Annotated in this window: 63 protein-coding genes and 1 pseudogene (1 of these 64 only partly in view); 7 read left to right on the top strand and 57 right to left on the bottom strand. The window is 70.4% G+C overall.

The annotated features are described in order from the left end of the window. A protein-coding gene (coaA, locus tag AC07BF_RS15225; protein ID WP_063348983.1) for a type I pantothenate kinase crosses the window boundary here: on the top strand, positions 1-120 show its end. The gene continues 876 nt to the left of window position 1, outside the view; only the last 120 of its 996 coding nucleotides appear in the window; the start codon falls outside the window, past its left edge; it ends in the stop codon at positions 118-120. A gap of 61 nt (positions 121-181) precedes the next feature. Here coaA and glmM read toward each other — a convergent pair whose 3' ends face one another. The 49 genes from glmM to AC07BF_RS14980 all read right to left on the bottom strand — a co-directional run bounded on the left by glmM (position 182) and on the right by AC07BF_RS14980 (position 38,388). Then, positions 182-1,546 (bottom strand): phosphoglucosamine mutase, encoded by a 1,365-nt coding sequence (glmM, locus tag AC07BF_RS15220; RefSeq protein ID WP_363580126.1) that lies wholly within the window; start codon positions 1,544-1,546, stop codon positions 182-184. Between the two features lie 165 nt (positions 1,547-1,711). Beyond that, positions 1,712-2,221, bottom strand: coding sequence for a 30S ribosomal protein S9 (rpsI, locus tag AC07BF_RS15215; protein WP_363580124.1), 510 nt, complete (start codon positions 2,219-2,221; stop codon positions 1,712-1,714). A 45-nt stretch (positions 2,222-2,266) separates the two neighbouring features. Further along, positions 2,267-2,710 carry a 50S ribosomal protein L13 gene (rplM, locus tag AC07BF_RS15210; RefSeq protein WP_030055846.1) on the bottom strand — a complete coding sequence of 148 codons (444 nt, stop codon included), beginning with the start codon at positions 2,708-2,710 and terminating at the stop codon, positions 2,267-2,269. Between the two features lie 234 nt (positions 2,711-2,944). Next, positions 2,945-4,603: an ABC-F family ATP-binding cassette domain-containing protein gene (locus AC07BF_RS15205; protein ID WP_350877126.1), complete on the bottom strand. Its 1,659-nt coding sequence runs from the start codon at positions 4,601-4,603 to the stop codon at positions 2,945-2,947. A gap of 41 nt (positions 4,604-4,644) precedes the next feature. After that, positions 4,645-5,556: a tRNA pseudouridine(38-40) synthase TruA gene (gene truA / locus AC07BF_RS15200; protein ID WP_363580122.1), complete on the bottom strand. Its 912-nt coding sequence runs from the start codon at positions 5,554-5,556 to the stop codon at positions 4,645-4,647. A 76-nt stretch (positions 5,557-5,632) separates the two neighbouring features. Continuing rightward, positions 5,633-6,118 carry a 50S ribosomal protein L17 gene (gene rplQ / locus AC07BF_RS15195; RefSeq protein WP_350877122.1) on the bottom strand — a complete coding sequence of 162 codons (486 nt, stop codon included), beginning with the start codon at positions 6,116-6,118 and terminating at the stop codon, positions 5,633-5,635. A 127-nt stretch (positions 6,119-6,245) separates the two neighbouring features. Further along, positions 6,246-7,268, bottom strand: a complete 1,023-nt coding sequence (locus tag AC07BF_RS15190; protein WP_030232516.1) for a DNA-directed RNA polymerase subunit alpha — start codon at positions 7,266-7,268, stop codon at positions 6,246-6,248. 146 nt (positions 7,269-7,414) lie between these two features. Further along, the gene (gene rpsK, locus AC07BF_RS15185) at positions 7,415-7,822 is read right to left on the bottom strand and encodes a 30S ribosomal protein S11 (RefSeq protein WP_030232513.1); all 408 of its coding nucleotides are present in this window, start codon (positions 7,820-7,822) and stop codon (positions 7,415-7,417) included. Positions 7,823-7,894: 72 nt separating this feature from the next. Beyond that, positions 7,895-8,275, bottom strand: a complete 381-nt coding sequence (gene rpsM, locus AC07BF_RS15180; RefSeq protein ID WP_063348977.1) for a 30S ribosomal protein S13 — start codon at positions 8,273-8,275, stop codon at positions 7,895-7,897. A 178-nt stretch (positions 8,276-8,453) separates the two neighbouring features. After that, on the bottom strand, positions 8,454-8,567 hold the full coding sequence (rpmJ, locus tag AC07BF_RS15175; RefSeq protein WP_003956441.1) for a 50S ribosomal protein L36: 114 nt from the start codon (positions 8,565-8,567) through the stop codon (positions 8,454-8,456). 32 nt (positions 8,568-8,599) lie between these two features. Further along, positions 8,600-8,821, bottom strand: coding sequence for a translation initiation factor IF-1 (gene infA, locus AC07BF_RS15170; protein WP_014047798.1), 222 nt, complete (start codon positions 8,819-8,821; stop codon positions 8,600-8,602). A gap of 195 nt (positions 8,822-9,016) precedes the next feature. Next, positions 9,017-9,442 carry a large conductance mechanosensitive channel protein MscL gene (mscL, locus tag AC07BF_RS15165; RefSeq protein ID WP_363580119.1) on the bottom strand — a complete coding sequence of 142 codons (426 nt, stop codon included), beginning with the start codon at positions 9,440-9,442 and terminating at the stop codon, positions 9,017-9,019. A gap of 152 nt (positions 9,443-9,594) precedes the next feature. Further along, complete coding sequence (gene map / locus AC07BF_RS15160) at positions 9,595-10,434, bottom strand: type I methionyl aminopeptidase (RefSeq protein WP_363580117.1); 840 nt, start codon at positions 10,432-10,434, stop codon at positions 9,595-9,597. 108 nt (positions 10,435-10,542) lie between these two features. Then, positions 10,543-11,196: an adenylate kinase gene (locus AC07BF_RS15155; RefSeq protein WP_363580115.1), complete on the bottom strand. Its 654-nt coding sequence runs from the start codon at positions 11,194-11,196 to the stop codon at positions 10,543-10,545. After that, on the bottom strand, positions 11,196-12,506 hold the full coding sequence (gene secY / locus AC07BF_RS15150; RefSeq protein ID WP_063348973.1) for a preprotein translocase subunit SecY: 1,311 nt from the start codon (positions 12,504-12,506) through the stop codon (positions 11,196-11,198). Before secY ends, AC07BF_RS15155 begins: the two co-directional genes overlap by 1 nt. A 322-nt stretch (positions 12,507-12,828) precedes the next feature. After that, a complete protein-coding gene (rplO, locus tag AC07BF_RS15145; RefSeq protein WP_255752515.1) occupies positions 12,829-13,281 on the bottom strand; it encodes a 50S ribosomal protein L15 in 453 nt (150 codons plus the stop codon). A gap of 2 nt (positions 13,282-13,283) precedes the next feature. Next, the gene (rpmD, locus tag AC07BF_RS15140; RefSeq protein ID WP_030055835.1) at positions 13,284-13,466 is read right to left on the bottom strand and encodes a 50S ribosomal protein L30; all 183 of its coding nucleotides are present in this window, start codon (positions 13,464-13,466) and stop codon (positions 13,284-13,286) included. After that, positions 13,466-14,089 carry a 30S ribosomal protein S5 gene (rpsE, locus tag AC07BF_RS15135; protein WP_030055834.1) on the bottom strand — a complete coding sequence of 208 codons (624 nt, stop codon included), beginning with the start codon at positions 14,087-14,089 and terminating at the stop codon, positions 13,466-13,468. The genes rpmD and rpsE overlap by 1 nt, the downstream gene beginning before the upstream one ends. 48 nt (positions 14,090-14,137) lie before the next feature. Next, positions 14,138-14,521, bottom strand: coding sequence for a 50S ribosomal protein L18 (gene rplR, locus AC07BF_RS15130; protein WP_030280785.1), 384 nt, complete (start codon positions 14,519-14,521; stop codon positions 14,138-14,140). A gap of 3 nt (positions 14,522-14,524) precedes the next feature. Then, positions 14,525-15,064, bottom strand: a complete 540-nt coding sequence (gene rplF, locus AC07BF_RS15125; RefSeq protein ID WP_030055832.1) for a 50S ribosomal protein L6 — start codon at positions 15,062-15,064, stop codon at positions 14,525-14,527. A 22-nt stretch (positions 15,065-15,086) separates the two neighbouring features. Then, positions 15,087-15,494, bottom strand: coding sequence for a 30S ribosomal protein S8 (gene rpsH, locus AC07BF_RS15120; RefSeq protein WP_030055831.1), 408 nt, complete (start codon positions 15,492-15,494; stop codon positions 15,087-15,089). Between the two features lie 269 nt (positions 15,495-15,763). Next, the gene (locus tag AC07BF_RS15115; RefSeq protein ID WP_030055830.1) at positions 15,764-15,949 is read right to left on the bottom strand and encodes a type Z 30S ribosomal protein S14; all 186 of its coding nucleotides are present in this window, start codon (positions 15,947-15,949) and stop codon (positions 15,764-15,766) included. A 4-nt stretch (positions 15,950-15,953) separates the two neighbouring features. After that, a complete protein-coding gene (rplE, locus tag AC07BF_RS15110; RefSeq protein ID WP_030393302.1) occupies positions 15,954-16,523 on the bottom strand; it encodes a 50S ribosomal protein L5 in 570 nt (189 codons plus the stop codon). After that, positions 16,523-16,834 (bottom strand): 50S ribosomal protein L24, encoded by a 312-nt coding sequence (gene rplX, locus AC07BF_RS15105; protein ID WP_030055828.1) that lies wholly within the window; start codon positions 16,832-16,834, stop codon positions 16,523-16,525. Before rplX ends, rplE begins: the two co-directional genes overlap by 1 nt. Before the next feature lie 15 nt (positions 16,835-16,849). After that, the gene (gene rplN / locus AC07BF_RS15100; protein WP_030393301.1) at positions 16,850-17,221 is read right to left on the bottom strand and encodes a 50S ribosomal protein L14; all 372 of its coding nucleotides are present in this window, start codon (positions 17,219-17,221) and stop codon (positions 16,850-16,852) included. A gap of 102 nt (positions 17,222-17,323) precedes the next feature. Further along, positions 17,324-17,596 carry a 30S ribosomal protein S17 gene (rpsQ, locus tag AC07BF_RS15095; RefSeq protein WP_030055826.1) on the bottom strand — a complete coding sequence of 91 codons (273 nt, stop codon included), beginning with the start codon at positions 17,594-17,596 and terminating at the stop codon, positions 17,324-17,326. After that, positions 17,596-17,820 (bottom strand): 50S ribosomal protein L29, encoded by a 225-nt coding sequence (gene rpmC / locus AC07BF_RS15090; RefSeq protein ID WP_063348970.1) that lies wholly within the window; start codon positions 17,818-17,820, stop codon positions 17,596-17,598. Before rpmC ends, rpsQ begins: the two co-directional genes overlap by 1 nt. Beyond that, on the bottom strand, positions 17,820-18,239 hold the full coding sequence (gene rplP / locus AC07BF_RS15085) for a 50S ribosomal protein L16 (RefSeq protein ID WP_030055824.1): 420 nt from the start codon (positions 18,237-18,239) through the stop codon (positions 17,820-17,822). Before rplP ends, rpmC begins: the two co-directional genes overlap by 1 nt. Positions 18,240-18,244: 5 nt before the next feature. After that, positions 18,245-19,069: a 30S ribosomal protein S3 gene (gene rpsC, locus AC07BF_RS15080; RefSeq protein ID WP_363580113.1), complete on the bottom strand. Its 825-nt coding sequence runs from the start codon at positions 19,067-19,069 to the stop codon at positions 18,245-18,247. Further along, positions 19,069-19,416, bottom strand: coding sequence for a 50S ribosomal protein L22 (rplV, locus tag AC07BF_RS15075; RefSeq protein ID WP_363580111.1), 348 nt, complete (start codon positions 19,414-19,416; stop codon positions 19,069-19,071). Before rplV ends, rpsC begins: the two co-directional genes overlap by 1 nt. A gap of 50 nt (positions 19,417-19,466) precedes the next feature. Then, positions 19,467-19,748, bottom strand: a complete 282-nt coding sequence (gene rpsS / locus AC07BF_RS15070; protein WP_030055821.1) for a 30S ribosomal protein S19 — start codon at positions 19,746-19,748, stop codon at positions 19,467-19,469. Positions 19,749-19,759: 11 nt separating this feature from the next. Next, complete coding sequence (gene rplB, locus AC07BF_RS15065; protein ID WP_063348968.1) at positions 19,760-20,596, bottom strand: 50S ribosomal protein L2; 837 nt, start codon at positions 20,594-20,596, stop codon at positions 19,760-19,762. Between the two features lie 43 nt (positions 20,597-20,639). After that, positions 20,640-20,960 carry a 50S ribosomal protein L23 gene (gene rplW, locus AC07BF_RS15060; protein WP_063348967.1) on the bottom strand — a complete coding sequence of 107 codons (321 nt, stop codon included), beginning with the start codon at positions 20,958-20,960 and terminating at the stop codon, positions 20,640-20,642. Then, positions 20,960-21,637, bottom strand: a complete 678-nt coding sequence (rplD, locus tag AC07BF_RS15055; RefSeq protein WP_350877106.1) for a 50S ribosomal protein L4 — start codon at positions 21,635-21,637, stop codon at positions 20,960-20,962. The genes rplW and rplD overlap by 1 nt, the downstream gene beginning before the upstream one ends. A 4-nt stretch (positions 21,638-21,641) precedes the next feature. Next, a complete protein-coding gene (gene rplC, locus AC07BF_RS15050) occupies positions 21,642-22,289 on the bottom strand; it encodes a 50S ribosomal protein L3 (RefSeq protein ID WP_327677876.1) in 648 nt (215 codons plus the stop codon). A 14-nt stretch (positions 22,290-22,303) separates the two neighbouring features. Next, a complete protein-coding gene (rpsJ, locus tag AC07BF_RS15045) occupies positions 22,304-22,612 on the bottom strand; it encodes a 30S ribosomal protein S10 (protein WP_012785157.1) in 309 nt (102 codons plus the stop codon). A gap of 419 nt (positions 22,613-23,031) precedes the next feature. Further along, the gene (locus tag AC07BF_RS15040; protein WP_363580108.1) at positions 23,032-24,852 is read right to left on the bottom strand and encodes a hypothetical protein; all 1,821 of its coding nucleotides are present in this window, start codon (positions 24,850-24,852) and stop codon (positions 23,032-23,034) included. A 332-nt stretch (positions 24,853-25,184) separates the two neighbouring features. Then, positions 25,185-26,078, bottom strand: a complete 894-nt coding sequence (locus AC07BF_RS15035; protein WP_363580106.1) for a glycosyltransferase family 2 protein — start codon at positions 26,076-26,078, stop codon at positions 25,185-25,187. A 439-nt stretch (positions 26,079-26,517) separates the two neighbouring features. Continuing rightward, a complete protein-coding gene (locus AC07BF_RS15030) occupies positions 26,518-26,895 on the bottom strand; it encodes a DUF2304 domain-containing protein (RefSeq protein ID WP_363580104.1) in 378 nt (125 codons plus the stop codon). Beyond that, positions 26,892-27,581, bottom strand: coding sequence for a glycosyltransferase family 2 protein (locus AC07BF_RS15025; protein WP_363580102.1), 690 nt, complete (start codon positions 27,579-27,581; stop codon positions 26,892-26,894). Before AC07BF_RS15025 ends, AC07BF_RS15030 begins: the two co-directional genes overlap by 4 nt. A 103-nt stretch (positions 27,582-27,684) precedes the next feature. Beyond that, on the bottom strand, positions 27,685-29,019 hold the full coding sequence (locus tag AC07BF_RS15020) for a hypothetical protein (RefSeq protein WP_363580100.1): 1,335 nt from the start codon (positions 29,017-29,019) through the stop codon (positions 27,685-27,687). Positions 29,020-29,143: 124 nt separating this feature from the next. Further along, a complete protein-coding gene (locus AC07BF_RS15015) occupies positions 29,144-31,210 on the bottom strand; it encodes a hypothetical protein (protein WP_363580098.1) in 2,067 nt (688 codons plus the stop codon). Between the two features lie 182 nt (positions 31,211-31,392). Further along, entirely contained in the window at positions 31,393-31,824 is a 432-nt protein-coding gene (locus AC07BF_RS15010) for a GtrA family protein (RefSeq protein ID WP_363580096.1), read from the bottom strand. Further along, complete coding sequence (locus AC07BF_RS15005) at positions 31,821-32,810, bottom strand: glycosyltransferase family 2 protein (RefSeq protein WP_363580094.1); 990 nt, start codon at positions 32,808-32,810, stop codon at positions 31,821-31,823. Before AC07BF_RS15005 ends, AC07BF_RS15010 begins: the two co-directional genes overlap by 4 nt. 175 nt (positions 32,811-32,985) lie before the next feature. After that, positions 32,986-34,179, bottom strand: a complete 1,194-nt coding sequence (tuf, locus tag AC07BF_RS15000) for an elongation factor Tu (protein ID WP_031063092.1) — start codon at positions 34,177-34,179, stop codon at positions 32,986-32,988. A gap of 234 nt (positions 34,180-34,413) precedes the next feature. Then, positions 34,414-36,519, bottom strand: coding sequence for an elongation factor G (gene fusA, locus AC07BF_RS14995; RefSeq protein WP_063348955.1), 2,106 nt, complete (start codon positions 36,517-36,519; stop codon positions 34,414-34,416). A gap of 39 nt (positions 36,520-36,558) precedes the next feature. Further along, the gene (gene rpsG / locus AC07BF_RS14990) at positions 36,559-37,029 is read right to left on the bottom strand and encodes a 30S ribosomal protein S7 (RefSeq protein WP_148644378.1); all 471 of its coding nucleotides are present in this window, start codon (positions 37,027-37,029) and stop codon (positions 36,559-36,561) included. 2 nt (positions 37,030-37,031) lie between these two features. After that, positions 37,032-37,403 carry a 30S ribosomal protein S12 gene (gene rpsL / locus AC07BF_RS14985; RefSeq protein ID WP_014144289.1) on the bottom strand — a complete coding sequence of 124 codons (372 nt, stop codon included), beginning with the start codon at positions 37,401-37,403 and terminating at the stop codon, positions 37,032-37,034. A gap of 421 nt (positions 37,404-37,824) precedes the next feature. Further along, positions 37,825-38,388, bottom strand: coding sequence for a DUF1707 and DUF4190 domain-containing protein (locus tag AC07BF_RS14980; protein WP_363580092.1), 564 nt, complete (start codon positions 38,386-38,388; stop codon positions 37,825-37,827). Positions 38,389-38,641: 253 nt separating this feature from the next. Here AC07BF_RS14980 and AC07BF_RS14975 point away from each other — a divergent pair, with 253 nt between their 5' ends. The 4 genes from AC07BF_RS14975 (at position 38,642) to AC07BF_RS14960 (ending at position 43,664) form a co-directional block, all read left to right on the top strand. Further along, positions 38,642-39,499: an ABC transporter ATP-binding protein gene (locus AC07BF_RS14975; RefSeq protein WP_363629380.1), complete on the top strand. Its 858-nt coding sequence runs from the start codon at positions 38,642-38,644 to the stop codon at positions 39,497-39,499. Beyond that, a complete protein-coding gene (locus tag AC07BF_RS14970; protein WP_363629378.1) occupies positions 39,496-41,127 on the top strand; it encodes a GumC domain-containing protein in 1,632 nt (543 codons plus the stop codon). Before AC07BF_RS14975 ends, AC07BF_RS14970 begins: the two co-directional genes overlap by 4 nt. 101 nt (positions 41,128-41,228) lie before the next feature. Then, the gene (locus AC07BF_RS14965; protein ID WP_363580086.1) at positions 41,229-42,509 is read left to right on the top strand and encodes a DUF2786 domain-containing protein; all 1,281 of its coding nucleotides are present in this window, start codon (positions 41,229-41,231) and stop codon (positions 42,507-42,509) included. Between the two features lie 42 nt (positions 42,510-42,551). Next, entirely contained in the window at positions 42,552-43,664 is a 1,113-nt protein-coding gene (locus tag AC07BF_RS14960; RefSeq protein WP_363629377.1) for an ADP-ribosylglycohydrolase family protein, read from the top strand. A 78-nt stretch (positions 43,665-43,742) separates the two neighbouring features. Here the strand turns inward: AC07BF_RS14960 and AC07BF_RS14955 are convergent, their stop codons facing one another. The 4 genes and pseudogenes from AC07BF_RS14955 to AC07BF_RS14940 form a co-directional block, all read right to left on the bottom strand. After that, a complete protein-coding gene (locus AC07BF_RS14955; protein WP_363629375.1) occupies positions 43,743-44,927 on the bottom strand; it encodes a serpin family protein in 1,185 nt (394 codons plus the stop codon). A gap of 252 nt (positions 44,928-45,179) precedes the next feature. Continuing rightward, positions 45,180-46,178, bottom strand: a pseudogene (locus AC07BF_RS14950) (ADP-ribosylglycohydrolase family protein). Positions 46,179-46,227: 49 nt separating this feature from the next. Further along, a complete protein-coding gene (locus tag AC07BF_RS14945) occupies positions 46,228-47,442 on the bottom strand; it encodes a cytochrome P450 (protein WP_363629372.1) in 1,215 nt (404 codons plus the stop codon). Between the two features lie 81 nt (positions 47,443-47,523). Then, positions 47,524-48,264, bottom strand: coding sequence for an SIR2 family NAD-dependent protein deacylase (locus AC07BF_RS14940; protein WP_363617965.1), 741 nt, complete (start codon positions 48,262-48,264; stop codon positions 47,524-47,526). Between the two features lie 112 nt (positions 48,265-48,376). Between AC07BF_RS14940 and AC07BF_RS14935 the strand changes: the two genes are divergently transcribed. After that, a complete protein-coding gene (locus AC07BF_RS14935; RefSeq protein WP_478333448.1) occupies positions 48,377-49,441 on the top strand; it encodes an AAA family ATPase in 1,065 nt (354 codons plus the stop codon). Beyond that, a complete protein-coding gene (locus AC07BF_RS14930; RefSeq protein WP_478333447.1) occupies positions 49,438-51,237 on the top strand; it encodes a vWA domain-containing protein in 1,800 nt (599 codons plus the stop codon). Before AC07BF_RS14935 ends, AC07BF_RS14930 begins: the two co-directional genes overlap by 4 nt. A gap of 66 nt (positions 51,238-51,303) precedes the next feature. On the opposite strand, the gene AC07BF_RS14925 is transcribed toward AC07BF_RS14930, so the two are convergent. The 4 genes from AC07BF_RS14925 to AC07BF_RS14910 all read right to left on the bottom strand — a co-directional run bounded on the left by AC07BF_RS14925 (position 51,304) and on the right by AC07BF_RS14910 (position 54,752). Then, a complete protein-coding gene (locus AC07BF_RS14925; RefSeq protein WP_400809066.1) occupies positions 51,304-51,915 on the bottom strand; it encodes a hypothetical protein in 612 nt (203 codons plus the stop codon). A gap of 215 nt (positions 51,916-52,130) precedes the next feature. After that, a complete protein-coding gene (locus tag AC07BF_RS14920; RefSeq protein WP_363580070.1) occupies positions 52,131-52,811 on the bottom strand; it encodes a response regulator transcription factor in 681 nt (226 codons plus the stop codon). After that, a complete protein-coding gene (locus tag AC07BF_RS14915; RefSeq protein WP_400986091.1) occupies positions 52,808-53,995 on the bottom strand; it encodes a sensor histidine kinase in 1,188 nt (395 codons plus the stop codon). Before AC07BF_RS14915 ends, AC07BF_RS14920 begins: the two co-directional genes overlap by 4 nt. Before the next feature lie 82 nt (positions 53,996-54,077). Then, on the bottom strand, positions 54,078-54,752 hold the full coding sequence (locus AC07BF_RS14910) for a DUF4097 family beta strand repeat-containing protein (RefSeq protein WP_400986093.1): 675 nt from the start codon (positions 54,750-54,752) through the stop codon (positions 54,078-54,080). Positions 54,753-54,966 lie beyond the last annotated feature (214 nt).

Raw genomic sequence — 54,966 nt, 5'->3', positions numbered from 1 at the left:
CGCACCATCAACAAGCCGAACCTGCTGGAGAACGTGCTGCCGACCCGCGGCCGGGCCACCCTGATCCTCCAGAAGGGGGCGGACCACAAGGTCCGCCGGGCGCTGCTGCGCAAGCTCTGACACCGATGCGACGGAAGGGGCCCCGCCGGCGGCGGGGCCCCTTCCGTCATGCCGGGCTCGCTCAGCCCAGGTGCGTCCGCACGGCCTCGGCCAGCCGCTGCGCGACGGACTCGGCCTGCACCGGGTCGGCGGCCTCGACCATGACCCGGACCAGCGGCTCGGTGCCGGACGAGCGCAGCAGCACCCGGCCGGTGGAGCCCAGTTCGGCCTCGGCCTCGGCGACCGCGGCGGCCAGCTCGACGCTGGTGTGGACCCGGCTCTTGTCGACGCCCTTGACGTTGATCAGCTGCTGCGGCAGACGGGTCATCACGGCGGCCAGGTCGGCCAGCGGCTGCTTGGTGGCGGCCAGCCGGGCGCCCAGCATGAGGCCGGTCAGGGTGCCGTCGCCGGTGGTGGCGTGGTCGAGCAGGATGACGTGGCCGGACTGCTCGCCGCCCAGCGCGAAGCCGTGCTCCTTCATCGCCTCCAGCACGTAGCGGTCGCCGACGGCGGTCTCCACCAGGTCGACGCCCTCGCGCTCCATCGCCAGCTTGAAGCCGAGGTTGGACATCACGGTGGCCACCGCGGTGTTGCGGCGCAGGGTGCCGGCGTCCTTCATGGCGACGGCCAGGATGGCGATGATCTGGTCGCCGTCCACCTCGTTGCCGTCCGCGTCGGCGGCCAGGCAGCGGTCGGCGTCGCCGTCGAGGGCGATGCCGAGGTCGGCGCGGTACTCCGTCATGGCGGCCCGCAGCCGGTCCAGGTGGGTGGAGCCGACGCCGTCGTTGATGTTGAGGCCGGTGGGCTCCGCCCCCAGGGTGTGGACGACCTCGGCGCCGGCCCGGGCGAAGGCCTCGGGGGCGACGTAGGCGGCGGCGCCGTGGGCGCCGTCGATGACGACCTTGATGCCGTCGAGGCGGTTGGGCAGCACGCCGATCAGGTGGGCGACGTACTTGTCGAAGCCCTCGGTGTACTCGCGCACCCGGCCGACGGCGGCGCCGGTCGGGCGGTTCCAGTCCTCGCTGCCGAGCGTGTGCGTGCGGTAGTGGGCCTCGATCGCGTCCTCGATGCGGTCGTCCAGCTTGTGGCCGCCGCGGGCGAGGAACTTGATGCCGTTGTCGGGCATCGCGTTGTGGCTGGCGGAGAGCATCACGCCGAAGTCGGCGCCGAGCGCGCCGGTGAGATAGGCCACGGCCGGGGTCGGCAGCACGCCGACCCGGAGCACGTCGACACCGGCGCTCGCCAGGCCGGCGATGACAGCGGCCTCCAGGAACTCGCCCGAGGCTCGCGGGTCCCGGCCGACCACCGCGACCGGCCGGTGGCCCTCGAAGGCGCCGGCCTCGCCGAGCACATGGGCCGCCGCGACCGACAGCCCGAGCGCGAGCTCGGCCGTCAGGCCCTCGTTGGCCACCCCGCGCACGCCGTCCGTACCGAAGAGTCGTCCCACTGTCCCGTCCTCCATCACCACTGCTCGGAACCCAACCGATGGCACCCGGCCGCCGCACGATAGCCGGGGAACACGTCGCCCCGGAGTACACGTGGTACTCCGGGGCGACGGTTCGCGCAACCAGGGGGTGCGCCGCCAGGGCGGACCGCACCCCCAGGGACGCGATTAGCGCTTGCTGTACTGCGGCGCCTTGCGGGCCTTCTTGAGACCGGCCTTCTTGCGCTCGACGGCGCGGGCGTCACGGGTCAGGAAGCCGGCCTTCTTCAGCGCGCCGCGGTTGTTGTCCACGTCGGCCTCGTTCAGGGCACGGGCCACGCCGAGGCGCAGCGCGTAGGCCTGGCCGGAGACGCCGCCACCGGTGATGCGGGCGACGACGTCGTAACGGCCGTCAAGCTCGAGGAGCTTGAAGGGCTCGTTCACGGTCTGCTGGTGCACCTTGTTGGGGAAGTAGTTCTCCAGGGTGCGACCGTTGATCTTCCACTGGCCGGTGCCGGGGACGATGCGCACGCGGGCGATCGCCTCCTTGCGACGGCCGAGGCCGGCGCCCGGGATGGCCTCGCCGAAGCGGCCGGCCAGCGACTCGGAGGTGTAGCTCTCCTCGGAGGTGTACTCGCCCTCGACGGCCTCAACGGCCTCGTCGAAGTCGACCTCAAGGGTTTCAGTGGTCTCGGCCACGGTGTTCCTCAGCTCTTTTCAGTGTTGGGGGGCTTGGTGGCCGAATTACTGCGCGACCTGGGTGATCTCGAACGGCACCGGCTGCTGGGCAGCGTGCGGGTGCTGGTCGCCCGAGTAGACCTTCAGCTTCGAGAGCATCTGGCGGCCCAGGCTGTTCTTGGGGATCATGCCCTTGATGGCCTTCTCGACGGCCTTCTCCGGGTTGTTCGCCAGCAGGTCGTCGTAGCGCACCGACCGCAGACCGCCCGGGAAGCCAGAGTGGCGGTAGGCCAGCTTCTGGGTCTTCTTGTTACCGGACAGGTGCACCTTGTCGGCGTTGATGATGATGACGAAGTCACCAGTGTCAACGTGCGGCGCGTAGATCGCCTTGTGCTTACCCCGGAGGAGGTTGGCGGCCTGGGAAGCCAGACGGCCGAGCACGACGTCGGTCGCGTCGATGACGTGCCACTGACGCTGGACGTCGCCGGGCTTGGGGCTGTACGTACGCACGGTCGTAGCCTTCGCTTTTCAGTGAGTGAGTCCTGACAGGAGCACCCGGGACGGAAGAGCAGCCTGGCCAACCTTGGACGCAATTCAAGGGGGACCGCTGGTCGTCGAACCTGATGTCTCCGGCGTACCGACCTCTCACGTGAGATAGAGCGAGCCAATACGCACATCAAGCGTCCAGGTTACCGGGCGCGCGGGTGGGGGTCAAAAATCGGCTTCCCCCACCCCCGCCGTCACTCAGCGTTCGCGCTCCACCCGGCTGACGTCCCAGACCGGCTCGGGCGACTCGTAGACCCGGCCGTCGGCGCCGAACACCAGGTAGCGGTCGAAGGTCTTGGCGAACCAGCGGTCGTGGGTGACGCACAGCACGGTGCCGTCGAAGGCCTCCAGCCCGGCCTGCAACGCCTCGGCACTGTCCAGGTCCAGGTTGTCGGTCGGCTCGTCGAGCAACAGGGCCGTCACGCCGGAGAGTTCGAGCTTGAGGATCATCAGCCGGGCCTGCTGCCCACCGGACAGCGACTCGAACTTCTGCTCCTCCTGCCGGTCCAGCTCGTAGCGGCGCAGCGCGCCCATCGCGGCGCTGCGGCTGAGCGCGTGCTCCTCCTCGACGATCGAGCGCACCGTCCGGCCGAACAGCTCCGGGTGGGCGTGGGTCTGCCGGAAGTGGCCGGGGACGACCCTGGCGCCGAGCTTCCAGGTGCCGGTGTGCGCGACGCTCTCGTCACCCGCCAGCAGCCGCAGGAAGTGCGACTTGCCGGAGCCGTTGGAGCCGAGCACGGCGACCCGCTCGCCGTAGAACACCTCCAGGTCGAAGGGCTTCATCAGACCGGTGAGCTCCAGCTGCTCCACGGTGAAGGAGCGCACGCCGGTACGCCCGCCCTTGAGCCGCATGGTGATGCTCTGCTCGCGCGGGGGCTCCTCCGGGCGGCCGGCCTCCTCGAACTTCTTCAGCCGGGTCTGGGCGGCGGCGTAGCGGGTGGCGAGCGCGTGGCTGACGGAGGCCGCCTGGCGCAGGGTGACGACCAGCTTCTTGAGCTTGGCGTGTTCCTCGTCCCAGCGCCGGCCCAGCTCCTCGAAGCGCGCGAAGCGGTCCTTGCGGGCCTCGTGGAAGCTGTCGAACCCGCCGCCGTGCACCCAGACGCTGCTCCCGGCCGCGCCGGACTCGACGGCGATGATCTTGTCGGCGGCCTCGGAGAGCAGCTCGCGGTCGTGCGAGATGAACAGGACGGTCTTCGAGGTGGCCTTGAGGGCCTCCTCCAGCCAGCGCTTGCCCGGGACGTCCAGGTAGTTGTCGGGCTCGTCGAGCAGCAGCACCTCTTCGGGGCCGCGCAGCAGCGCCTCCAGGACGAGCCGCTTCTGCTCACCGCCCGAGAGGGTGTTCAGGCCGCGCCACTGGGCCTTGTCGAAGGGCATTCCGAGGGCCGCCATGGTGCAGACGTCCCAGTCGGTCTCGTAGTCGTAGCCGCCGACGTCGGCCCAGTCGGAGAGCGCCTGGGCGTAGGCCATCTGGGTCTTCTCGTCGTCCTGGGCGATCATCGCCAGCTCGGCGGCGTCCACCGCGCGGGCGGCGACGGCGATCCGCTCGGGGGCGACGGACACCAGCAGGTCGCGGACCGAGGCGTCCGGCGCCAGCGCGCCCGGGGTGGCCCGCTCGTCCTCGCGGCCGGTGGTGCCGACGAACTGGCGCATCACGCCGAGCCCGCCGCTGATCGTCACCGTGCCGCCGTGCGGCTGGAGGTCCCCCGCGATCATCCGCAGCAGGGTGGTCTTGCCGGCCCCGTTGGCGCCGACCAGGGCGACCGCGGCGCCCTCGCCGACCCGGAAGGACGCGTCGTCGAACAGCACCCGCCCGTCCGGCAGGTAGTACTCAAGGTGCGAAATCTCGACGTGTCCCATGCGGACGATTGTCCCAAGCCGACGCGCCCGGCCCAAACGGATTACCCGACGGGCGGCTGACCGGGCAGTGTGCGCAGCCGCCTGGCCTGGCGGTTGCGCTCGGCGAGCTGGTCGTCCGCCGGGTAGCCGACTTCCTCGAGAGTGAGCCCGTACGGCCGGATCACGTTGACGGCCGAGTTGCGGACCCCGCCGGCCAGCACCTCGCCGGGGAACTCCACCGGCCGGTGCCCGTCGCCGACCAGCAGCATCGCCCCGACCAGCGCCCGGACCATGTTGTGGCAGAACGCGTCGGCGCGGACGGTGGCGACCGCCAGCGAGCCCTCCTGGGCGGCGTAGGAGTCCACCGGGACGCGGTCCCAGCGCAGCTCCAGCAGGGTACGGATGGTGGTGGCGCCCTCGCGCTTCTTGCAGTACGCGGCGAAGTCGTGCTCGCCGAGCAGCAGCTTCGCTGCCTCGTTCATCCGGTCGACGTCCAGCGGGCGGTCGTGCCAGAGCACGTGCCCGCGCAGCAGCGGGTCGACCCCGCCGGGGTGGTCGGCGACCCGGTAGGCGTAGCGGCGCCAGATCGCGGAGAAGCGGGCGTCGAACCCGGCCGGCGCCTCGCCGATCCGGTAGATCCGGATGTCCCCGGGCAGCCGGCCGGCCAGCCGGCGCAGCAGCTTCTCGCGGTGCGCCTCCCACAGCTCGGCCGGCAGGTCGACGTGCGCGACCTGGCCGCGGGCGTGCACCCCGGCGTCGGTGCGCCCGGCCACGGTCAGCGGGAACAGCTCGGGGCTGCGGGTGACGATCTGCAGCGCGCTCTCGATCTCCTCCTGGACCGTCCGGCGGCCGCCGCGCTGGCGGGCCCAGCCGGAGAACTCGGCGCCCTGGTAGGCGAGATCGAGCCGGACCCGGACGCACCCGTCGGCCGGGCCGTCCTTCACCGGCGGCTGCTCGGCGCAATCGTTGACCACAATCCACTCCAGACAGAAGGAACGGGCCCGCTCCCCCACGGATGGGAGAGCGGGCCCGCGACCACACCTAGCGGTGTCAGGCCTGCTCGGCCTCGACGGCCTCGTCGGCCTTGGCGTCGGCCGGAGCCTCGACCTTGGCCTCGGCCTCCTTGACGGCGCGCTTGGTGGCGCCCTCGGCCTCGCCGACGGCGGTCTGCGCGACGGTCAGCGCCTCGACCAGCTCGATCACGGCCATCGGGGCGTTGTCGCCACGACGGGGACCGATCTTGGTGATACGGGTGTAACCACCCGGGCGGTTCTCGTAGCGCGGCGCGATCTCGGTGAAGAGGGTGTGCAGCACGGCGATGTCGGTGATCGTCTTGCGCACCAGGCGACGGTTGTGGATGTCGCCCTTCTTCGCCTTGGTGATCAGCTTCTCCGCCAGCGGGCGCATCCGACGGGCCTTGGCCTCGGTCGTGGTGATGCGGCCGTACTGGAACAGCTCCCGGCACAGACCGGCGAGCAGCAGCGGCTCGTGGTGCGGGCCGCCGCCGAGGCGGGCACCCTTGGTGGGACGCGGCATGGATGACTCCTTGAATCTCCGACTACGGCCGTATCAGGTACCGCAGCGGGCGTCCGGGCACTGTTGCCCGGACGACTTTCACGACGACGGGGGCGGTTCGGTGGAACCGCCCCCGCGGCCAAATCTCTTAGTACTGCTCGGTCTCGGCGTAACCCGCGTCGTCCAGGTCGTCGGCGCCGAAGGCGTCGGCGGCGGCGGTCGGGTCGAACCCGGGCGGGCTGTCCTTGAGGGCCAGGCCCATGCCGGCCAGCTTCGCCTTGACCTCGTCGATCGACTTCGCACCGAAGTTGCGGATGTCGAGCAGGTCGGCCTCGGAGCGGGCGACGAGCTCACCCACGGTGTGGATGCCCTCGCGCTTGAGGCAGTTGTAGGAGCGGACGGTGAGCTCCAGCTCCTCGATCGGCAGCGCCAGGTCGGCGGCCAGGGCGGCGTCCGTCGGGGACGGGCCCATGTCGATGCCCTCGGCGTCGATGTTCAGCTCGCGGGCGAGACCGAACAGCTCCACCAGGGTCTTGCCGGCCGAGGCCATGGCGTCACGCGGACGCATGGCGGGCTTGGTCTCGACGTCGACGATCAGCTTGTCGAAGTCGGTCCGCTGCTCGACACGGGTGGCCTCGACCTTGTAGGTGACCTTCAGCACGGGGCTGTAGATCGAGTCGACCGGGATGCGGCCGATCTCCTGGCCGGAGGCCTTGTTCTGGACGGCGGAGACGTAGCCGCGACCGCGCTCGACGGTCAGCTCCATCTCCAGCTTGCCCTTGCCGTTCAGCGTGGCGAGGACCAGCTCCGGGTTGTGCACCTCGACACCCGCCGGCGGGGCGATGTCGGCGGCGGTGACGACACCCGGGCCCTGCTTGCGCAGGTACATCACGACCGGCTCGTCGTGCTCCGAGGAGACGACCAGCTGCTTGATGTTGAGGATGAGGTCGGTCACGTCCTCCTTGACGCCCGGCACGGTGGTGAACTCGTGCAGGACGCCGTCGACGCGGATGCTGGTGACAGCGGCACCCGGGATCGACGACAGGAGCGTGCGGCGCAGGGAGTTGCCGAGGGTGTAGCCGAAGCCCGGCTCCAGCGGCTCGATCACGAACCGCGAGCGGAACTCGTCGACGACCTCTTCGGTCAGCGAGGGGCGCTGAGCGATAAGCATGGGGGGTATTCCTCCAGTTGTCTTCGGCACCCACTATTTGATGCCGACAGGACCAAGCGTACGGGGTCCCGCGAACAGCGACGAATCACCGCGTGGGACCCCGTACGAAGGTTCAAAGCAGGTACTGCGAGCCCGAAGGCGCTGCGTCAGACGCGGCGGCGCTTCGGCGGACGGCAGCCGTTGTGCGGGGTGGGGGTGACGTCCTGGATCGAGCCGACCTCCAGGCCGGTGGCCTGGAGCGAGCGGATCGCGGTCTCGCGGCCGGAGCCCGGACCCTTGACGAAGACGTCAACCTTGCGCATGCCGTGCTCCTGCGCGCGACGGGCAGCGGCCTCGGCGGCCATCTGCGCGGCGAACGGGGTGGACTTGCGCGAGCCCTTGAAGCCGACGTGACCGGCGGAGGCCCAGGAGATCACGTTGCCCGCGGGGTCGGTGATCGAAACGATGGTGTTGTTGAACGTGCTCTTGATGTGCGCGTGGCCGTGAGCGACGTTCTTCTTTTCCTTGCGGCGGATCTTCTTCGCGCCGGCAGCCTGACGACCCTTGGGGGGCATAAGTCTGTTCTCCTACTGAGGTGGTCGGTCCGCTGACCCGCGGGCCGGAGGGATGTCCGGTTACGGGACGGACTACTTCTTGCCCGGCTTCTTCTTGCCGGCGATCGCGCGACGCGGGCCCTTGCGGGTACGCGCGTTGGTGTGGGTGCGCTGACCGCGGACCGGCAGGCCGCGGCGGTGACGCAGACCCTCGTAGCAGCCGATCTCGACCTTGCGGCGGATGTCGGCGGCCACCTCACGGCGGAGGTCACCCTCGACCGTGTAGTTGGCGTCGATGTACTGGCCCAGCTTCACGAGGTCTTCCTCGGAGATGTCGCGAACGCGGACATCCGGGTTGACACCGGTCTCGACCAGGGTCTGCTGGGCGCGGGTACGGCCGATGCCGTACACGTAGGTAAGGGCGATCTCGATCCGCTTCTCACGGGGGAGATCAACGCCGGCGAGGCGTGCCATTCAAGGCTCCTGTGCTTTTTCAGAGGTCTTGCGTGCTACCTACTCCTTCGCCTCTCGACGATGGAGCCCCGGCCTCTGACCGGGGGTGGCAGTCCGTCCCTTCGTGGGAACGGATCGGGTAGCCCGCTTATGACGTTTTCGCGTCGCGCGAAGTACTACGAGAAATGCTGGGGAGAGATCAGCCCTGGCGCTGCTTGTGGCGCAGGTTGTCGCAGATCACCATGACCCGGCCGTGGCGGCGGATCACCTTGCACTTGTCGCAGATCTTCTTGACGCTCGGCTTGACCTTCATGTTCAGGTTCTCCGGGTCTAGATCTGACGTTCTTACTTGTAGCGGTAGACGATCCGCCCGCGCGTGAGGTCGTAGGGGCTGAGCTCCACGACGACCCGGTCGTCCGGCAGGATGCGGATGTAGTGCATGCGCATCTTGCCACTGATGTGCGCGAGGACCTTGTGACCGTTCTGCAGCTCGACCCTGAACATCGCGTTCGGAAGAGACTCGATCACGGTGCCCTCGATCTCAATGGCGCCTTGCTTCTTAGCCATGAACTGCGAGATCCACCTTCCGGGACCGGCTACCGTATGCGGCACGCTCGTGCGAACCTGGGTTCACCCCGCCCCCGAAGGGAAGAGGGCGTGCTGAAGCACGCTACGAGTGAGCCGACGGTCCATCCTACGCCAGTGCGTCCGGTGGGCCAAAACGAGGTCCCCCGAAGGCAGCCACCGTGACGTTCCGGCGGGTCAGAACCCGGCGGTGACCTTCAGCGGCTCGACGTGGGCGGTGCAGGCCGCGCAGCGGCGGGCGGCCGCGGGGATCTCGGTCAGGCACTCGGGGCAGGGCCGCTTGGGGGCCTTCGGCTTCTTCGGCAGGTACCGCGCTGTCGCCTTGGTGACCGGCAGCACGACGCAGAAGTACAGCACCGCCGCGGTCATCACGAAGGCGATCAGCACGTTGAGGAACTGGCCGTACGGGAACGTGACCCCGGCCACCGTCGCCTTGTACGAGCTGAAGTCGCCGGCCGCGCCGACCCCGACGCCGACCAGCGGGGTGAGGAAGGCCGACACGAAGCCGGTCACCACCCCGGTGAACGCGGCACCGATGACGACACCGACCGCCATGTCGACGACGTTGCCGCGCATCATGAAGTCGCGGAATCCCTTGAGCACTGCACTCTCCCGATCGATCGAAGCTGCTGAAGCCCCTGCTGAAGCCACTGCCAGCCGATAAAAATAGGACAAAAGCCCTGGAGGTCCAAACCCCCAGGGCCCTGATCCCTTGTCAGCAGCGGAAGTTGGCCGCTCAGCCGACCGTCGCGAGACTAGCCGAGCGGGTCCGGGGCGGCGGTGATGCCCAGCTTCGCGAGCTCCGCCTTGCCGCCGTCGAAGGCCGTCAGGACCAGCGGGCCCTGCTCGGTGACGGCCACCGAGTGCTCCCAGTGCGAGGCCCAGGTGCCGTCGTTGGTGACGACCGTCCAGTCGTCCTCCAGCACGGCGGTGTGCGGGGTGCCCAGCGAGACCATCGGCTCGATCGCCAGCACGGTGCCGGGGATCAGCTTCGGGCCCTTGCCGCGGCCGCGCTCGACGTAGTTCAGCACGTGCGGCTCCATGTGCATCGCGGTGCCGATGCCGTGGCCGCCGTAGCCCTCGGTGATGCCCCACTTGCCCTTGGGGGGCAGCGGCTGGCGGCGGATGAAGCCCTCGATCGCCTTGGAGACGTCGACCAGGCGGTTGTTCTTCTTCATCTGGGCGATGCCGGCCCACATCGAGCCCTCGGTCACCCGGCTCAGCATCTCGACCTCGGGGCGGACCTCGCCGACCGCCACGGTGATCGCCGAGTCGCCGTGCCAGCCGTCCAGGATGGCGCCGCAGTCGATCGAGATGACGTCGCCCTCCTGGAGCACCCGGTCACCGGGGATGCCGTGCACGACCTCGTTGTTCACCGAGGCGCAGATCACCCCGGGGAACCACAGACCGCCGTGGTCGGCGCGGAAGTTGGAGGTCGCACCGTGGTCGGTGATGACCTTGTCCGCGATGTCGTTGAGCTCCTGGGTGGTCACCCCCGGGGCGACCGCCTCCCGGCAGGCCTTGAGCGCCTCGGCGACGACCAGCCCGGCCGCTCGCATCTTCGCGATCTGCTCGGGGGTCTTGATCTCCACCATCTGGTCACGCCTTCCACGTTCTGTTTGCCACTGCCTACCACCGTACGACGCCGTACGGCCGCGCCGCCCGGGATCGGGGAGCGCGGCCGTACGGCGTCGCCGGGAAACTCAGTTGTCCTGCTTCAGCGCCTCGATCGCGCGGCGGGTGACCTCGTCCACCTTGCCGAGGGCCGAGATGGTCGCCACCAGGCCCTGCTGGGCGTAGTAGTCGATGATCGGCTCGGTCTCCGTGTGGTAGACCTCCAGCCGGGTGCGCACCTTGTCCTCGGTGTCGTCCGAGCGCTGGTACAGCTCGCCGCCGCACTCGTCGCAGACGCCCTCGGCCTTCGGCGGGTTGTAGTCCACGTGGAAGACGTGGCCCCCGTCGTTGCGGCACAGGCGGCGGCCGGCGATCCGACGGACCACCTCGTCCTCGGGGACCTCCAGGTCCAGCACGCCGTCCAGCTTGATCCCCTGCTCGGCGAGGAAGTCGTCGAGCGCCTTGGCCTGGCCGAGGTTGCGGGGGAAGCCGTCGAGCAGGAAGCCGCCCGCGGCGTCCTCCTGGAGCATGCGGTCCTTGGCCATCCCGATGGTGACCTCATCCGGCACCAGGCGACCCGCGTCCATGTAGCTCTTGGCCTCGAGCCCCAGCGGGGTGCCCTGACCGATGTTGGCGCGGAACAGGTCGCCGGTGGAGATGTGGGGAATGGACAGGGTCTTGGCGAGCAGGTGCGCCTGAGTACCCTTCCCGGCCCCGGGAGGACCAACGAGGACGATACGCATCAGCGGAGGAACCCTTCGTAATTGCGCTGCTGGAGCTGGCTCTCGATCTGCTTCACAGTTTCGAGTCCGACGCCGACGACGATGAGCACGCTGGTGCCGCCGAACGGGAAGTTGGTCTGCTGTCCGAAGGCGACCAGGGCGATCATCGGGATCAACGCGATCAGGCCCAGGTAGAGCGAACCCGGCCACGTGATTCGGGTCAGCACGTAGTTCAGGTACTCGGCCGTCGGTCGGCCGGCCCGGATGCCCGGGATGAAGCCACCATACTTCTTCATATTGTCGGCAACTTCTTCGGGGTTGAAGGAGATCGCGACGTAGAAGAAGGCGAAGAAGACGATCAGCAGGAAGTAGGTCGCCATGTAGATCGGGTGGTCGCCCTTGACGAAGTGCTGGGTGACCCACACCGCCCAGCCCGACTGGCTACCGGTCAGCTGGACCACCAGGGCCGGGATGTACAGCAGCGACGAGGCGAAGATGACCGGGATGACACCGGCCTGGTTCACCTTGAGCGGGATGTAGGTCGACGTGCCGCCGAACGCCCGCCGGCCGATCATCCGCTTCGCGTACTGCACCGGGATCCGGCGCTGGGCCTGCTCGACGAAGATGACCAGCATCACAACGATGATGCCGACCGCGACCACGGACAGGAACTCGACCCAGCCGCCACCGATGGTGCCGGAGCCCTTGATCGCCCACATCGAGGACGGGAACTGCGCGGCGATCGAGGTGAAGATCAGCAGCGACATGCCGTTGCCGATGCCGCGGTCCGTGATCAGCTCGCCCAGCCACATGATCACCGTGGTGCCGGCGGTCATCGTGATCACCATGACGGCGATCCGGAACACGCTCGTGTCCGGGACGATCTGGTTGCCCACCGGGCAGCCGGAGAACAGCGCGCCGCTGGAGGCCGTCGCCACGATGCCGGTGCCCTGGAGCACGGCGAGCGCGATGGTCAGGTAGCGGGTGTACTGGGTGATCTTCGTCTGGCCGGCCTGGCCCTCCTTCTTCAGCGCTTCCAGTCGCGGGATCACGACCGTGAGGAGCTGGAGGATGATGCTCGCGGTGATGTACGGCATGATGCCGAGCGCGAAGATCGTCAGCTGGAGGAGCGCGCCACCGCTGAACAGGTTGACGAGCCCGAAGAGGCCGTTGTTCTTGGTGTCCTTCACACACTCGTTCACGGCCGTGAAGCTCACGCCGGGGATCGGAATGTGCGAGCCCAGGCGGAACAGCACCATGATGCCCAGCGTGAACAGCAGCTTCTTGCGCAGGTCGGGCGTCTGGAACGCCCGCGCGAACGCACTGAGCACGGTGCCTCCTGCGCCTCCCGCGCGTCGTCGGCGGGAGGGTCGGTCCTGAATGGGAGTTTTGGCGGTACGGGCTCCCGTACAGACGGCACAGGCGAGCCTACGCGCAGCCTACAAGGGAACTCCACGGACTCTAACAGTGCGCAGCCACTCGGAAGAAGCGCGTACCGCCCCTCCCCCACTCACGGGGTACGGGATGCCCGGGTTTGCCACACAAAAGAACGAGGGCACGTCAACGGAATGCCCGGAAAACGCGATGCCCGGAAAACGCGCGAGCCCCGCGCCTCCCGAAGGAGGTGCGGGGCTCGCACGGAAGTCAGCGGGCTCAGACGAGCTCGGTGACGGTACCGCCGGCGGCGGTGATCTTCTCGGCGGCGGAGCCGGAGACGGCGTCGACCGTCACCTGCAGCGCAACCGAGATCTCGCCGGTGCCGAGCACCTTGACGAGGGAGTTCTTGCGAACCGCGCCCTTGGCGACCAGGTCCTCGACGGTGACCTCTCCACCCTGCGGGTAGAGCTCGGCCAGCTTGTCGAGGTTGACGACCTGGAACGTGATCTTGAACGGGTTCTTGAAGCCCTTCAGCTTCGGCAGGCGCATGTGGAGCGGCATCTGGCCACCCTCGAAGCGCTGCGGAACCTGGTAGCGGGCCTTGGTGCCCTTGGTACCACGACCGGCGGTCTTACCCTTGGAGCCCTCACCACGACCCACGCGGATCTTGTCGGTCTTGGCACCCGGGGCGGGACGCAGGTTGTGGATCTTGATCGGGTTGTCGCCCATGATCAGTCCACCTCCTCAACCGTCACCAGGTGACGGACCGTGTGGGCCATCCCGCGGATCTCGGGACGGTCCTCCTTCACCACGACGTCGTGCATGCGCTTGAGACCAAGCGAACGCAGGGTGTCACGGTGATTCTGCTTGCTGCCGATGTACGACTTGGTCTGCGTGATCTTCAGGCGAGCCATCAGGCGCTCACCCCTGCAGCACGCGCCCGCAGCAGAGCGGCGGGGGCCACGTCCTCCAGCGGCAGGCCACGACGAGCGGCGATCTCCTCGGGGCGCACGAGGCCCTTCAGAGCAGCCACGGTGGCGTGCACGATGTTGATCGCGTTGTCCGAGCCGAGCGACTTCGACAGGATGTCGTGAATGCCGGCGCACTCCAGGACGGCGCGCACCGGACCACCGGCGATAACACCGGTACCGGGGGCGGCGGGCTTCAGGAGCACGACGCCGGCGGCCTTCTCACCCTGGATCGGGTGCGGGATGGTGCCCTGGATACGGGGGACCTTGAAGAAGTTCTTCTTGGCCTCCTCAACACCCTTGGCGATGGCGGCCGGAACCTCCTTCGCCTTCCCGTAACCGACACCCACGGTGCCGTCACCGTCGCCCACCACGACCAGCGCGGTGAAGCTGAAACGACGACCACCCTTGACAACCTTGGCGACACGGTTGATCGCGACAACGCGCTCGACGTAAGCGGTCTTCTCGACGGCGGGGGCGTTGCCCCGGTCGTCACGCTTACGGTCGCGCCGCTCGCCACCGCCGGTGCCACCGCCGGCGCCGCTACCGCGGCGCTGGGGTCCAGCCATTGGAATTACCTCTCTCGATTACGTCCGTCGACTGAGTCGACGAGCGGCTTAGAAGTCGAGCCCGGCCTCGCGAGCCGCGTCCGCCAGGGCGGCGATGCGGCCGGCGTACCGGTTGCCCGCGCGGTCGAAGACGACCGACTCGATGCCGGCAGCCTTGGCGCGCTCGGCGACCAGGCTCCCGACCTTCTTGGCCAGCTCGGTCTTGTCGCCCTCGGCGCCCTTGATGGACACGTCGAGGGTGGACGCCGACGCCAGGGTGTGACCCTTGGCGTCGTCGATGACCTGGGCGACCATGTGACGGTTCGAGCGCGTCACGACGAGGCGCGGACGCACCTCGGTGCCGACGACGCGCTTGCGAACGCGGATCGCGCGGCGCTTACGAGCGGCGCTCTTGTAGGCGTTGCCCTTGCCGATCTTGACAGAGACGCTCATCGCTTACTTACCACTCTTTCCGACCTTGCGGCGGATGACCTCGCCCGCGTACTTGACGCCCTTGGCCTTGTACGGGTCGGGCTTGCGCAGCTTGCGGATCTTCGCGGCGACCTCGCCGACCTTCTGCTTGTCGATGCCGTCCACGTGGAACTTGGTGGCCGACTCGACGACGAAGGAAATGCCCTCGGGGGCCTCGACCAGGATCGGGTGGCTGTAGCCCAGCTGGAACTCCATGTCGGAGCCCTTCGCCAGAACTCGGTAGCCGACACCGCTGATCTCCAGCGACTTGCGGTAGCCCGCGGTCACGCCGGTGATCATGTTCGCCACCAGCGTGCGGGAAAGGCCGTGCAGGGCCTTCGACAGACGCTCGTCGTTGGGGCGGGTGACGAGCAGCGTGCCGTCCTCGCCCTTACCGATCTCGATCGGCGCGGCGACAACGTGGGTGAGGGAGCCCTTGGGGCCCTTCACCGAGACCGCCTGGCCATCGATGGTGACGTCCACGCCAGCGGGGACCTGGATGGGCAGCCGTCCAATGCGCGACATTGCTGTACCTCCGTTTCCCGAATTACCAGACGTAGGCGAGAACTTCTCCGCCTACGCCCTTCTTGGCGGCCTGCTTGTCGGTGAGGAGACCCGAGGACGTGGAGATGATCGCCACGCCCAGGCCGCCGAGCACCTTCGGCAGGTTGGTGGACTTTGCGTAGACCCGCAGGCCCGGCTTGCTGATCCGCTTGATGCCAGCGATCGAGCGCTCACGGTTGGGACCGAACTTGAGCTCGATGGTCAGCTTCTTGCCGACCTCGCCCTCAACGGGCTCCTCAACCTTGTAGGAGGAGATGTACCCCTCCTGCTGCAGGATCTCGGCGACGTGCGCCTTGATCTTGCTGGCCGGCATCGCCACGGAGTCGTGGTACGCCGAGTTAGCGTTACGCAGACGCGTGAGCATGTCTGCGATGGGGTCGGTCATGGTCATGATGGCCTCAGGCCTCTCTCGCCGTGGTTTCTCCGCGCCAGGTCCCCCCGCCGCACTCCGAGGAGTGCGGCAGGGGCACAGACGCAGGGGACCTGCGGCGTCGTAAGACTGGGTGCGAGCCCTCCGAAGAGGGTCGACGGCAGCTACGGAGCTGCCGCGACAGGGGGCCCGACCTCACTACCCTACGGGATTCCGTACGCAGCCCCAAAAAAGGGGCTCTGTGGGGTCGGGCACACCTGCTTCGCTATGGCGTTACCGCGAGGTCCTGGTTACCAGGAGCTCTTGGTCACGCCCGGCAGCTCGCCGCGGTGCGCCATCTCACGAAGGCAGACACGGCAGAGGCCGAACTTGCGGTACACCGAGTGCGGACGGCCGCAGCGCTGGCACCGGGTGTAGGCCCGGACGCCGAACTTCGGCTTGCGCTCGGACTTCGCGATGAGGGACTTCTTCGCCATGTGGTTACGCCTCCTTGAACGGGAAGCCCAGAGCGCGCAGGAGCGCCCGGCCCTCGTCGTCGGTCTGGGCGGTGGTCACGACGGTGATGTCCATACCGCGCTGACGGTCGACCTTGTCCTGGTCGATCTCGTGGAACATGACCTGCTCGGTCAGACCGAAGGTGTAGTTGCCACGGCCGTCGAACTGCTTCGGGGAGAGGCCACGGAAGTCACGGATACGCGGCAGGGCCAGCGACACCAGACGGTCCAGGAACTCCCACATGCGGTCACCACGGAGGGTGACGTGGGTGCCGATCGGCTGGCCCTCACGCAGCTTGAACTGCGCGATGGACTTGCGAGCCTTCGTCACCGCCGGCTTCTGACCGGTGATGGCGGTGAGGTCGCGGATCGCGCCCTCGATCAGCTTGCTGTCACGGGCGGCCTCGCCGACACCCATGTTGACGACGACCTTGACCAGGCCGGGCGTCAGCATGACGTTCTCGTACGAGAACTGCTCCTGCAGCTGACCCTTGATCTCGGAGTTGTAACGCTCCTTGAGACGGGGGGTCACCTTCTCAACAGTCGTCTCAGACATCAGATGTCCTCACCGGTTCGCTTGGCAACGCGGATCTTGTTGCCCTCGTCATCGAAGCGGTAGCCAACGCGGGTGACGACCTTCTTGCCGTCCTTCTCCACGACCAGCTGGACGTTGGAGACGTGCACCGGGGCCTCGACGGTGACGATGCCACCCTGAGTGCCCGGGCCCGGCTTGGTGTGCTTCTTGACCCGGTTCACACCCTCGACCAGGACCTTGTTCTCGGCGGGCATGGCCTGGATGACCTTGCCCTGCTTGCCGCGGTCCTTGCCGGTGATGACCTGAACCAGGTCACCCTTCTTGATCTTCATGCTGTTCGCCATGAGTTAGAGCACCTCCGGCGCAAGCGAGATGATCTTCATGAACTTCTTGTCACGCAGCTCGCGGCCCACCGGGCCGAAGATGCGGGTACCACGGGGGTCACCATCGGTGTTCTTCAGAACGACCGCGGCGTTCTCGTCGAAGCGGATGTACGAGCCATCCGGACGACGACGCGACTTCACGGTACGGACGACGACGCACTTGACGACGTCACCCTTCTTCACCGAACCGCCGGGGATCGCGTCCTTGACGGTCGCGACGATGACGTCCCCGATGCCGGCGTAGCGACGACCGGAGCCACCGAGAACGCGGATGCAAAGGATTTCCTTCGCGCCCGTGTTGTCGGCGACACGCAGTCGCGACTCCTGCTGGATCACAGCTTTCTCCTGATCGTCAACGAGAGCTGACGGGCCGGCCGCTGCTCACACCAGCGCCCACGAGGGGCCTGGTGCACATACGGCCGTACCGCATCAACTTCGTTACTTGGCCTTCTCGAGGATCTCGACGACGCGCCAGCGCTTCGTCGCGGACAGCGGGCGGGTCTCCGCCAGGAGGACCCGGTCGCCGATGCCGCAGGCGTTCGCCTCGTCGTGCGCCTTCAGCTTGTTCGTACGGCGGATGACCTTGCCGTACAGAGCGTGCTTGACGCGGTCCTCGACGGCGACGACGACGGTCTTGTCCATCTTGTCGCTGACGACGAGACCCTCACGGGTCTTGCGGAAACCGCGCGTCTCGTTGGTGTTCTCAGTCATCAGGCGTTCTCCACCGTCTCGATGCCCAGCTCGCGCTCGCGCATCAGGGTGTAGATCCGCGCGATGTCCTTACGGACGAGCTTGAGCCGTCCGTGGTTGTCGAGCTGCCCGGTCGCCGCCTGGAAGCGGAGGTTGAACAGCTCCTCCTTGGCCTCACGGAGCTTGGCAACGAGACCCTCGTTGTCCAGCTCGCGGAGGTCAGCAGCCTTGGTGCCGGCCGACATCAGCTCTCACCTGCCTCGCGCCGGATGATCCGGCACTTCATCGGGAGCTTGTGAGCAGCGCGGGTCAGCGCCTCACGAGCCACCTTCTCGTTGGGGTACGACAGCTCGAACATGACCCGACCCGGGTGCACGTTCGCGATCCACCACTCGGGCGAACCCTTACCGGAACCCATGCGGGTCTCGGCCGGCTTCTTGGTGAGCGGACGGTCCGGGTAGATGTTGATCCAGACCTTGCCGCCACGCTTGATGTGACGGGTGACGGCGATACGAGCGGACTCGATCTGCCGGTTCGTCACGTAGGCCGGGGTGACGGCCTGGATGCCGTACTCGCCGAAGGCGAGCTCGGTGCCACCCTTGGCAGCGCCACGGCGCTTGGGGTGGTGCTGCTTGCGGTGCTTGACCCGACGGGGGATCAGCATTGGAGTCAGGCCTCCGTTCCGGTGTTCTCGGCAGCCGGAGCCTCGGCGGCCGGGGCCGCGGAGGCCTCGGCAGCGGCGGGGCGACGGCCACGGCCACCGCGCTCGCCACCACGGCGCTCGCCACCGCGGGCGGGACGACCACCCTCGGGACGGGCCGGGCGGTTGCCCGAGCGGGCAGCGGCGTTCTCAGCGCGGACCTCGGCGATGTTCTTGACGTCGCCCTTGTAGATCCAGACCTTCACACCGATGCGGCCGAAGGTCGTCTTGGCCTCGAAGAAGCCGTAGTCGACGTTCGCGCGCAGGGTGTGCAGCGGCACACGGCCCTCGCGGTAGAACTCCGAACGGCTCATCTCGGCGCCGCCGAGACGACCGGAGCACTGGACCTTGATGCCCTTGGCGCCGGACTTCATGGTGCCCTGCATCGACTTGCGCATGGCACGACGGAAGGAGACGCGGGAGGACAGCTGCTCCGCGACGCCCTGAGCCACGAGCTGGGCGTCCAGCTCGGGGTTCTTGACCTCGAGGATGTTCAGCTGGACCTGCTTGCCGGTCAGCTTCTCGAGGTCGCCGCGGATGCGGTCGGCCTCGGTGCCACGGCGGCCGATGACGATGCCGGGGCGAGCGGTGTGGATGTCAACGCGGACGCGGTCGCGGGTGCGCTCGATCTCGACCTTGGAGATGCCGGCGCGCTCCATGCCCTTCGTCATCATGCGACGAATGGCGACGTCTTCCTTGACGTAGTCCTTGTACAGCTTGTCGGCGTACCAGCGGGACTTGAAGTCCGTGCTGATGCCAAGGCGGAACCCGTGCGGGTTAACCTTCTGGCCCATTACCGGGTCCCTTCCTTGCTGCTGACGACCACGGTGATGTGGCTGGTCCGCTTGCGGATCCGGAAGGCACGACCCTGCGCACGCGGACGGAACCGCTTCAGGGTCGGGCCCTCGTCAACATACGCCTCGCTGATGACGAGGTCGTCCACGTTGGAGTGGTTGTAGTTGTGCGCGGCGTTGGCAATGGCGCTGTCGAGCACCTTGCCGACGGGCACGGTGGCGGCCTGCGGAGCGAAACGCAGGACGGCCTGGGCCTCCGTGGCCGGCAGGCCACGGATGAGGTCCACCACGCGGCGGGCCTTCATGGGCGTGACGCGGATGTACCGCGCCTGGGCCCTGGCTTCCATGGTTGTCCCCTTGCTGGTGTAAGTCATTGAGTCGGTAATCTCGCTGGCGACTAGCGACGCTTCGACTTGCGGTCGTCCTTGACGTGACCGCGGAAGGTACGCGTCGGCGCGAACTCGCCGAGCTTGTGGCCGACCATCGACTCGGTGACGAACACCGGGACGTGCTTACGGCCATCGTGCACCGCGATCGTGTGGCCGAGCATGGCCGGGAAGATCACGGAGCGACGGGACCAGGTCTTGATGACGTTCTGGGTACCCGCCTCGTTCTGCGCGTCCACCTTCTTGAGAAGGTGGCCGTCGATGAAGGGGCCCTTCTTGAGACTGCGCGGCATCTGACCTGCTCCTAGCGCTTCTTGTTGGTCTTGCGGCGGCGCACGATGAGGGCGTTCGAAGCCTTCTTCGGGCTACGAGTGCGACCCTCCTTCTGGCCCCACGGCGAGACCGGGTGGCGGCCACCAGAGGTCTTACCCTCACCACCACCGTGCGGGTGGTCGATCGGGTTCATGGCGACACCACGCACGGTCGGGCGGACGCCCTTCCAGCGCATGCGGCCGGCCTTGCCCCAGTTGATGTTCGACTGCTCGGCGTTGCCGACCTCACCGACGGTGGCGCGGCAGCGCGCGTCCACCAGGCGGATCTCACCGGAGGGCATGCGCAGGTGCGCCATCTTGCCCTCACGCGCCAGCAGCTGGATGCCGGCACCGGCGGAGCGGGCCATCTTGGCGCCGCCACCGGGACGCAGCTCCACCGCGTGGATGGTGGTACCGACCGGGATGTTGCGAAGCGGCAGGTTGTTGCCCGGCTTGATGTCGGCGCCAGCGCCGTTCTCGATCCGGTCACCCTGCGCGATACCGCGCGGCGCGATGATGTAGCGCTTCTCGCCGTCCGCGTAGTGCAGGAGCGCGATGCGCGCGGTGCGGTTCGGGTCGTACTCGATGTGCGCGACCTTGGCCGGCACGCCGTCCTTGTCGTGACGACGGAAGTCGATCACGCGGTAGGCGCGCTTGTGACCGCCACCCTGGTGGCGAACGGTGATCCGACCGGCGTTGTTACGGCCGCCCTTGCTGTGCAGGGGGCGAACCAGCGACTTCTCCGGCGTGGACCGCGTGATCTCTACGAAGTCGGCCACGCTGGAGCCACGACGGCCCGGCGTAGTCGGCTTGTACTTGCGGATGCCCATTTGGCTCTCTCGTCCTCGTCCTTATCGACGATCACGATCTCCGTTAGGAGACCGGACCACCGAAGATGTCGATGCGGTTGCCCTCAGCCAGCGTCACGATGGCGCGCTTGGTGTCCTTGCGCTTGCCAAAGCCCGTCTTGGAGCGCTTGCGCTTGCCCTGACGGTTGAGCGTGTTGACGGACTCGACCTTGACCGAGAAGACCGCCTCGACGGCCTGCTTGATCTGGGTCTTGTTGGCACCGGGCGACACGACGAACGTGTACTTGTTCTCGTCGAGGAGCGAGTAGCTCTTCTCCGAGATGACCGGCTTCACCAGGACGTCACGGGGGTCCGTGAACGTCTTGCTCGTGATCTCTGCAGCCATCAGGCGGCGCTCCCTTCGAGCTCGCCCTCAGCAGCCACGGCCTTGGCGGACGCGGCGGGACCCGCCACGAAACGCTCGAAGGCGGCCTGGGTGAAGACCACATCGTCGGAGACGAGCACGTCGTAGGTGTTCAGCTGACCGGCGTCCAGGATGTGCACGTGCGGCAGGTTGCGGGCGCTCTTCAGACCCAGCTCGTCGGCACGCTCGACGACGAGGAGGATGTTCTTGCGCTCGGTGATCTTGCCGAACAGACCCTTGGCGGCCTTGGTCGACGGCGCCTCGGCCGCGATCACGTCGGTGACGACGTGGATGCGGTTGTGGCGGGCCCGGTCGGTGAGCGCACCGCGCAGGGCGGCGGCGATCATCTTCTTCGGGGTCCGCTGCGAGTAGTCGCGCGGCACGGGACCGTGCACGACGCCACCGCCGGCGAACTGCGGGGCGCGGGTCGAGCCCTGACGGGCGCGGCCGGTGCCCTTCTGGCGGTACGGCTTCTTGCCGCCACCGCGGACCTCGGCGCGAGTCTTGGTCTTGTGGGTGCCCTGACGGGCCGCAGCGAGCTGCGCCACGACGACCTGGTGCATCAGCGGAACGCTGACCTTCGCGTCGAAGATCTCGGCCGGCAGCTCGAGGCTGCCGGTCTTGTCGCCCGAGGGCGACAGGATGTCAATGGTGCTCATATCCTCACAGCCCCTTCGCCGCAGTGCGGACGAGGACGAGGCCGCCGTTCGGGCCCGGGATTGCGCCCTTGATCAGGAGCAGCCCCTTCTCCGCGTCAACGGCATGGATGGTCAGGTTCTGGGTGGTCACACGCTCGTGGCCCATCCGGCCGGCCATCCTCACGCCCTTGAACACGCGACCCGGGGTGGCGCAGCCACCGATCGAGCCGGGCGAGCGGTGCTTGCGCTGCACACCGTGACCGGCGCCGAGGCCCCGGAAGTTGTGGCGCTTCATGACACCGGCGAAGCCCTTGCCCTTGGAGGTGCCGGTCACGTCGACCTTGACACCCGCCTCGAACAGCTCCGCGGTGATCTCCTGGCCGAGGGTGTACTCGGACGCGTCCGTGGTACGGAGCTCGACCAGGTGGCGGCGCGGGGTGACACCGGCCTTGGCGAAGTGGCCCGCGAGGGGCTTGTTCACCTTGCGGGGGTCGATCTCGCCGAAGCCGATCTGGACGGCGTCGTAGCCGGCCGGACTGTCAGCGGTGTGGACCTGGGTCACGACATTGGGCCCAGCCTTGACGACGGTCACCGGAACGATCCGGTTGTTCTCGTCCCAGACCTGGGTCATGCCGAGCTTCTCGCCCAGGATGCCCTTAATCTGCTTAGCCATCTTCGGTGCGCCTCTCAGAGCTTGATCTCGATGTCGACGCCAGCCGGCAGGTCGAGACGCATGAGCGAGTCAACCGTCTTCGGCGTGGGGTCGAGGATGTCGATCAGACGCTTGTGAGTACGCATCTCGAAGTGCTCGCGCGAGTCCTTGTACTTGTGCGGCGAGCGGATGACGCAGTACACGTTCTTCTCAGTGGGCAGCGGCACCGGGCCTGCGACCTGCGCACCAGTACGGATCACCGTCTCGACGATCTTCTTCGCCGAGGAATCGATGACCTCGTGGTCGTAGGCCTTGAGCCGGATGCGGATCTTCTGTCCCGCCATGGCTACTCAGTAGTCCTTTGTCCTTAGTCACTGCACGACCACCCTCCGACCCCCGCGCTCGGGCGTGTCGCACTCGCGCTTGCAAAAAACCGGCGAACAACTCGTCGGTTTCAAGATTTCGGGGTGGGGGGCCGGGTCGAGGCCCCGCATACGCTTCCCGGAAGATTCCCGTACTTTCGCCCCGCAGCTGCCGTGGCGTCGACTTCACGCTTAACGGCCATCACGGGAACGACGAATACCTGGGACTCGCTTCCAGTCCTCCCGGCGGGAGGCGCGCAGCATCGGCAACTCAACCGAGCAACTTGGACATACTGCCACATGGAGCAGCCCGGATGCCAATCGGGGCCGGTGAGGTCGCCCTCACCGGCCCCGATCGGGTGACCGTCCCCAACCGCGGCGCTCACCGCCGCGGACCCGCGTCACCAGGGTCGCTTGCTCCCGCAGGTCAGCGCCCACTCGTCACCGGTCACGTTGGCGCACCACAGCTGACCCTTGTCGGGCTCGTTGTTGTACTCCTTGAGCTCCTTGTTCACCGGCGCGCAGTCGGTCGGCCCGGCCGGGTCGTACTTCGGGCACTTGCCGTCGCGGTTCACCAGGATGTGCGCGCGCCAGGCGTCCGCGCCCATGTCGATGCCCTTGGCCCCGGCGACCGGCACGAACTCGGGCCTGGTGGTCGGCATGTAGCGGTCCGCCGACCAGGAGGCCGCCATGGTGGCGAACAGCGCCACCGCGCAGACCGCGCCGGCGACCAGCCGGCCGGTGACCGCGGGCCGCAGGGTCAGCGGCGCCGGCCGCCCGTCGGTGCCGACCCGCTGCACCGTGCGCAGCCAACCGGTGCCCCGCTGGACGAGGAACATCAGGCCGAGCACCGCGAGGATCATCAACGCGTAGAGGATGATCCAGGTCGTCCGCGGGTACAGCTGGATGGACTTCGTCTGGGCCATCTGGGAGGCGAACCAGAAGCGCAGCAGCCAGGCGCTGATCAGGGTGGCCGTCACGGTCCGGACGGCGATGCTGCGCAGCCCGAGGCCCAGCGCCAGCGCGACCCCGGCGAGCAGCAGCAGGGTGTAGGCGCTCTGCCCGGCGAGCTCACCGCGCCACGGGAAGTCGTGGTAGTTCAGGTCGCCGTTGCGGTCCGAGGCCCAGCTCATGATGTACGCCGGGTCGATGTACACCGAGAGGTACGCGTACCGGTCCTTGGCCTGGGCGCCCAGCCGCACCAGCTCGTACAGCAGCGGCGAGCCGACCACGCCGGCGCTCACCAGCGTCACGCCGAGGAACAGCAGCGCCCGCTTGATCCGGGCGGCGCCCTGGCGCCACGGGACGACGAACAGCGTCAGGACGAGGACGCCGGGCGCGGCCCAGATGAACCAGCCCGAGTACCAGAGGAACATCAGGCCGAACGAGACGCCGAAGCCGAGGCCGCGCAGCACCGTGGACCGGGTGGACAGCTCGTGCGACCGGCGGAGCTCCCGCAGGGCGGCGGCCAGCATCGGCACCATGACCAGCATCGTGACGTGGCTGTACGGCCGGATCGGGTCGAGGAAGAGGATCGCCGACGGGACGGCGATCAGCAGCGCCCAGACCGGCCGCAGCATCAGCCGCCAGGAGAGGTACGCCATCGGGCCGACCAGTGCGCTGCAGATCAGCTGGACGTCCTTCATGGCGTAGCCGACGCCGCCGACGCCGCCGTAGAACAGCTTCGACCAGACCGCCAGCAGCGCCGGGAAGCCGGGCGGGTAGACGCCGGGCAGGCCCTTGCCCCGCAGCATGTCGTTGGCCATGCCCATGAGGTTGCCCGGGTCGCCCTCCTGACCGCCGAGGCCCCACTGGGTACCGTTCAGCGCCACCGCGATCCCGCCCGCGACCGCACCGGTGGCCAGTCCGGCGACGGCCGCGCAGACCAGTCGCTGGGCCAGCTGGTACCGGGCCAGGCTGCCCCGGTAGGCGGCGTACAGCAGCACCGCCAGGATGGGCAGGCCCACGATGGCGGCGTACTTCTGGAGCATGGCCAGACCGCTGACCTGGCCCACCCGGTTCAGCGGGTTGACGTCGATGCGGGTGCAGAGCAGCGCGAAGCCGAACGCCGCCACGATCGAGACCAGGGCCTCGGCCGAGCGGACCGCCCAGGGGCGCTCCAGCAGGCCGTCGAGCCGTCCGGGGCGGGGCGCGATCGCGCCCTCCGGTTCGAGCGACTCCTTGCTGGAGCCGCCGACCGGGCTGGTGGCCAGATCAGTCATGTCAGTCACTTCCGTGCAGTGGCCACGTCCGATGAGTGGCGAAGGATGGCTCAGTGGACCGGCGATCAGCGGCCATCATAGGGCGCTTACCAGAAGCCGAAGCCTCGGGCAAGGACCCCGTGCCGGCCGTATCGGGGCTTGGGCGTGGTGGTTCAGCAGGATCCGCCCGGTCGGTCGTCGGTGCTCCCCATGAGCACCCCCTCACCCACCTAGAGCCCAGCGGCCGGCCGAAGCGCTTACTCCCGCCCCGTCGAATTCGGCCGGGCGCCTCGGGGCGCCGTGACCCGGGGGCCTCCGGCCGGCTGTCGGCACCGCCCTCGGACACGCTCCGGTCAGCTGCTGCGGACCGCGCGGCCGACCATGGCGCCGGCGTGGGAGAAGTCACCCGCGCCGAGCCGGCCGGCGGCGACCATCAGGGCGTGCAGGCGGGACGAGAGGTGCAGGTCGGCCGAGCGCGCGGCGTTGGTCCAGCCCTTGGCGCGCAGCTCCTTGGAGATCAGCGAGTAGTACCGCAGCTCCTCGTCGAAGCGCTTGCCGTCCTTGACCCGGTTCGAGGAGTCGCTGGCCTGGTGGCGCCGGTAGCGGAACACCTCGCGCTCGTCGACCAGCAGGTTGCCGCCCTCCATCAGCATGTCGACCATGAACGCCAGGTCGTGGATGGCGTCGATGTCCGGGCGGTACGGGATCTTCGACAGCGCGGACTGGCGGTAGGTGAGCGACGGCGTGTACAGCCAGTTGCCGGACAGCAGGCTCTTCACCGCGGCCTCGCCGCTGATCACCCCGGCCTTGCGGGCCGGCGCGCTGATCCGGCGCTTGACCTTGTCGCCGATGCCGAGCGAGGGCACCAGGGTCCCGTCGCTGTCCATCACCCGCACGCCCGGCTGGACCGCGATCGCGTTCGGGTCGGCCCGCAGGCGCTCCAGGACGACGTCCAGGTAGTCGGGCTCCAGCAGGTCGTCGGCGCCCATCATCGAGACGAACTCGCGCTCGGCCAGGGTGGAGGCCTTGTAGGTGTTGCCGTTGGGGCCCAGCCGCTCCGCGTTGCGGATGTACCGGATCCGCTCGTCGTTCAGGCTCTCGATGTACTGGGGCGCCCGGAAGCCCGGGTACTGGTCGTCCACGACGGTCAGCCGCCAGTCCTGCTGGTGCTGGGCCCGGATGCTGTCGATGGTGGCGAACAGGTACTCCGGATCGCCGTAGTACGGGATGACGAAATCGACGCTCATGACGGCGCCGCACCTCCTGGTCCTGGATCACGCTTCGGTGCCGCCCGGCCGCGGCCAGCGGGGCGCCCCAAGTCAACCAGCTTTGCCGGGCCCGTGCGTCAGCCGGTCGGCCCACACCGGCGCCGGGGGGCGGAAAGCGGGTGCGCAGAGGCCGCCGATCGGAAATTCTGGCACACAGAAATACGTCCACCGGGCGGCCGGGGGATGAATGAACTCGGTAATGTCCGGATTTTCCGGAGCCCAAGAAGACGGCACACATCGGCGCCCCCTCTTTGACAACGGACGAACGGGCGTCACCGTTCGACCCGGTGGCCGACGGTCGAAGGGGACCGTTCGCCGGCCTCTCCGGCGGCGCGCTCACCCGCACGCACGGCTGAGGGCCGGCACCCCGTCGGGGGTACCGGCCCTCAAACCCTGTGCCCTGTCGCGTGGAGCGCGATCAGTGGTCGGAGCCGACCGGAGCGTCGAGGCGGTCGTTGTTGTGACGGACGCCCTCGGTGATGGCGACCGTACGGGCCAGGTCGGTGAGCTTCTTCTCCAGCGACCGGAAGCGCAGGTAGGTGTTGAGCGTCAGGAAGCCCATGGCGATGACCATCAGGTAGAGCACCAGGTCCGTGCCACGGCCGACGCCCAGTGCGGTGGCCAGCTTGGTCACGCCGGCCGGCCACAGGATCGCGATGACGTTGGCGATGACGAAGAGCGAGAAGGCGATGCGCTTCCACGCCCGGGTGTTCGCGGCGTCCCAGCGCCGGACGAACAGGAGGGCCATGCCCACGGCGGCCAGGACGAGGATCAGCTGGATCCAGAGGTGATTCATCGGCGGTTACGCTCCCGCAGCGAGATGTCGAAGAGGATGTTCACGCCGTTGATCAGGGACTGGCCCTTGGCGCGCGAGTAGTCGGTGTAGAGGATGTCCACCGGCACCTCTGCAACCCGGAGGTCCGAGCCGGCGAGGAAGGAGACGATCTCCGAAGCGTGGGCCATGCCGTTCATGGTGATCCGGATGCGGCTGGCCGCCTCCCGGTTCATCACGCGCAGACCGTTGTGCGCGTCGGTGAGCTTGAGCTTGCGGGCGGTCGGGCTGACCGCGGCGGCGGTGCGGAGCACGACCCGCTTGATCCACGGCACCTGGCCGGTCTGCTCGATGAAGCGGGAGCCGAGCACGATGTCGGCCTCGTCCTGGCGCAGCAGCGCCACCATCTTCTCCACGTCGGCGGTCTGGTGCTGGCCGTCCGCGTCGAAGGTGGCGAAGTACTCGGCGCCCTCCTGCCCCAGCGCGTACTTCAGGCCGGTCTGCAGCGCTGCGCCCTGGCCCAGGTTGACCGGGTGCCGCACCAGGTGGGCGCCGGTCGTCATGACGTGCTTCGCCGTGTCGTCGGTGCAGCCGTCGTCGATCACCACGATGTTGGGGAAGGTCTTGCGTGCCCCCTCCACGACCTCGGCGATCACCTGGCCTTCGTTGTAGGCCGGGATCACCAGCCAGACGTTGTCATAGTCGGACACAGGGGCTCCATGCTTGGCGAACGGCACGGCGTCGCGTGCCTCGGTCTGTCTGTCGGTGGTGATCACGGGCGTCGTCGGCCAATCACAGTCCGGTCCCCCGCCGTCACGAGGTCCGCAGCGGCTCGGCCGCGCTCCTGCTGTCCAGCCCGGAGTGCCCGGAGGCGGCGGGGCGGGAGGGGAACGCGCGGTACAGCGCCCACAGCATCAGGACGGCGCTGACCAGCGCGCCGGCCAGGTACGCGAGCTCGGCACGGAGACCGACGTCACCCGGGGAGAGGGCGACCGCAACCAATGCTACGGAACCGGCCGTCCAGCCCACCAGCTGTCGGCGGTGCTGGGCGCTCGACATCAGCGCCTGGCCGAAGACCGTCGCGAGGACGTAGCAGAGGGTGCCGAGGACGAGCCAGGTGAAGTCCAGCGGGTTGAGCAGGTCCTTGGCGTTGAAGAGCAGCGGGTTGAGCCAGGCGCCGAGCGCGATGACCGGCAGCCCGCCGCCGATGCACATGGCGGCGACGATCGCCGTGGTGCGGGTCAGCACCTTGCGGAACTCGGCGTGGTCGCCGGCCGCGGTGGCACCCGAGAGCGCGGAGACCATGGAGGCCTGGAGGGCGCTGTAGGCGAAGAGCGGCACGCGGGCCATCACCACGGCCTGGCCGAGGGCGAAGACCAGGGCGTCGGACGCCTCGGAGTGCTTCGGAGCGAGCAGGCGCACGCAGACGACGGTCGCGTTCACCACCAGCTGGCTGAGCATCACGGAGCCGATCAGCAGGCCGAGCCCGCTGGTGAGCTGGCGCCAGGACACCTCCGGCCCGGGGGCGCGGTCGGCGAGGATGCCGCGCAGGCCGATCAGCGAGGCGGCGACCGGGGCGACCACCAGGATCAGGCCGAAGGCCAGCGCCGAGTGCAGCCCGAGGACGGCGGTCAGCGCGGCCAGCCCGATGCGCAGGGCACCGTCGACGGCCAGCTGGGTGCCGTAGGGGCCGAACAGCCCGAGGCCGGCCAGCGCACCGCGGGAGACCGAGCTCACCGCGAGGCCCGCCATGCCGCCGGCGAGGGCCACCACGAGGGTCCGGTCACCGCCGAACAGCTGGTCGGCGATCGGGCCGGCGGCGGCGGCCAGCACCGCGCAGGCCACGGCCAGGATCGCCAGGGCGAGCAGCAGCATCCGCCGTACCGCGGGCAGTGCCCCCGCCCCGGACACCTTGCGGGCGGCGACCAGCCGCGTCAGCTCCAGTTCGACGGGCTGGAACAGACCCCACCCGACGGACATCACGATCGTCCAGAGCATCGTCACCCTGGCTGCACCGGCCGTGCCCAGGCTGTAGCCCACGAGCGCCATGTAGACGTACGCCGAGGCGCCGAGCACGACCGTCCCACCGACCACGAGCCGGGCCCCCGGGGGTAGCACCCCGAGCAGCTTGGCGATCGGGTTCTTCATCACATGATCACCGAATTAACCGGCCGACCTTGCCACACGTCTCCGCACGAGGCCGGCCCGGCCGTGCGATTGCTGTGAATAGTAGCGGGTAGCCGTGAACGTCCGATGACGGTGGCCCCCACCCTCAGACCCCCGGGAAGGTACGGGACCACGGCTCCGTCCAAAGGTTCTGAGGATCGCTCAGCACCGTCACCGTGACACCCTGCGCCGCCAGGTCCCGCTTGATCCGGTCGCCCACGGAGGGGTCGGCGGTCAGGACGGTCGGCGGGACGGGCGCGGCCGGGAGCTTGTCGATGGCTCCCTTGAGGCGGCCCAGAGACTTCTGGTAGTCCTCCTCCTTCACCTGGGGACCGCCGATGGACACCCAGTGGATGTCGTACAGCGCCGTCATGTCGCCCCCGCGCCGGTTCAGCAGCGAGGCGAGCCAGGTGGCCTTGAGGTTCTTGTAGTCGTCGTTGGCGAAGAGCGCGATCACCGGGCCCTTGCTCGAGATGTCGAGCGCCTGCGCGCCCTTGGGGCCCATGTCCCCCTTGAACTCGCCGCGTCCCCAGGCCACCAGCGGGTTGGCGGACCAGGCGGACGGGTTGTCCTTGGTGGTCAGGAAGCCCCACTGCACGTTGGCGAAGAGGCTGAGCGCGGCGGCGACGGCGAGGCCGGACATCGCCAGCTCGCCGAGGCGGCTCGGCAGCGTGCGGCCCGTCCCCCGGTACGGGCTCTGCAGCATGACCCCGACGGCGCCGAGGGATATCAGGCTGACCACGACGCCCACGGCCGTCATCTTGTGGAAGTAGTACGAGTACTTGCCGATGGTGTGCAGCTGGTAGGCGGCGAAGGCGCTGAGCAGCCCGCCGGTGCCGAGCAGGACCGCGAGGTGCGCCTGGCCGACGGCGGTCCGGCGGTTGCGCGGCATGACCGCGGCCAGCAGGCCGAGCAGCCCGCCGCCGATGAGTATGGAGCGGTCGGCCCCGACGCTCGGGCCGTTCATGTTCGAGGCACTGGCCACGTCGAGGTTGCCCAGCACGGACAGGACGCTCGGCAGCGCGGCCACGCCCAGCGCGCACGCCAGCGCGCCGGCGGTCCACCACCAGCGCCCGGCGAACTTGCGCCGGTGCGCCGCCAGTGCGCCCAGCAGTGCCACGCCGACGAAGGCGCCGTAGATGTTGTACGCGTAGGTGACGGTGATCAGACCGGCCGACGCGGCCAGCACGAACTCGGTGGTGCCCATCGCCGGCCGGATCAGCACGGCCAGCGCGAGTGCTATCAGCAGCAGCCCGATGAAGGTCGAGTCGAAGCCGTGGACCATCAGGTCCATGTAGTTGCTCGCGAACATGATCGCGCCGACGGTCGCGCACACCGCCGCGCAGCGCCAGCCGCGCAGCCGCGGCCCGCCGATCCACCGGGCCGCCCAGACCAGCGCGGCGCAGAACAGCGCGTAGCCCACCAGCAGGTACAGGAAGTACCGGTTCATGGTGTAGAGCATGTCGCCGGAGTCGGCGGCGGAGTGGACGAGGGTGTCCGTCCAGGCCAGCAGGAAGTGGGAGCCCTGCGGGTACGTCACCTCGGACGGCGGTATCAGGAAGGACCGGGCCGCGTCCTGGTGGAGGAAGTTGAAGCCGCCGACGTTCTGGATGCCGGAGAAGAAGGAGAAGTGCGCGAGCCGGTCCTCCGACGTGGCGAAGTACGCGACCCGCTCGGCCGCCGACGTTCCCGCGATCGGGTGGAACAGGTAGTGCCAGACGCCGTAACCGGTGCCCAGGACCAGCAGGTCGGACCAGCGGAAGCGCAACGGCAGGCGCGGGCCGCGGCGGGCGGCCCAGGCGGCGACCGTCACCACGCTGAACATCAGGCCGCTGGTGGCGACCGGCGAGAGGCCCCACGGCCAGAGCGAGAAGAGCAGGCCGAACGTCAGCACCGAACCGGCGAGCACCAGCCCGGCGACGAACAGCCGGTCGAGCAGCACGCCGCCGACCCGGAGCACGGCGGCTATGGAGAACAGCAGCAGCGGCAGCAGCAGGACGCCCAGGTCCAGCGCGACCAGCCCGGTCGGCACCAGCCAGGACAGGGCCAGTCCCCCGGCCAGGACGAGCGGGTTGCGCCTGGACCGTCCACCGGTGGTCGACTCGGGCGGCGGCCCCGGCGGTGCGGTCGGACGTTGAAGCTCGCGCTCAGGCGAGGAATGTACGGTCGACACGGTGCCGTGCCCCTTCGGTCAAGTCCCTGCCGCCCGTCTCCCCGGCCGGGTGCGGACTTCCACTACCGTCAGCGGGCAGGCTACGAGCCACAGCATACCGAGGGGCCCGTCGGCACGACGGGCTGAGGGGCCCGGGTGGGCGGTCCGCGAACCAGTGGGAACGGCCGCCGTTCAGCCCCGGTTCAGCCCCGGAAGACCCAGATCTTCAGCAGCACGAACCGGGCCACCGTGGCCAGGCCGTTGGCGGCGACCAGTCCGGCGACCTCCACCGGCCGGGAGGCGTTCGGCGCCACCTGGTCCAGCAGGGCGAGCACGCCCGCGCTCAGGCCGAGCCCGATCAGGAAGGCCACCGCGCCCTGGAGCTGGTGCCGGACCATGCCCTGCGAGCCGGTGACCCCGAAGGTGAAACGGCGGTTGGCCGCGGTGTTGGCCACCGCGCTGACGGCCAGCGCGATCAGGTTCGCCGCCTGCGGGTCGGTGAACCACCGCGCGGCGACGAACAGCGCCAGGTAGAAGACGGTGCTGAGCACGCCGATGACCAGGAAGGACGGCAGCTGGCGGCGGGTCGACGGGGCCGGCTCGACGGGCTCCGCCGGTCCCTCGGTGACGGTCACCGGCCCGGGCCCCGCGCGTCGTCCTGCGCCGCGGCGTCCTGCGCCAGTTCGTCGTCCGCCGAGTCGTAGCCGACGAAGTAGGTCGGGCGGGCCTGCACCGCCGAGTAGATCCGGCCGACGTACTCCCCCAGCAGTCCGACGCAGATCAGCTGTACGGCGCCGATGAAGAGCATGCCGATGAACAGCGAGGACCAGCCGGGCACGGTCGCACCGAGCGCGTACGAGAGGGTGGTGTAGACCGCGAGGGCCAGGCAGACCACGAAGCTCACCAGGCCCAGCCAGGTGGCCAGCCGCAGCGGGGCGGCGGAGAAGTTGGTCACGCTGTCCAGCGCGAGCCGGACCATCTTGGACAGCGGGTAGTGGGTGCCGCCGGCCACCCGCTCCTCCCGGACGTACACCACCTCGCCGCTGGGGAAGCCGAGCCACGGCACCAGCAGCCGGTAGACGGGCTGGTGCTCGGGCAGCTGCTTGAGGGCCTCCACGGCCGCGCGGCTGAGCAGGCGGAAGTCGCCGGCCTGGTTGGGCATCCGCTTGCCGACCAGCTTGCGCATCAGCCAGTAGTAGGCGCCGGCCGTCCGGCGCTTGAAGGCGGTGTCGGTGGCGCGGTCCCCGCGCACGCCGTAGACGACGTCGAAGCCCTGCTCGCGGGCCAGGTCGAGCATCTCCGGGATCTTCTCCGGCGGGTCCTGGAGGTCCGCGTCGATGCTCACCACGTAGTCGCCGCGCGCCCGGTGGATGCCGGCGGTGAGCGCGGCCTGGTGCCCCGAGTTGCGGGCGAAGCGGACGATGCGGAACTCCGGCCAGTCCTGCCGGACCTTCTGCAGGACGACGGGGGTGGCGTCCGTGCTGCCGTCGTCGACGCCCACGACCTCGTAGTCGACCCCGAGCCCGTCCAGGATCGGCCGCAGCCGCTCGACGGTCAGCGGGAGCGCCTCCTGCTCGTTGTAGATCGGCATCACGACCGACAACAGTGGTGCCGTTGGCATGCGTTGGATCCCACTTTCCGCGACGGCGGGCTGGACGGTCGCCCGACAATAACAGCCGGCCATGAGCAGCCCGTGAGAGCCGGTGAAGGCCTGATGAAGGCCGAAGGGCTCCGCACACCTGGGTGTGCGGAGCCCTTCGGTTCGCCTGTACGGGACAGACAGGTCAGAACATCAATTACTTGATGATCTTGGTGACCTGGCCGGCGCCCACGGTGCGGCCACCCTCACGGATGGCGAACTTCAGGCCCTCCTCCATGGCGATCGGCTGGATCAGCGCGACCGTCATGGCGGTGTTGTCGCCCGGCATGACCATCTCGGTGCCCTCGGGGAGGGTCACGACGCCGGTCACGTCCGTGGTACGGAAGTAGAACTGCGGGCGGTAGTTGTTGAAGAACGGGGTGTGGCGGCCACCCTCGTCCTTCGACAGGATGTAGGACTGGGCCTCGAAGTCGGTGTGCGGCGTGACCGAACCCGGCTTGATGATGACCTGGCCGCGCTCGACGTCCTCGCGCTTGATGCCACGGAGCAGCAGACCGACGTTCTCACCGGCCTGGCCCTCGTCGAGCAGCTTGCGGAACATCTCGATGCCGGTGACCGTGGTGGTGGTCTTGGTCTCCTTGATGCCGATGATGTCGACAGTCTCGTTGACCTTGAGGATGCCACGCTCGATACGACCGGTGACGACGGTGCCACGACCGGTGATCGTGAAGACGTCCTCGATCGGCATCAGGAACGGCTGGTCCACGGCGCGGGCCGGGGTCGGGATGCTCTCGTCGACGGCGTGCATCAGGCCGAGGAGCTTCTCGCCCCACTCCTTGTCGCCCTCCAGCGCCTTCAGCGCGGAGACGCGGACGACCGGCAGGTCGTCGCCCGGGAACTCGTACTCCGAGAGGAGCTCGCGGACCTCGAGCTCGACGAGCTCCAGGATCTCCTCGTCGTCCACCATGTCGGCCTTGTTCAGGGCGACGACGATGTAGGGGACGCCGACCTGGCGGGCCAGGAGGACGTGCTCCTTGGTCTGCGGCATCGGGCCGTCGGTGGCGGCGACGACGAGGATCGCACCGTCCATCTGGGCCGCACCGGTGATCATGTTCTTGATGTAGTCCGCGTGACCCGGGCAGTCGACGTGGGCGTAGTGACGCGCCTCGGTCTGGTACTCGACGTGCGCGATCGAGATGGTGATACCGCGCTGCCGCTCCTCCGGCGCCTTGTCGATCTGGTCGAACGGCGTGAAGGGGTTGATCTCCGGGTACGCGTCGTGCAGCACCTTGGTGATGGCCGCGGTAAGGGTCGTCTTACCGTGGTCAATGTGACCAATGGTGCCGATGTTGACGTGGGGCTTCGTCCGCTCGAACTTCGCCTTCGCCACTGCAGTCCTCCTGAGGACAGTTCTGTACGCCGTGCTGACGTCAGTTGGTCTTTGATCGGGTTTGGCCCGAGGTGCCGGAAGCACCTCGCACCGTCCCGCGGGGTGGGGGCCGGAGGCCCCCCGGGAGGATCCGACCGGATCCTCCCGGGACGCCCCCTAATAGCCTAAGGGTTCGCAATCGTCCCGAATATCGGGACAGCCGCGGCCTCGTAGGGAGCCGGCTGGCGCCGGTCCTTACTCGCCCTTGGCCTTGGCGATGATCTCCTCCGCCACGGCCTTCGGAACCTCGGCGTACGAGTCGAACTGCATCGAGTAGCTCGCGCGACCAGAGGTCTTGCTGCGCAGATCACCGACGTAGCCGAACATCTCGGAGAGCGGCACCAGCGCCGTGACGACGCGGGCACCGTGACGCTCGTCCATGGACCGGATCTGGCCACGGCGAGAGTTGATGTCGCCGATCACGTCGCCCATGTAGTCCTCGGGCGTGGTGACCTCGACGGCCATCATCGGCTCGAGGAGGACCGGCTTGGCCTTCCGCGCGCCTTCCTTGAACGCCATCGAACCGGCGATCTTGAACGCGAGCTCGGACGAGTCGACGTCGTGCGCCTGGCCGTCGAGCAGCTTCACGCGGACACCCTGCAGCGGGTAGCCGGCGAGGATGCCGAACTCCATGGCCTCCTGGCAACCGGCGTCGACCGACGGGATGTACTCCCGCGGCACGCGGCCACCGGTGACCTGGTTGACGAACTCGTAGCCCTCGGCCTGCTCGAGCGGCTCGATCGCGATCTGCACCTTGGCGAACTGACCGGAACCACCGGTCTGCTTCTTGTGGGTGTAGTCGATGCGCTCGACGGCCTGACGGATCGTCTCGCGGTACGCGACCTGCGGCTTGCCGACGTTGGCCTCGACCTTGAACTCACGCTTCATACGGTCGACCAGCACCTCGAGGTGCAGCTCGCCCATACCCGCGATGATGGTCTGGCCGGTCTCCTCGTCCGTGTTGACCTGGAAGGACGGGTCCTCCTCGGCGAGACGCTGGATGGCAACACCCAGCTTCTCCTGGTCACCCTTGGACTTGGGCTCGATCGCGACGCGGATGACCGGGGCCGGGAAGTCCATGGACTCCAGGATGACCGGGGCCTTCTCGTCGGACAGCGTCTCACCGGTGGTGGTCTGCTTCAGGCCCATGACGGCGACGATGTCGCCGGCGCCCACCGACTCGATCTCCTCACGCTTGTTCGCGTGCATGCGGTAGATCTTGCCGATGCGCTCCTTCTTGCCCTTCACGGCGTTCAGCACCGAGGTGCCGGACTCCAGGCGGCCGGAGTAGATCCGGACGAAGGTGAGCTTGCCCAGGTGCGGGTCGGACATGATCTTGAACGCCAGCGCGGCCAGGGGCTCGTCGTCCGAGGCCTTGCGGGTGATCTTGGTCTCCGGGTCGTTGGGCTTGGTGCCCTCAACCGACTCGATGTCCAGCGGCGACGGGAGGTACTTGACGACCGCGTCGAGCAGGGGCTGAACGCCCTTGTTCTTGAACGCGGTACCGCAGAAGATCGGCGTGAAGGCCGACTCCAGGGTGCCCTTGCGGATCGCCTCGTACAGCAGCTCCTCGGGGACGTCCTCGCCCTCCATGGCGAGCATCATCACGTCATCGCTGACGTTCGACACCTCGTCCAGGAGCATCTCGCGGTACTCGTTCGCCTGCTCCTGCAGCTCGGCCGGGATGTCGACGATGTCGTACATCTCGCCCTTGGCGGCCTCGGCGGACCAGACCAGCGCCTTCATACGGACAAGGTCGACAACGCCCTTGAAGTCCGCCTCGGCACCGATCGGGAGCTGCATGACCAGCGGGGTCGCGCCGAGGCGGTCCACGATGGTCTTGACGCAGAAGAAGAAGTTCGCGCCCGTGCGGTCCAGCTTGTTGATGAAGCAGATGCGCGGGACGCCGTAGCGGTCAGCCTGCCGCCACACGGTCTCGGACTGGGGCTCGACACCGGCAACACCGTCGAACACCGTCACGGCACCGTCGAGGACGCGCAGCGAGCGCTCCACCTCGACGGTGAAGTCGACGTGACCCGGGGTGTCGATGATGTTGATGGTGTTGTCGACGTCGTCGACCGTCCAGTGACAGGTCGTCGCGGCCGACGTGATCGTGATGCCGCGCTCCTGCTCCTGCTCCATCCAGTCCATGGTGGCAGCGCCATCGTGGACCTCACCGATCTTGTACGAGACGCCGGTGTAGAACAGGATCCGCTCGGTGGTGGTGGTCTTGCCCGCGTCGATGTGCGCCATGATCCCGATGTTGCGGACCCTGGCGAGGTCAAGGGAGGTTGCAGCCATGGTGGCTCGTTCTCTCTCTGTCTAGTGACGGGGTAGGGACTACCAGCGGTAGTGCGCGAAGGCCTTGTTGGACTCGGCCATCTTGTGGGTGTCCTCGCGACGCTTCACGGAAGCGCCCAGACCGTTGCTGGCGTCGAGGATCTCGTTCATCAGGCGCTCGGTCATGGTCTTCTCGCGACGGGCGCGGGAGTAACCGACCATCCAGCGCAGCGCCAGGGTGCTGGCGCGGCCCGGACGGACCTCGACCGGAACCTGGTAGGTCGCGCCACCGACACGGCGGGACTTGACCTCGAGGGCCGGCTTGACGTTCTCCAGCGCACGCTTCAGCGCCACGACCGGGTCCGAGCCGGTCTTCTCACGGACGCCCTCGAGGGCGCCGTAGACGATCCGCTCGGCGGTGGAGCGCTTGCCGTGCAGCAGGATCTTGTTGACCAGCTGGGTGACGACCGGGGAGCCGTAAACCGGGTCGATGATGACCGGGCGCTTCGGGGCGGGGCCCTTACGAGGCATTCTTACTTCTCCTTCTTGGCGCCGTAGCGGCTGCGAGCCTGCTTGCGGTTCTTGACACCCTGGGTGTCAAGCGAACCGCGGATGATCTTGTAGCGGACACCAGGAAGGTCCTTCACACGACCACCGCGCACCAGCACGATGGAGTGCTCCTGCAGATTGTGGCCCTCGCCCGGGATGTAAGCGGTGACCTCGATCCCGCTGGTGAGGCGCACACGGGCGACCTTGCGGAGAGCCGAGTTCGGCTTCTTCGGGGTGGTCGTGTACACACGCGTGCAGACCCCACGACGCTGCGGGGAACCCTTCAGCGCGGGAGTCTTGTTCTTCTCGACCTTGTCCTGCCGGCCCTTTCGGACCAGCTGCTGGATCGTAGGCACCGTTTCTCCGTTTTCTGTGTGCCAAGGCTTGGTAAAACTAACCTGCGGTGATCCCCCGCACACGGCCCCGTGGTCGACCCACGCGGTCGGGTGTGTTGGGCTTATTCCGACACGGAATCCCATGAGCTGATGTACAGCGACGGCGCTCAACGCGCGGGGCGCTGGAAGGCGCTCCGGCTCGGCGCGGCGACCGGTGTGCATGCACGCACAAGGACCCGGGGACACCCCAGGCACAAGGTCAGAGCGTACCTAGCGCATCGGGCGCGGTCAAAACAAATGCAACGCCGCAGGTCGCGACCTTCGGCCGGATGTCCCGGGAGTGTCCCGGACGCGACCACCCGGTGTCGGGCCGCCCTCCACCCGCTCTACCACAGCCCGCCGACCGCCGCCACCGGGGCGGGACGCGCCCGGGGCGGCCCGCTCAGACCGGCACCTGCAGCATCACCAGGAGCAGCAGCGTCCAGAGCGCGCAGCCCGCGTAGCCGAAGAGCAGGCCGAGGGTGGAAACCCAGTCGCCGGCCCGGTCGTGGCTGCTCTGCTGGGCCTTCGCGATGTGCCCGACGACCACTGCGGGCAGCGAGAGGCCGGTCAGGCCGAAGACCAGTGAGGTGACCGCCAGCCCGTTGGTGGAGCGAACCGGCGGCGGAGGCGGCGGGAGGAAGGTCGCCGGGACGGGCGGGGCGGCGAAGGCCATCGGCGCCGGCATCGGGCCGGAGGGCAGGTCGGACACCAGCCCGGCCAGCTGGCCGTAGGTCTGCGCGACGGAGGCCTGCTCGTGGCGCTGCTCGTACTCCTCGGCGGAGAGCCGGCCCTCGGCGAACGCGGCCTTCAGCACGTCGATCGTCCGATCCCGGTCCGCGTGCCCGGCGCGCATCCCCGTGTGGAACCCGGGCTGCGGGACGGACTGCGGGACGGGCTGGGGCTGCCGGTCCCCGCGGCGATCCGGCTCGCCGGGGCCCGAGGCTCCCCACGGTTGAACGGCCATCCGCACCTCCCGGCACCCGGCGCGGCCCCGCGCCCCTCGCTGTCCCTCACTGCCCCTCATAGTGCAGGACGAACGGCGCAGCTGAGTAGTTGCCAATTCCAGCCCGGCACCCGCCGTAACGCGCCGTCCGGACGGCGCGCCTCACCCGTTCGGCCCACTCTCTCAGGGGATCCTCAACTCGGGAGACAGTCCGTTTCCGCAGTGACAGGCTGAGTCCGAGACACCCATCCGCCAGCGAACAGAGAAGGCCGCCATGCAGGCGTCAGCGCCGCCGCCGTCCGACCGCCCCGTACCCGTTCCCCCCTCCGCCGTCAGCATCCAGGGGCTGTGGAAGCACTTCGGCGGCCAGGCCGCCGTCGCCGGACTCAGCCTGGAGCTCCCGGCCGGCTCCTTCATCGGCCTGGTCGGCCCGAACGGCGCCGGCAAGACCACCACGCTGTCCATGGCCACCGGCCTGCTCCGGCCCGACCAGGGCACCGTCCTCATCCACGGCGGCGACGTCTGGGCCGACCCGGTCGCGGTCAAGGCCCGGATCGGCATCCTGCCCGAGGGGCTGCGGATGTTCGAGCGGCTCAGCGGCCGCGAACTGCTGCAGTACAACGGGCGGCTGCGCGGCCTGCCCGGCGCCGAGGTGGACCGCCGCGCGGAGGAACTGCTGGCCGTCCTGGACCTCGCCCGCGACGCCGACAAGCTGGTCGCCGACTACTCCACCGGCATGCGCAAGAAGATCGGTCTGGCCGCCGCGCTGCTGCACAACCCCGACGTGCTGTTCCTCGACGAGCCCTTCGAGGGCGTCGACCCGGTCTCCGCGCAGACCATCCGCGGCGTGCTCAAGCGGTACGCGGCGGCCGGATCCACGGTGGTCTTCTCCAGCCACGTGATGGAACTGGTCGAACAGCTCTGCGACTGGGTCGCCGTGGTCAACGCCGGCCGGGTGATCGCCCACGGCCCGCTGGACACCGTGCGCGGCGGGCGCAGCCTCCACGAGGCCTTCCTCGGCCTGATCGGCGTCCGCGAGGACGACGGCCAGGCGCTCGGCTGGCTCGGCGGACAGGCCGGTGGGCAGGCCGGCGCGCAGCTCGGGGGCGGGCAGCTCGGGGGTGGGCAGTGAGCACCGCCCCCGCAGCCGCCCGTACCCCGGTGCCCGACGGGCGGACGGTGGTCCGCGCCCTGGTGGCGCTCAAGCTGCGGCTGCTGCGCAACGGCCTGCGGCGCAGCCCCGGCCGGACCGCCGTGTACGTCATCGGCGGCGTCCTCGGTCTGGCCTTCGCGGCCGGCATCGCCTTCGCCCTCGCCATGATGAACGGGCGCTTCGACGGCTCCGGGGACGCCGGGGTGATGCTGCTCGGCGTGCTCACCCTCGGCTGGGCGGCGCTGCCGCTGTTCCTCTTCTCCAGCGACGAGAGCGCCGACCCGACCCGGCTCACCATGCTCCCGCTGCGGCCCGGCCCGCTGCTGCGCGGCTCACTGCTGGCCGCGCTGATCGGGCCCGGCCCGCTGGTCAGCCTGGTGCTGGTGACCGGCGCGGCGCTGTCCGGCGCCAACGGCGGTGCCTCGGCCGCGGCCGCGCTGGTCGGCGTCCCGCTGGCCGTGCTCTGCCTGGTCACGCTCTCCCGGGCGGTCGCCGCCGGCAACGCCCGGATGCTCTCCAGCCGGCGCGGCAAGGACTTCGCGATCTTCGGCGGACTGCTGTTCGCCCTGCTCGTGCAGGCCGCCAACGTCGGCTCGCAGAGCGTCTTCGGCCGGCCCGGGGACCACCTCGACCTCAGCCCGCTGGCGCCGATCGCCTCCGTGCTGCGCTGGCTGCCGCCGGTCGGCGCGGCGGACGCGGCCCGCACCGCCGGCGAGGGGCGGTACGGGCTGGCGCTGTTCCAGCTCGCCGCGGCCGCGGCGCTGCTCGCCCTGCTGCTGCGCTGGTGGCGCGGCAGCCTCCAGGAGCTGATGGTCACCGCCGACTCCTCCACCCTGGAGGTGGCCCGCGGCGTGCAGAGCTCGCGCGGCTGGAGCCTCCTGCCCGAGGGCCGGGTCGGCGCGGTGATGCAGCGCCACCTCCGGTACGCCTGGCGGGAGCCGCGGGCCAAGGCCGCGGTGTTCACCAGCATCGGCATGACGCTGGTGATCTGCGTGCTGTCGATGGTCCAGGGCTGGTCGAGCGTCTACCTGCTGGCGATGACCGGGATGTTCCTCGGGCTGCAGATGCTCAACCTGTTCGGCATGGACGGCTCGGCGTTCTGGATGGTCGCCGCCACCCTGCTCACCCCGGCCGACGCCCGGGACGAGCTGCGCGGCCGGGCCTACGCGGTGCTGTCGTACGCCGTTCCGGTGACGCTGGTGCTCGGGCCCGTGCTGGCCGCCGCCACCGGCGACTGGGCCGGCCTGCCGTCCGCACTCGGCCTCGCGCTCGCCCTGCTCGGCTGCGGCGTCGCGCTCGGCGCGACGCTCAGCGTGCTCGCGCCGTACACCATGCCGGCCGACAGCAACCCGATGCGCAACGCCGCCCCCGGGCAGGGCGGCCTGGTGCTGGTCAACCAGTTCGGCTCGCTGTTCGGTGTGGCGTTGCTCTCCCTGCCGGTGAGCGGCTATCTCGGCTGGGCGCTGCTCTCCGCCGGCCCGACCTGGCCGGTTCTGCTGGTCGGCCCGCTCTACGGCGCCCTGATCGCCGCCCTCGGCATCCGCTTCGCGGCCGGGCGGCTGCTGGAGCGCGCCCCGGAGATCCTGGCCAAGGCCGTCGAGCGCTGAGTCGCCTGCGTCACCCGGAGCGCCCGGTCCCGTCGAAGGGGCCGGGCGCTCCGGCATCATGGGCGGGAGGGCCGGACCGTCGAGGAGAGCAGGGACACACCGTGGGCAAGCGCGCGCAGCAGGACGGGGACGGGGGCGCCGGCCCACTGCTGGAGCAGGCGGTGCGATCGGTGCTGACGGCCCCGGACGAGACGCTGGACCTCGCTCTGGACACCGGGGCGTCGCTGCTCGCCGCCTCGGCCGGGCAGTGGCCGGCGGTCAGCCGGGCCCTGCTGGGGTACGCGGACACCGCCGTCGGCCGCTGCTGGTCCGCCGGGTGGCGTCCGGCCGACCTGGCCCGGGTGGTCCGACGCGGGCTGAAGCCCGTCCACCTGGCCCTCGCGGTGGACCTGATCGCCGCCGAGGGCCGTCGGCACCCCGCGGCCGCCCTCGACCGGCGCTGGCACGAGCAGCTGCGCGAGCTGGAGGCCGAGGTGTGGTGGCCGGGTGACGAGCAGTACCTCGGCGCCTTCGCCGACCGGCACCGGCTGGACCGCTTCGCGCTCGCCACCGCCGCCCTGGAGCTGCTGCGGACCTGGGGCCGGCTGCCGCCGATCTCCCCGGTCGGCCCCGCGCCCGGCCGGCGGCCGCAGGCCGAACGCGCCGCCGGCCCGCAGGCCGGCGAGCCGCGGATGCTGGCCCGGATCCGGGCGCTGCTGGCCAAGGCCGAGTCCACCGAGTACCCGGAGGAGGCCGAGGCGCTCACCGCCAAGGCCCAGCAGCTGATGGCCCAGCACAGCATCGACGACGCGCTGCTGGCCGCCACCGGCGACGACCGGAACACCCCGGCGGCGCTGCGGATCGGCGTGGACAACCCGTACGAGAGCCCCAAGACGATGCTGCTGGACGCCGTCGCGGCGGCCAACCGGTGCCGGGCGGTGTGGGCCAAGGAGTTCGGGTTCTGCACCGTCGTCGGCTTCGACGGCGACCTGGACGGCGTCGAGCTGCTCTACACCTCGCTGCTGGTGCAGGCCACCCACGCGCTCAACAAGGCCGGCTCCCGCCGGGACTCGCGCAGCAAGGCGTTCCGGCACTCCTTCCTGGTCGCGTACGCGGCGCGGATCCGCGAGCGGCTGACCGCCGCCACCGAGCGCGCGACCAGCGCCGCCGCGGCCGGCCGGCACCTGCGCGAGGACGGCACCGAGGAGCAGCTGCTGCCCGACGAACGGCTGCTGCCCGCGCTCGCGGCCCGCTCCGAGGCGGTGGACGACGAGGTCGGCCGGCTGTTCCCCAAGCTGGTCTCGCAGCGGGTCCGGGTGAGCGACGGCGTGGGCTGGGCGGCCGGGCGCGCCGCCGCCGACCGCGCCGCGCTGCACGGGCGCGCCGGGCAGATCCGCCGGTAGACCTGATAGAACGGATCCCGCCATGAACCAAGGGGGATCGACGTGACGGAGTCGGCGGCCGAATCGGGATACCGCGACCGGGTGCGCGGGGCGCTGCTCGGCGGGGCCGTCGGCGACGCGCTGGGCTGGCCGGTGGAGTTCCAGCAGCTCCAGCAGATCCAGCAGCGGTACGGGCCGGACGGCGTGACCGGGCTGCCGGCCGGCGCCGGGCCGGTCGAAGTCACCGACGACACCCAGATGACCCTGTTCACCGCCGAGGGCCTGATCCGCGCGTTCGTCCGCGGCTGGACGGGCGGCGGCGGCTCGGTGCCGGAGGCCGTCCACGCCGCGTACCGGCGCTGGCTGCTGACCCAGCGCCAGGGCTCGCCGGACACCGCGCCGCAGCCCCGCCCGTACGACGGCTGGCTGCTGACCAGGCCCTTCCTGTACGCGTCGCGGGCGCCCGGCAACGCCTGCATGAGCGGGGTGTCCGAGCACCCGGAGTTCGAGTCGCCGTCCGTGATCGGGCAGCCGGGGCCGATCAACCCGGGCTCCAAGGGCTGCGGCACGGTGATGCGCTCGGCGCCGTTCGGGCTGGCACGGCTCGGCGTCGAGCTGTCCTTCGGGCTGGCCGTGCAGTGCGCCCAGATCACCCACGGGCACCCGACCGGCTACCTCTCGGCGGGCGCCTTCGCGGCGCTGGTCGAGCGGCTCGCCAACGGGACCGAGCCGTGGGCGGCGGTCGGCGAGACCGTGGAGCAGATCCGCGAGCTGCCGGGGTCCAAGGAGACGGTGCAGGCGCTGGCCCGGGCCGTCCGGGTGGCCCAGGAGTCGCAGCCGACGGCGGAGTCCGTGGAGCGGGTCGGGCTCGGCTGGATCGCCGAGGAGTGCCTGGCCATCGCGGTGTACTCGCTGCTGGCGACCACCCTCGAACCCGACCCGGTGCGCAGCGCGCTGCTGCTGTCGGTGAACCACTCCGGGGACAGCGACTCCACCGGCGCGGTCTGCGGCAACCTGGTCGGCGCCGCGTACGGCGCCTCGGCGCTGCCCGCCGAGTGGGCGGGGGCGGTCGAGGGCCGGGCCGAACTGCTGCGGGTCGCGGACGACCTGCTGGTGCTGTTCGGCAGCCGCGACCCGGCCCACCCGGCGCTCGGCGGGCGCTACCCGGCCTGGTGACGCCCGGTCCTCCTCCGGCTGCTTCGCCCACTTCGCCCGCTTCGTCCGCGGGTCGGTTCAGGGCGCCTGCGGGTCGGCTCAGGACGCCTGCGGGTCGGTGACCTGGCCGAGGAACAGCGGCCGCCCGTCGGCGGTGTCGCGGATCAGGAACAGGAACGGCCGGTCGATGTGCAGTTGGACGGACTCCGGCGCGGCCGGCGCTGCCATCGCCGCCACCCCGGCGCCGCTGCCGGCCGCCGCGACCGTACCGTCCTCGTTCACCTCGACGGTGGCCTTCTGCACCACCGCGCCCAGACCGAGCGGCTCCTTGGCGGTGATGCCGGTGATGCCGGTGATGCCGGTGAAGTCGGGCGCTTCGAAGGCCGCCTTGACGCCGAGTGAGCGCAGGGCGGGGACGAGGTCGTTGGCCGTGTCGAAGTGGAACCGCGGCAGGGTCAGGTCGACGGACCGCTCGTCGAGCCCGCCGAGGATCCGGTCGAGCTGGGCCTGGTCCAGGCCCTTGCTGAAGGCCGTGTACCCGCCCTGCGCGGGGACGATCAGGTCCATCGCCAACCCGCCTCCCGCATAAGGGAGTTCGACGGCCTGCCAGGGTTCGCCGACGATGCCGCCGGAACCCTCGGCGTACCGGAGGGTGCCGGTGCGGCTCATCGTGCTCACCGACGGGGTGGAGCCGTCCAGCCGGTGGAAGGGGCGCTCGGAGGTGTTCGCGGGCTTGAACCCGGAGGCCCACGCCGCCTTCAGGTAGAGCGCGTCGGTGAGTGCCAGCCGGGTGTCGGCGGTGATCTGTCGCGGGCCGAAGAGTTCCTTGATCCGCCCCTCGGTGGCCTTCTCCACCGCCGCGTTGATGCTCCTGCAGGCGTCGGCCGGGTCCTTGGCGAAGTCGACGGGGTGCACGCCGGTGTCGAAGGCGGCGGCGAGCGTGTCCAGGTACTCCGGGGCGACGGCCAGGCCCTGCTGCGTCCACAGGTCGTCGGACCGGCGCAGGACGACCTGGTCGCCGCCGGCCCGGCTCCCGCGGTCCGGCGCGCCGACGGCGAGGGCGTACTGTCGCGGGTCGAGCCCGGTGTGCAGGGCCTTGGCCAACTCCTCGGCGGTGGCGCCGCGCGCCCCCGGCAGCAGCATCCCGAGCACGCTCGCCAGCCCGGCCGGCGAGACCACGACGTTGCGCCCCGCCCCGTCCGGTGTCGCGGTCAGCGCGTGCAGCAGGTCCAGCCCGAAGGCGCTGGTCCCGGCCGCCACCGCCGCCACCTGCCCCGGATCCACCGCCGCCCGGCTCCCCGACGTCGAGGCCCGCACCACCACGGGCCCCCCGCCCGCCGCACTCCCGCACCCGGCCAGCGCCGGGCCGACGGCCAACCCGGCGGCGAGAAGCAGCCCCACCCGACGGCGGGAACGGCCATGCCCTGCGGTGCTGCGCTTCGTCATGGCCCTTCGACGCACCACCCCCGAACCCGGTTCCGCCCGGGCCCAGAGCGCAGGTCGTGGAGCTCAGTCCCAGAGCGCAGGTCGTGGAGCTCAGTCCCAGAGCGCCCCGAGCTCGAGCAGCTCGTCCCGGTACTCGATCCGCTCCACCCACTCCTGCGGCCAGACCGACTCCCCGTGACGGGCCCCGGCGAAGGCGCCGGTCAGACAGGCCAGGGAGTCCGAGTCGCCGCTGGAGTAGGCGGCCCGGCGGACGGCGGCCACCGGGTCGTCCGGCAGCAGCAGAAAGCAGAGCAGGCCGGTGGCGAAGGCCTCCTCGGCGACCCAGCCCTCACCGGTGGCCAGACACGGGTCCGCTTCGACGTCGGGCGCGGCGAGCGCGGCGTCCAGCCGGTCGAGCACGGCCAGGCAGTCGTCCCAGCCGCGGGCGATGACGTCCTGCGGCGAGCGGCCGTGCCAGCGCGCGGCGAGGTCGCCGAGTCAGAACTCGTCGTACCGCTCGCGGCTCGCCAGCGCGTACGCCCGCAGCACCGCGGGCAGGCCGGCCGGCGGAACGTCCTCGGCGAGCTTGCGGATGGCGTACGCGGTGAGGTCACTGGCGGCGAGTGCGGTCGGGTGCCCGTGGGTGAGCGCGGACTGCAACTGCGCGGCGCCCGCGAGCTGGCGGGCGTCGAGTTCGCGGATCAGCCCGACCGGAGCGACCCGCATGTTGGCGCCGCAGCCCTTGGAGCCGACGTCGCTCGCCTGCTGCCAGCGGTACGCGGGGCGGCTCAGCCGCTCGCAGGCGCGCAGGCAGGTCATGCCGGGAGCACGGTTGTTCTGCGGGGAGCGCCACCAGTCGACGAACTCCTCGCGAACGGGCCGCTCCAGCCGTAGCGGGGTCAGCGGCCCGCGCTCCAGGGCAATGCGCAGACCACGGCCGAGGGCGAGGGTCATCTGGGTGTCGTCGGTGACCAGCGCCCTTGGGGGCAGCGGAAGTTGCCGCCAGTCCGGGTGGTCGTCGGCAATCATCCCTACCGTCTTGAACTCGGTCACCCGGCCGATCGCATCCCCGATCGCCAGCCCCAGCAGTGACCCCGTCGCCTTGCCCACAGCTCTCCCCCGTTCCTCGAACCGACCCCGACCTGTCCCAGCCCTCGATCTAGACCTCGACCACCAGTTCCCTGAGGCCCCGGATCACGTAGCCCGGGTTCCACTCCGGTTCGCGGGCCAGGCGCAGGCCGGGGGCGCGGCGCAGGAGGGCGCCGTAGGACTCGGTGAGTTCCAGTCTGGCGAGCGGGGCGCCGAGGCAGAAGTGGATGCCGGCGCCGAAGGTGATGTGGGGGTTGTCGGTGCGGCCGAGGTCGAGGCGGTCGGGGTCGGTGAAGCGCTCGGGGTCGCGGTTGGCGGAGCCGAAGAGGAGGGCGACCTCGGAGCCGCTCGGGATGGTGACGCCGCGCAGCTCGATGTCCTCCAGGACCCACCGTTCGAACAGCTGCAGCGGGGTGTCCCAGCGCATCAGCTCCTCGATGGCGGTGGGCAGGAGCGCGTCGGTCGCGCCGCGCAGCCGGGCGAGTTCGCCGGGGTTGCGGAACAGCGCCCACCAGCCGTTGCCGGTGGTGTTGACGGTCGCCTCGTGGCCGGCGTTGAGCAGCAGCACGCAGGTGGAGATCATCTCCTGCTCGCTGAGCGCGTCGGAGCCCTCCTGGGCCTGGATCAGCGCGCTGATCAGGTCGGTGCCGGGGGCGGTGCGGCGTTCGCGGATGAGGGCGCGCAGGTAGTCGGAGAACTCGGTGCTCGCGGTGACGGCCTTGCGGGCGGCCTCCTCGCTCGGGTTGAGCTCGTACATGCCGGTGATGTCGGCGGACCAGGGCCGCAGCAGGTGCCGGTCGCCCTCCGGCACGCCGAGCATCTCGGCGATCACGGCGACCGGCAGTGGCTCGGCGACGGCGGCGATCAGGTCGCCGCCGCCGGCCGCGAGCAGGCCGTCGACGAGTTCCCCGGCGAGCCGCTGGACGGTCGGCCGCAGGCCCTCGACCATGCGCGGGGTGAAGGCCTTGGAGACCAGCCGGCGGATCCGGGTGTGGTCGGGGGCCTCCAGGTCGAGCAGCCCGAAGTCGTTGAGGGTGTGGAAGGGCTCGTGCGCCGGGTCGGGTTCGGGCCGCCCGAACTCCTGGTGGCTGAAGCGGTGGGTGTAGGTGCGCCCGAGCCGCCGGTCGCGCAGGAGCGCGCTGACGTCCTCGTGCCGCGAGACGAGCCACTGCCCGGTCGGCTCGAAGTACGTCACCGGCGCGTGCTCGCGCAACTCGGCGTACGCGTCGTACGGGTGGGCCACGAACGCCGCCGCCCAGGGGTCGAACTTCGCCGTCGTCGTCATCGCTCGATCACTCCAGGCCATGAGGGGGGAGCCGGAAGGATCATCGTACGCATGCGGTTCACCCGTTTTTAAGCCCCTTCTTCAGAGCCCCTCCCCCACCAGCCTGCGCACCAGGGCCGGCAGTGCCTGGGAGATCGGCTCGCGGATCACCTCGTCGGCGGCCTCGTCGTACGGCGTCGGCTCGGCGTTCAGGATGATCAGCTTCGACCCGGTCCGCACCGCGTTGTACGGCAGCGCCGCCACCGGGAACACCTGAAGGCTGGTACCGACCGCGATGAACACGTCGCAGGCGCGGGCGATCGAGTCGGCCTGCCCGAGCACCTCCTGGTCCAGGTTCTCGCCGAACATCACCGTGCGCGGCTTCAGGATCCCCCCGCACGCCCGGCAGGCCGGGTCCGGCTCGCCCGCCTCGACCCGCCGCAGCGCCTCCGCCATCGGCCCCGTCGCCGCGCAGCCCAGACACTGCACCTCCAGTGCGGTGCCGTGCAGTTCGAGCACCTTGCGCGGGGCCAGCCCGGCCCGCTGGTGCAGCCCGTCCACGTTCTGGGTGAGCACCCGCAGCGGCAGCCCCGAGCGCTCCAGATCGACCAGCGCCCGGTGCCCGGCGTTCGGCTCGGCCCCCAGCACACCCGTCTCCAGCCTCAGCCGCCACGCCCGCCGCCGCACCTCGGGATCGGCACGGTACGGGCCGATGGTGACCAGGTCCTGGGCCGACGGGTCCCGCTGCCAGAGCCCCTGCGGGCCGCGGTAGTCGGGGATGCCCGAGTCGGTCGAGATGCCCGCGCCGGTGAGGACGGCGATCAGGGGGCGTTTCGCGTTCATGCCCCGGACGGTACGGGCGGCCCGGTTCGGGGCGCCAGCGAAAATCCGGGTGCGCCGCGCCAACTACCGCCGCACACTGGGCCGGTCACCCCACCACTTGCCAAGGAGCCCCGTGCAGGGAGCAGTCAGCGTCTCGCCCGTCCAGATTCCCGAGTTGCTGCTCGGGCTGGCCACCGTCCGGCCGGTGTTCCTCTGGGGCGCGCCCGGGATCGGGAAGTCCTCGCTGGTGCGGGAGTTCGCCGAGTCGCTCGGCCTGGAGTGCGTGAGCCTGGTCGGCACCCAGCTCGCCCCGGAGGACCTGATCGGTGTCCCTCAGCTGACCCCGGAGGGCCGTTCCCGGTTCTGCCCGCCCGAGCAGATCGCCCGCGACGAGCCGTACTGCCTGTTCCTGGGCGAGCTCAACGCAGCGACCCCGGACGTCCAGAAGGCGTTCTACTCGCTGATCCTGGACCGCCGGATCGGCTCGTACGAGCTGCCGCCCGGCTCGATCGTGATCGGCGCCGGGAACCGCGCCACCGACGGCGCGCTCGCCCGGCCGATGGCGTCCGCGCTGGTCAACCGCATGGTCCACGTGCACCTGCGGGCCAGCGCCGCGGACTGGCTGCGCTGGGCGGCCGGCGCCGGCATCCACCCCTGGGTCATCGACTACGTCACCGACCGGCCCGACCACCTGTGGTCCGCCCCGCCGAAGACCGAGGAGCCGTTCTCCACCCCGCGCGCCTGGCACATGCTCTCCGACGCGCTGCACTCCTTCGGCCCCACCTTGGACGAGGAGACCCTCAAGGTGCTCGCGTACGGGCTGCTCACCCCGCAGCACGCGATCGCCTTCTGCGGCTACGCCAAGATCGTCCGCAACGCGTACGGCCTGGAGGCGATCCTCAAGGGCGACGCCCGCTGGCCGCACCGGCTGGAGGACCGCGACCTGCTCTACTACCTGGCCGACGCCTTCCGCGGCCGCCTGGTCAAGGAGCTGCCGGCCAGCAAGGAGCACGCCTCGGGGGCGCAGCGGCAGACCGCCTTCCGGGCCAAGTCGCTGCTGGTGCAGCTGGCCGAGATCTCGGTGGAGGTCGCCCAGACGGTGATCGCCGACGGCGCGGACGGCAATCCGGTGCTGCCCTCCTGGTTCCTGATCGAGGCGGCCCGGGACATGCCCCGGCTGGTCGAGGCCCGCCGGTGAGTCCTTCCGTCCAGAAGGGTGCGAAGAAGCCGGACCCGGGCGCGGAGGTCTTCGCCGAGGGAGTCCGGCTGCTGCGCCAGAATCCGGCCTTCGACGCCGTGCCCGCCGATTTCTGCCGCCGGGACGACTGCGGGCTGGCCCCGCCCGGCGGCTGGGCGGTGGTCGACTCCGACGGCACCGTGCACGTCAACCCGCGCCGCCGGGCCGAACCGGAGGAGTGGGCCTGGGTGCTGGCGCACTGCCTGCTGCACCTGGGCTTCGGCCACGTCCCGGCCGCCCGGGGTATCCGGGTCCAGCCCGACGTCTACGAGGAGGCGGCCCGCTGCGCGGTGGTGAACCGTTTCCTCGCGACCTTCCCGGTCGGCCGCCCCCCGGTCGCCCTCCCGCAGGAGTACCCGGGCGGCGACGAGGAGGAGCTGACCGCCCGCTGGCGCCGCGACGGCCTGCCGCCGGCCGTCACCGCCGGGACGGCCGGCACCGCCGACCACGACCAGCTGCTGGTCGAGTGGCAGAACTACGGCCACACCCCGAAGGACTGGTCGATGGCCTTCGCCGCCGCCCTCACCCGCACCATGTCCGCCGCGATGGACCGGGCCGGCGGCCGTTTCGACCAGGAGACCGGCGAGCGCCTGCCCGTACGGCCGTGGACCAGGGCGCTCGGCTGGTTCGTCTCCTCCTACCCGCTGCTCGGCGGCATCGCGGCCGGCCTCACCGTCGTCGCCGACACCGAACTGGCCCGCGCCCACGGCATCACCATCGCCGCCGTCAACGCCGAGGCCGGCGAGGTCTACATCAACCCGCTGCGCCAGCAGACCGACGAGGAGTGGCGGTTCATCCTCGGCCACGAGATGCTGCACGCCGCCCTGCGGCACGGCGAGCGCCGCGGCGGCCGGGATCCGTTCCTCTTCAACGTCGCCGCCGACTACGTCATCAACGGGTGGCTGCTGGAGATGGGCGTCGGCGACATGCCGGAAGGCCTGCTGCACGACCCGCAGCTGAAGGGGCTGTCGGCCGAGGAGGTGTACGACCGGATCGTCCGCGACGAGCGCCGGATCCGCCGGCTCGCCACCCTGGCCGGCAAGAACCGCCCGGACATCCTCGGCGCACCGCTGGACCGCGGCCCGCGCGACTACGTGGACCTCGACGACTTCTACCGCCGCGGCCTCCAGCAGGGCTTCGAGCTGCACCAGCGCGAACGCGGGCTGCTGCCCGCCGGGCTGGTCGAGGAGATCCGCGCCCTCGCCCACCCGCCGCTGCCCTGGGACGCCCGGCTGGCCCGCTGGTTCGACGAGTTCGTGCCCCGCCCGGAGCCGGTCCGCAGCTACTCCCGGCCGGCCCGCCGGCAGTCCGCCACCCCGGACATCCCCCGGGCCGGCCGCTACCACCCGCCCGAGGAGGTGCCGCGCTGCACCTTCGGCGTCGTTCTGGACACCTCCGGCTCGATGAACCGGGTACTGCTCGGCAAGGCACTCGGCGCGATCGCCTCGTACGCGGCCGCCCGGGACGTGCCCGCGGCCCGGGTGGTGCACTGCGACGCCGCACCGCACGACGCCGGGTACGTCCCGGTCGGCGAGATCGCCGGCCGGGTCCGGGTGCGCGGGCGCGGCGGCACCGAGCTGCAGCCGGGCGTCGACCTGCTGGAGCGGGCCGAGGACTTCCCGCGCGGGGCGCCCGTGCTGGTCATCACCGACGGCGCGTGCGACGTGCTGCGGGTGCGCCGCGAGCACGCCTTCCTCGTCCCCCGGGGCGCCGGGCTGCCGTTCACCCCGCGCGGACCGGTGTTCCGGATGAGCTGACGGGCGCCCGCCCCTCCCCTGCGGGAGCGGCCGTCCGTCCGTACCGCCCGGTCGGACCAACACCGGTCAGACCAGTACCGGGCGGGGAGCGGCGGAGCGGCGGGCCAGCGGGGCCAGCGCCGCCAGGTAACAGACCGAGGCCACCGGGATCAGCGCCAGGTCGACCCCCGAGGCGGCGGTGCCGACCAGCATCAGCACCGGGCTCCACCAGGGCAGCGTCCGGGCCGCGCCCACCGCGGCGGCGACCAGCAGAGCCAGCAGGCCGACGTAGAACAGCAGCGGGCCGATCCGGTAGACGGCCGGCAGTACCCCGGGGACGCCCTGGACGCGGTCGAACAGCCGCGACTGCCCGGCCTTGTCCGCCGCCGCCAGGCCGACGTACAGATCGATCCCGATCTGCACCAGCGAGGCCGCCAGGCCGACGAACGCCGTCCCGAGCGCGGCACCGGCCGCGAGCCGCCCGGCCGTGGTCCCGCGCGGGGCGAGGAGCCCGCGCAGGGCGAGCAGGACCGGGGCGAACAGCAGCAGCCCGGCGAACATCGCGGTGTGGCCGACCGTCCAGCCGAGGCCGGGCTCCCGGGAGCCCGGGACCAGCCGGATCCCCCCGTAGAGGGCCATCAGGGCGGGGGCGCCGACGACGGCGTAGGCGGTGCGGCGGTTCTGCTGCGGGGTGTTCATCCGACGGTCTCCTGTGGTGATCCGCGGCCCCGGCAGGTAGCTGGTGGCCCGTGGTCCGTTCCGACACCACAGATGCTGTCCGCCGCACCCCTCGTCGCGGATCGCCCGCACCGGCGAACCCGCCGTCTCCCCCGCACGAGGGAGCCCCGACCAGGGGCCCCGACCAGGGGCCCCGACCAGGGGCCCGCGCGCCCGGCGTGATCCGGAGGGGGGCCCTACGCCTCCCCCGCCACCACCGCGCCGGCCTCGTACGCGAACACCACCGCGTGCACCCGGTCCCGCAGCCCCAGCTTGCTCAGCACATTGCTGACGTGCGTCTTCACCGTGTGCTCGCTGACCACCAGCTCGGCCGCGATCTCCGCGTTGGAGAGCCCGCGCGCCAGCAGCCGCAGGGTCTCCTGCTCGCGCAGGGTGAGCTGCTCGAGCAGCTTGGACGGCGGCCGCACCGCCCGCTCGGGCGAGCCCGGGCGGCGGGCGGCGAACTCGCCGATCAGCCGCCTGGTCACCGAGGGCGCGAGCAGCGCCTCCCCGGAGGCCACCATCCGCACCCCGTGCGCCAGGTCGTCCCGCCGGACGTCCTTGAGCAGGAAGCCGCTGGCGCCCGCGTACAGCGCGTCGAAGACGTAGTCGTCGGCGTCGAAGGTGGTCAGCATGATCACCTTGGTGGACGGGAACTCGGCGCACACCCGGCGGGCCGCCTCCAGCCCGTCCATGACCGGCATCCGGACGTCCAGCAGCAGGACGTCCGGGCCGTGGGCGCGGACCGCCTCGACCGCCTCGGCGCCGTCGCGCGCCTCGGCCACCACCTCGATGTCGGGCTGCGCGTCCAGGATCATCCCGAACCCTGCCCGCACCAGCTCCTGGTCGTCCGCGACGACCACCCGAATCGGATTCATCCGCCCGCCTTCTCCACCACGCCCGCCACCCCCAACGGCAGCCGGGCACTCACCAGGAAGCCCTTGCCCTCCGGTCCGGGCCCGGCCTCGGCCCGCCCGCCGCAGGCCGCCGCCCGCTCCCGGATGCCGACCAGCCCGCGGCCGCCGGACCAGCCGTTCACCGCGCCGCCGACGGTCACCGGCAGCCCGCGCCCGTTGTCGGACACCATGACCTCCAGGGTGTCCCCGGACCGCCGCACCCGGACCGCCACCCGGTCGGCGCCGGAGTGCTTGACCGTGTTGGTCAGCGCCTCCTGCACGATCCGGTACGCCGCCGCCTGGAGGTCGGCGGGCACCGCGCCCAGCCCGTCGGCCAGTTCGAGCTCCACCGCCGGTCCGGCCCGGCGCACCCGCTCTGCCACGTCGGCGAGTTCGGCCAGCCGGGGCTGCGGGGCCAGCTCAGGGCTGGCCCCCTCCTCCTTCAGCACTCCGAGGACGCGACGCAGTTGGACCATCGCGTCGCGGCCCGCGTCGGCGATGGTGTCGAAGGCGCGGATCGCCCGGTCCGGGTTGGCGTGCACCACCAGCGGCCCGGCCTCGGCCTGGATGATCATCAGTGAGACGGCGTGCGCCAGGATGTCGTGCATCTCCCGGGCGATCCGGGCCCGCTCCTCCACCACCGCGCGGCCCGCCTCACTCGCCGCCCGTTCCCCCGCCTCGCGGGCCCGCTCGGCCTCCAGCCGGGCCAGCCGCCGCTGGGCGCGCACCAGCGAGCCGAAGACGAACGAGCCGACCGAGGTGAGCAGGCTGAACAGCATGCCGTTGGGCGAGTGGGTGCCGATCACGTTGGCGACCACCACCACCGCCAGCACCGTCCAGCGCTGCCGGTCCGGGGAGCGCTCCGCCACCGTGTAGATGCCGATCACCCCGGCCAGCGGCACCTGCGGACTCGCCGAGTGCGCCACCACGGACAGCGTCATGAGGGCCACGCTGCCCGCCGCCAGCGCGGCCAGCGGCGCCCGGCGCCGCCAGGGCAGCGACAGCGAGGTGGACACCGCCACCAGGTAGACCCACCACGGCCAGGCCGTGTCGTCGTTGCCGACCGCCCAGACCGAGATCCCGGCCGATGCCACGGCCAGCAGCGAGTCCAGCACGTACGGACTCAGCCCGGCCGACCAGCTCTGCCAGCGCGCCGCTCGCACCACCGCCGCCCCTCCCCCGGGTCCGGGGGCGCCGCCCCCGCGGAGAAGATCATGCCCTACCGGCAGGACCTCCGGAACGGCCCGGTCAGACACCGTCGACCGACACTCCGCCGGCGCCCGTGCGCGCCGTGATGCTGCGCGCCGCCCCCGGCTGCGAGGGGATCCCGAGTTCCACTCCGCCGGCCCCGGCGTGCGCGTCCACCGCGTACGCCTCCCCGGCCGGCACCCTGACCCGCACCCCGCCGGTCTCCGCCTTCGCCTCCACCTTCACGGGTGCCGCCGCGAAGTCGGCCCGCACCCCGCCGGTCCGGGTGCTCAACCGGACGGTCTGCGAGGTCAGCCGGGTGGCCTCGACCCCGCCGGTGTCCACCGAGGCCTCCACCTCGGCGGCCAGCCCGACCAGCCGTACCCCGCCGGTCTCCTGGGTCACCCGCACCTTCGTCCCGGCCGGCACCTGCACGGTGTACCCGACGCCGCAGCCCCGGCAGTCGTACGTCAGCCGCAGCACGCCGTCCTTCACCTCGTGCGTGGTCCGCGGCGCCTCGCCCCGGTAGTTCTGCTCCTCGGTCACGTGCACCGCGTCGCCGCCGCCGGTCACCACGATCCCGCCGGTGTGCGCCTCGACCACCAGTTCCCCGACCGGCTCCGACACCCCGTAGTCCACGGTCCGGTGCTCCTGGTCGTCCCCGAAGGGCAGGCAGGCGGACATCCCGACCAGCACCGCCCCCGCGATCGCCATCGCGCCCAGTACCCGCTTCATGCCCGGCCCCCTTCGAAAGCCCCGCCGTCCCGACACGCGAAGCCTCCCCCGGCCGTCCCCTCCCCCGCCTCCCTCACCAGAGCGGTTCCGGGCCCCCCCCCCCCCCAGGGAGGGGGCGCTCCCCGGAACGACAAAGGGACCGGAGGGTTGGTGCCTCCGGGCCCTTCTTTTTTTCTCCGTAGGGGGGGAGAGAGAGCGGGAGAGGAGCGGGGGA

This window comes from Kitasatospora sp. NPDC043950 (assembly GCF_056435345.1).
This window is presented reverse-complemented; position numbering and strand designations above follow the sequence as displayed.

Bases quoted from the DNA above. Each gene is read 5' to 3' on its own strand.
- AC07BF_RS15205 (WP_350877126.1), bottom strand. From the start codon at position 4,603: ATGGGACACGTCGAGATTTCGCACCTTGAGTACTACCTGCCGGACGGG.
- rplQ (WP_350877122.1), bottom strand. From the start codon at position 6,118: ATGCCGCGTCCCACCAAGGGTGCCCGCCTCGGCGGCGGCCCGCACCAC.
- AC07BF_RS15190 (WP_030232516.1), bottom strand. From the start codon at position 7,268: ATGCTTATCGCTCAGCGCCCCTCGCTGACCGAAGAGGTCGTCGACGAG.
- rpsK (WP_030232513.1), bottom strand. From the start codon at position 7,822: ATGCCCCCCAAGGGTCGTCAGGCTGCCGGCGCGAAGAAGATCCGCCGC.
- rpsM (WP_063348977.1), bottom strand. From the start codon at position 8,275: ATGGCACGCCTCGCCGGCGTTGATCTCCCCCGTGAGAAGCGGATCGAG.
- rpmJ (WP_003956441.1), bottom strand. From the start codon at position 8,567: ATGAAGGTCAAGCCGAGCGTCAAGAAGATCTGCGACAAGTGCAAGGTG.
- infA (WP_014047798.1), bottom strand. From the start codon at position 8,821: ATGGCTAAGAAGCAAGGCGCCATTGAGATCGAGGGCACCGTGATCGAG.
- map (WP_363580117.1), bottom strand. From the start codon at position 10,434: ATGGTGGAGATCAAGACCCCCGAGCAGATCGCGAAGATGCGAGCGGCC.
- AC07BF_RS15155 (WP_363580115.1), bottom strand. From the start codon at position 11,196: ATGCGTATCGTCCTCGTTGGTCCTCCCGGGGCCGGGAAGGGTACTCAG.
- rplO (WP_255752515.1), bottom strand. From the start codon at position 13,281: ATGGGCGACAACCCGATCAAGATCCACAACCTGCGTCCCGCCCCGGGT.
- rpmD (WP_030055835.1), bottom strand. From the start codon at position 13,466: ATGGCTCGCCTGAAGATCACGCAGACCAAGTCGTACATCGGCAGCAAG.
- rpsE (WP_030055834.1), bottom strand. From the start codon at position 14,089: ATGGCTGGACCCCAGCGCCGCGGTAGCGGCGCCGGCGGTGGCACCGGC.
- rplR (WP_030280785.1), bottom strand. From the start codon at position 14,521: ATGAGCGTCTCTGTCAAGATCGGCAAGGGCAACGCCTACAAGAGCGCC.
- rplF (WP_030055832.1), bottom strand. From the start codon at position 15,064: ATGTCGCGCATTGGACGGCTGCCCATCCAGGTCCCCGCTGGCGTGGAC.
- rpsH (WP_030055831.1), bottom strand. From the start codon at position 15,494: ATGACCATGACCGACCCCATCGCAGACATGCTCACGCGTCTGCGTAAC.
- AC07BF_RS15115 (WP_030055830.1), bottom strand. From the start codon at position 15,949: ATGGCGAAGAAGTCCCTCATCGCGAAGTCCGAGCGCAAGCCGAAGTTC.
- rplE (WP_030393302.1), bottom strand. From the start codon at position 16,523: ATGTCTGAGACGACTGTTGAGAAGGTGACCCCCCGTCTCAAGGAGCGT.
- rplX (WP_030055828.1), bottom strand. From the start codon at position 16,834: ATGAAGATCAAGAAGGGTGACCTGGTTCAGGTCATCACCGGCAAGGAC.
- rpsQ (WP_030055826.1), bottom strand. From the start codon at position 17,596: ATGACTGAGAACACCAACGAGACGCGCGGTTTCCGCAAGACCCGTGAG.
- rpmC (WP_063348970.1), bottom strand. From the start codon at position 17,820: ATGTCGGCCGGCACCAAGGCTGCTGACCTCCGCGAGCTGGACAACGAG.
- rplP (WP_030055824.1), bottom strand. From the start codon at position 18,239: ATGCTGATCCCCCGTCGGGTCAAGCACCGCAAGCAGCACCACCCCAAG.
- rpsC (WP_363580113.1), bottom strand. From the start codon at position 19,069: ATGGGCCAGAAGGTTAACCCGCACGGGTTCCGCCTTGGCATCAGCACG.
- rplV (WP_363580111.1), bottom strand. From the start codon at position 19,416: ATGGAAGCCAGGGCCCAGGCGCGGTACATCCGCGTCACGCCCATGAAG.
- rpsS (WP_030055821.1), bottom strand. From the start codon at position 19,748: ATGCCGCGCAGTCTCAAGAAGGGCCCCTTCATCGACGGCCACCTTCTC.
- rplB (WP_063348968.1), bottom strand. From the start codon at position 20,596: ATGGGCATCCGCAAGTACAAGCCGACTACGCCGGGCCGTCGTGGCTCC.
- rplW (WP_063348967.1), bottom strand. From the start codon at position 20,960: ATGGCTGCAGAGATCACGAGCAAGACGTTCACGGACCCCCGTGACGTC.
- rplD (WP_350877106.1), bottom strand. From the start codon at position 21,637: ATGAGCACCATTGACATCCTGTCGCCCTCGGGCGACAAGACCGGCAGC.
- rplC (WP_327677876.1), bottom strand. From the start codon at position 22,289: ATGGCTAAGCAGATTAAGGGCATCCTGGGCGAGAAGCTCGGCATGACC.
- rpsJ (WP_012785157.1), bottom strand. From the start codon at position 22,612: ATGGCGGGACAGAAGATCCGCATCCGGCTCAAGGCCTACGACCACGAG.
- AC07BF_RS15040 (WP_363580108.1), bottom strand. From the start codon at position 24,852: ATGACTGATCTGGCCACCAGCCCGGTCGGCGGCTCCAGCAAGGAGTCG.
- AC07BF_RS15035 (WP_363580106.1), bottom strand. From the start codon at position 26,078: ATGAGCGTCGATTTCGTCATCCCGTACTACGGCGATCCGGAGTACCTG.
- AC07BF_RS15030 (WP_363580104.1), bottom strand. From the start codon at position 26,895: ATGAATCACCTCTGGATCCAGCTGATCCTCGTCCTGGCCGCCGTGGGC.
- AC07BF_RS15020 (WP_363580100.1), bottom strand. From the start codon at position 29,019: ATGAAGAACCCGATCGCCAAGCTGCTCGGGGTGCTACCCCCGGGGGCC.
- AC07BF_RS15005 (WP_363580094.1), bottom strand. From the start codon at position 32,810: ATGCCAACGGCACCACTGTTGTCGGTCGTGATGCCGATCTACAACGAG.
- fusA (WP_063348955.1), bottom strand. From the start codon at position 36,519: ATGGCTGCAACCTCCCTTGACCTCGCCAGGGTCCGCAACATCGGGATC.
- rpsG (WP_148644378.1), bottom strand. From the start codon at position 37,029: ATGCCTCGTAAGGGCCCCGCCCCGAAGCGCCCGGTCATCATCGACCCG.
- AC07BF_RS14980 (WP_363580092.1), bottom strand. From the start codon at position 38,388: ATGGCCGTTCAACCGTGGGGAGCCTCGGGCCCCGGCGAGCCGGATCGC.
- AC07BF_RS14975 (WP_363629380.1), top strand. From the start codon at position 38,642: ATGCAGGCGTCAGCGCCGCCGCCGTCCGACCGCCCCGTACCCGTTCCC.
- AC07BF_RS14945 (WP_363629372.1), bottom strand. From the start codon at position 47,442: ATGACGACGACGGCGAAGTTCGACCCCTGGGCGGCGGCGTTCGTGGCC.
- AC07BF_RS14940 (WP_363617965.1), bottom strand. From the start codon at position 48,264: ATGAACGCGAAACGCCCCCTGATCGCCGTCCTCACCGGCGCGGGCATC.
- AC07BF_RS14925 (WP_400809066.1), bottom strand. From the start codon at position 51,915: ATGAACACCCCGCAGCAGAACCGCCGCACCGCCTACGCCGTCGTCGGC.
- AC07BF_RS14920 (WP_363580070.1), bottom strand. From the start codon at position 52,811: ATGAATCCGATTCGGGTGGTCGTCGCGGACGACCAGGAGCTGGTGCGG.
- AC07BF_RS14910 (WP_400986093.1), bottom strand. From the start codon at position 54,752: ATGAAGCGGGTACTGGGCGCGATGGCGATCGCGGGGGCGGTGCTGGTC.